The sequence below is a fragment of the Streptomyces sp. L500 genome (assembly GCF_054551825.1).
Window position 1 is genome coordinate 1 of the sequence record NZ_JBTOLC010000043.1, and the last position, 48659, is coordinate 48659.

A 48659-nucleotide genomic window follows, 5' to 3' on the forward strand; every position below is an offset into this window, starting at 1 on the left:
CCCGTTCATCTTGAACAGATCCCCGTTGCTGGGGTTGGTGGCGAACAGACCCGCACCGCCCGCGTACAGCGTCCCCGCCGGTCCGCCGACTTTGTTCCACGCGGTGCCGTTGCCGGACCACTGGAACACACCGGAACGGTCCGGGGACTGGGCGAACAGGCTGCTGCCGGTGGACACACCACAGTTCGTGCTGGTCATGGTGATCGGGTTGTCGGGGTCCATGACCAACGGCCCCCGCCCCTGAAGGACGGGGTTGACGATGTGCTGGTTGTCGGCGTCCTGGTCGCTGTCGGGGTTATAGAGCTGCTCGTAGTGGAGGTGCGGCTTGCCTTCCGATCCGACGTCCCCCATGTAGCCGACCACGTCACCGCGCTTGACCCATGTGCCGGCCTTCGCCACGCCGGTCATGTGCATGTACGTGGTGAACCATCCGCCGCCGTGCCGGATCTCCAGCCCGCCCGGCGAGAAGTTCTCGTGCACGTAGCCGTCGGCCGAGGCCAGGACGGGGCTTCCCTCCCGCATGCCCTGCCGGTACATGTCGATCTTCTTGTCGTCCGGGTTGTGACCCCGGTAGGTCTTCAGCTCGATCACGCTGTCACAGGGGAAGGGAAGTTGGAAGTCCGGCCGGTCGGCCACCCCCTTCGCTTGGGGAGCCGGGGCGGAGGCCGGGGCAGCGGCCGAGGCGGGCGTGGGTGTTGGTGTGAACGGTGCGAGCAGCAGCGCCGCCGCCGCTGCCAGGAGGCCGACCCGTGTGATTCTCATGCATCTCCTTGGAATGGGATGGACCCTAAAAGCCGCGACGAACCGGCCGAAAGGGGATGAAGGTGTGGCTGGATTGCGTCCCCGGAGGGGGCGGTGGCCCTGCGCCGGTACCGAATATTGGCTCCGCCAACACCGGATAGAAGTTCCTGCTGGGAACGGCATCTGCGTGAACTCGCCCGTCCCGACGCCCTCGCCCTCACCGGGCGCTCGCTGATTGTGCCCCCGAACCAGGCCCCGCAAGGCCGGCTATCGATCGAACCAGCGATCCAGAGCAGTCGCCGGGGACACCGGGCGGAAGGCCGGGCAGTCATCAACGCATGCCCAGACCCGGAGAATTACTTGCTCACAGGACTGGGGAATGGCCTGACGGTCGACAGTCTCGATGTTCACCTCTCGATCACCCCGGTGGCCTCCAGATCACGCTGACGGGCAGTCGCCAAAACGCTCCCAAGGGCCGGCCAACGCAGCTCGTGGCGCATCCCATATCGCCGTCCTGGTACCGGCCTTCACTCTGGCAGCGCGGACTGAAATTCCAGTGAAATCGGGGCCCGGCCAGCCGGCCCCGGCCTTTACGACGGTAGCCAGGGCCGGATGCCAGGCCACGCGTGGCTCTTGGCCGACTTCCAGGACGGCCGAGACGCGGTCCAGGACCGTGGTTTCGGTGCCTTCCACGAACGAGGGCCGACGGCGGCCGCAACGCTATGGCCTGCCGAGGGGCGAGCCGTGATCGTTCTGTAGCTACAGCAGGCATGTTGAACGAGGCCGGGCTCAGCCGATAGGCACGTCCGCCGCGCCGACCTCACGTAACCGGGTGCGAAGAAGCATGAAGGGGCCCTTGTCGCCGGACTCGAGTCGGGCGACAAGGGCCCCTTCATGTGCGAGGAAGGTGCCTCGGGGCGCGTGGTCGGCGAGCCGGAGGGTTGGCTGCCTGTGTGTTGCTCGCGGTAGAGGTCCGTCCGCCTGGGCCCGGCCGGCCGGGGTACAGCTAACGGGCGGGAGTGTGGAGGATCCCGTTGATGAGGACGTTCAGGCCCCAGGTGTCGCGGTCGCCGGGGGAGAACAGTGCCTGGCGCAGCGAGGTGATCATCGGGTAGCGGTCGGTGGAAAGGGAGGCGTAGTGGCGGTCGGCCGCGCTGATGGTGGCCTCCTCCTCGGATCCTCTGGCGTCGTAGGCGCTCTGTTCGGTGGCGGCCGCAGCGATGTGGAGCCAGAAGAGGTCGACGGCCCAGGCGGCGGTGGTGTCGTCGAGGCCGGCCTGTTTGAGGAGGGCGAGCATGCGGTCGAGGACGAGCAGGGCGTTGTCGCTGGTGGGGATGGCACCGAGGGCGACCGCGGCCAGGCCCTCGTGGCGACTCATGGCCTCGATGGCGGCGGTGGCCAGGGCCTGGAGCTGTTCCCGCCAGGTGCCCTGTGAGGTCAGCGGGACCTGGGTGAGGGCTTCGTCGAGCATGGCGGCCATGAGGTCGTCGCGGTTGGCGACGTAGACGTAGAGCGAGGCCGGGCCGGTGTCGAGTTCTTTGGCGACGCGGCGCATGGTCAGGGCGTCCAGGCCGTCGCGGTCGAGGATCTCCAGCCCCGTGCGCACGATGATGTCGCGGCTGAGGGGAGCCTTGGCGGGGCGCGTGCGGCGGCTGATCGGCTGCGTGCTCATGGGGCAAGCCTAGCCCCCGGGCGAACGCTGTTTGACACGAACGATGTTCGTTACCTACCGTCGAGGCGAACGTTGTTCGTGACGAACGCGATTCGTCTCATGTCTGGAAGTCACCTCATGACCAGCACCACCGCCCTGCCCGCCGAGGCGGGCAGGCCCGTCCCCTCCCGGCGATGGGCCGTTCTCGCCGTGATCCTGGCGGCCGAGGTCCTCGATCTGATCGACGCCACGATCACCAACCTCGCCGCCCCGACCATCACCGCTTCCCTCCACGGCGGGCCGTCCCTCGTCCAGTGGCTCGGCGCCTCCTACGCCCTCGCGCTCGGCGTGCTCCTGGTCGTAGGCGGCCGCCTCGGCGACAAGTACGGACGCCGCCGGATCTTCCTGACGGGCCTGGCCGGGTTCACCGCGGCCTCCGTCGCATGTGGCCTGGCCACCGTTCCGGCCATGCTGATCGCCGCCCGCCTGGTGCAGGGGGCCTTCGGCGCCCTGCTGATCCCGCAGGGCTTCGGCATCCTCGGCGCCGTCTTCCCGCGCGACCAGATCGGCAAGGCGTTCAGCGCCTTCGGCCCGGTCCTGGGCCTGTCCGCGGTCGGCGGGCCGATCCTGGCCGCCACCTTGATCGACACCGACCCCTTCGGGCTCGGCTGGCGTTCCATGTTCCTGATCAACATCGTGCTCGGCGGCGCGGCTCTCCTGGCCGCCCACCGCCTCCTGCCCCGCGACACCGGCGACCGCACCGTCGCGATCGACATCCCCGGCTCACTGCTGCTGGCGGGAGCGATGTCCGGCCTGCTGTACGGGCTGATCCACGGCTCCGCGAACGGCTGGCATCCGACGGCCTGGGCCGCCCTCGCCACCGGAGCGGTGTTCTTCGTCCTCTTCGCCCACCGCCAGACCACCGCCGCGAATCCGCTGATCCAGCCCTCGCTGTTCCGCAACCGCGGTTTCGTCTCGGGGCTGGTCCTGGGCATCGCCTTCTTCGCCGCCGTCGCCGGGCTGCTGTACGTGGTCTCGCTGTTCCTCCAGGACGGCCTGGGCTACTCGCCCCTGCGCACCGCGCTGACCGGCAGCGTGCCCATGGCCGCCGGCATCGTCATCGCCTCGATCGCCTGCTACCGGCTCATCGGGAAGCTCGGCCGCACCCTCGTCCTGATCGGCCTGCTCACCACCTTCGCCGGCACGCTCGGCCTCTGGGCCGCCGTCCACGCCACCGGCACCGCCACCGGCCCTACCGTCATCGTCCCCGCCGCCCTGGTCATCGGGCTCGGCATGGGCACCTGCTTCGGCACCGTCTACGACATCACCCTCGGCGACGTCACCCCCACCCAAGCCGGCTCGGGCTCGGGCTCGCTGGCCGCAGTGCAGCAACTCGCCAATGCCCTCGGCGCGGCGGCCGTCACCACCGTCTACCTCCGCACCCCCACTCGCCCCGCCCACGCCATGACCGCCAGCCTCCTGATCGTGGCCGCCATCATCCTCGGCTGCTGCGCCCTGGTCCGCCTGCTTCCGCGTGCGGCCCAGCCCCAACACCACTGACTTCTCACCACCACCTGACCAGCGGAAAGAACCAAACACCATGATTCTGATCACTGGAGGCCGCGGCGCGGTCGCCACCCACCTGACCACCCTGCTCCACCACGACGGCCTACCGGTCCGGCTCGGCTCCGCCCGCCCCGAGGGCCTCACCCCGCTCGCGGGCGTCCCCACCGTCCGCCTCGACCTCACCGACCCGGCGACCTTCCGCACGGCTCTGACCGGCATCACCACCGTCTTCCTCTACGCTTCCCCCGACCGCATCAACGACTTCATCGACCACGCCCGCCAGGCCGGAATCACCCACGTCGTGCTGCTGTCCTCCTCCAGCGTGCTCGGCCCCGCCCCCGACAACGACCCGCTCGCCAAATCCCACCTCGACGTGGAGCGGGCCCTGCTCGCCTCGTCGATCACCACCACGATCCTGCGGCCCGGCTCCTTCGCCTCCAACGCCGGTGGCTGGGCCTGGGCCATCAAGGCCGGACGGCCCGTCAGCCTTCCCTTCCCCGGCGCCCACAACGACCCCATCCACGAGAAGGACGTCGCCGGAGCCGCCCACGCCGTCCTCACCGACCCCCGCCGCCACGGCGGCCAGTTCACCCTTACCGGCCCGGAGTCGCTGACCTTCGCCCAGCAGATCGACCAACTCGCCGCCGTCACAGGCCAACCCGTCGCGATCAACCACGTCACCCGCGAGGAATGGAAGCAGGAGGTGGCCGACTACCTGTCCGCCACCTACGCCGACGCCCTGCTGAACTGGTGGGAATCCCACGACGGCAAGCCCGCCACCCTCACCCCCACTGTCGAGGAACTCACCGGCCACCCCGCCCGCCCCTTCACCACCTGGGCCACTGAACACATCACCGACTTCACCACCTGCTGAGTCCACAGGCGAAGAACCGTACGCGGCCCATCAGCCCCCCCACTGCGACGGCTCGCCGCAGTGAGCGGACCCGGGAGCGGGGAGAAGCCCAGCGTGCGGGCTTGCGTGGCGACGGCATCGAAGTCCGCGGTGGGGGGGGGAACGCGACTGTCCGGCGGGTGAGCGGGGCGCCGGCCAGGACCGCGGCCACGGCCCCGGGATCGACCGGCCGTTCGTAGTAGCCCTCGGCGAACTTCACGTACGCTCCCGGACTGCCGTCAACGAGGAGGTCGAACGGCCATTCGGCACCGTCGGACTCGCCGGCACCGAACGCGACAGATCCGCACCGCCACCCGTCGGCACCTGTCTCGTACCACGCGCACACACCGCCGCTTCGGCGGGTGGCTAGAAGAGGCCGGCCGACCTGTGCTGCGGGAGGTTTTCGAGGATGTCGCGCAGCCATGGGCTGCTGCGAACGGCTGGTAGCCGGGTCAAAGTGTGCTGGAACGTTCTTGAGTCGGCCTGGAACAGGTACGCGGGGCGTGGTGGGAGCGGGTCGTCACGCAGGACGTCGCGGGGTATGCCGCCCGATGAGGGATTGGGCAAGTGCGGCGGGGCGGAGGCCATCCAGGCCCATACCCCTAGTGGCAGTGGCACCAGGTGTCCCGGTGCAGCAGGGTCGGCGGGGGGCCAGGTCCGGCCTGTCCGCGGATGTACTGGCACCAGGAGGATGTCCGCGTCCGCTTCGGGGGCGAGCCGTCCTGGACCGGCCAGGACGGCGCGTCGTGGCGGCGGCCCTGCGGGCAGCAGCGTGTTGAGGGCGCGTTGGAAGACCTCCGCGATCAGACCGTCCGGGACCGTCACCGGCCGCCCTTCGGAGGCCGCCAGCAGGTGGGCGAGCGCCTGCCCGGCCGCCGCCTCCCATTGCGGACTCCATGACCAGTAGTGACTCGACCCAAGCCTTGATGTCCCTCTGGTGATGATCGGCTCGAACGGGGGTGAGGTCTTCCCCTCCTCGATCAGCTCGTCCCAGGAGAGCGGAACCGCGTGGGCACCACCCACCGGCACGCGGCGCACAGCGTCCGGGAAGAGCCACACCGCCTGCCAGAGCGAGCAGTCGTCGATCCTGCTCGCCACGGCCAGGCCGCAGGCCAGGCAGGCCATGTTGGGGCCGTCGCTCCCGTCGAGGCCGCAGCAGCCGCCGCTGCCACTCTTCTCAGGAATGAGGCGGGTGCCCCGGACATCTCCGGGTGCCACCACGATCGTGCCGGACGCGCCGTCGGACAGGGCGTGGACCGGCGCGTAGACGCCACGTGCCTCCGCCTCGGCCGGGTCGATCTCGTCCCACAGCCGCCACGGCGGCCCCCACGGGTCCGGGTCCACGGCGAACGTCCCCGACTCCATGAGCACGGGCAACTGGGCCCCGTTCCCGTAACTCTGATGGGCGTGGCACGGCAGGGCGACCTGGGACATCGGGGTGGTCAGCTCGGCCTCACACCTCGCACAGACGAAAACGAACAAAGGCCCTCCACACGGAAAATACGCATCGTCGCACCTCGGTGGCAGCCGGCCAACGTGTTTTCTCGCCCGTCGCGGGTCCGCAGCGCCGACACCGCGGGCTCATTCCACGCGGCAGGGCCGACGGACCCGTCGCGCGGGAGCCCCGACCCGACAATGCCAGTGGACGGTGCTTTCCCGGCCGACGACGCGGCTCTGCCCCGGGACGGCCCCGGTGTGTCAGTGCCACGGTCTACGCTCCCCATCACCTACGAGTTCTGGGGAAGACCGGATGTCCTACGACGATGACGAGTACGAGTACCTGCCCGCGCTGAGCGCGGCCCTGGCAGATCCGTCCGAGGAGGTGCGGATCGTCGACGGCTGGCGGATCGAGCGGCTCGGCCTGATCCAGGGGGCCGCCGCCCACGGCACGATCTACGACCCGCTGGGGCCGGAGGGCGGGGGCTTCCCGATGCGGCCCGGCGGCACGCCGGTCTACCTTGTCTCCCGCGAGGACGCCCCCGGGGTGCCGGTGGCGGTGCTGGTGCACCCCGGCGAAACCGTCCCGGTCCGGACGCAGGAGTGGGGCGACCGCGTGGCGACCCCGTCCGGCCTGGCCGTGGTGCACGCGAACCCCAGCAGTACCTGGATCGAGCCGGGCACCGGGATACTCAAGCGCGCCTGGGCCACCCTGCACGCGCGCGCCGCCGGGGGCGACGACTGGATGCTGGAGAACCTCCGCGAGATGCTCCAGCGCGCCTCGGTGGACCCGGCCGACTGGCCGGTGGAACCGGTCGAGGGGGACTTCACCAACGACTGGCTGATGATCCCGGACGAGGCCGGCACTGGCACCGTGCTGGGCGTCCTGGTCAGCCCGGACGGCTCCAACACGACCGAGTGCCTGGACGCCGAGGGCGACACGGTCGCGATCCTGCTCACATTCGACTAGCTGCTGGCGCTTTGTCGGGTCGGGGCTGGTTCCATCGGCCCCGAGGACCTGGCCCACATCTGGCCGTACCTGGCCGAGCGCATCCGCCGTTTCGGCGGATGTTCCACCCACGGACTCGGCCTCGTGCCGGAGGCGTACGACCCGAACCCCGGCCATCGACTTCAACCCGCCGCGCGGCGACGCCCCGCGCCCCCCCCTTCGCGCCACCGGAGGAAGTTCCCGACCTCCTTCAGGCGGATTCGAGGATCGGGCGGATCTCGATCGTCTCCGGGGTGGGCAGGCTCTTGGCAAGTTCGGCGGCTTCCTCGCGGTCGGCCACGTCGACGATGAACCAGCCGCCGAGGGTCTCCTCGTCGGCATGCACGGGCCCATCGGTCACCGCTGATCGACGCCGCCGGCGAGATCGACTGGCAGCCGCCGGACACCGGCTCCCTGCGCGGCGATCTGACGGCCCTCAACGAGGAGATCCGGGAGTCCCTCGTCGTACAGCCGTCGTTCGCCGTCGCCCTGATGGCCGCCTCTTTCCACTCCGAACAGGCCGCGCGGGCCCAGACGCGGCTGTGGGAGGACCGGTACGCCCAGTGCGGGATCCTCGTCGAGCGCGCCGTCGAGCGCGGCGAACTCCCCACGCGGCACACGGACGCGCGGAGTCTGCTGATCGCCGCCACCGCACCGCTCTACCACCAGTTGGTGCTGCTGCGTGCCGCTCCGGACCCGCAACTCCCGGCATGGGCCGCGGAGACGGCGGCCCTGGCCGCTGCCGCGGGCGCCTTCTCCGTCCGCCGGGAAGAGAGCGCGTGACCGAGGAGGCGGGAAGCGAACCTCCTAGCCGATCAGACGCCGGCGCCAGTCCAGGGGAGTGACGGTGATGGCACGGGCGGGGTCATGATCCCACTCGACGGCCAGGCCGGCTGCCTCCAGGGCGGCCACGGCTTCGCGGCCGATGGACGCGGTGGTCCCGGGCGATCCGTCGAAGCCGCCGTAGAGGAGCGTCAGTCCGTGACCGGCTGCGGCGGAGTCCGTGCACTGGGTGTGGAAATAGACGAACCCGCGGGCATCGGGCTCACCTTCGAGCCCGATCTCGGACTGGCCGCAGCTGCGACAGCAGGTGAAGTTCTCGCGGGCGGTGATGCCGGCTTCCTGCAGGGCGGTGAACGCGCGGGTGAGCCGTTCGGGATCGGTCTCGCCCTGCCATTCGGCCTGCTCCGCGACACGCTCCAGCCACATTCGGTCGGCCAGCGCCACGGCCTGCTCGCGCGAGACGGGCCGGCGATCCTCGGTGGCCGGGTACTCCTCGGCGAGCTCGGCCAGTTCGGCGCGTGAGCAGTAGCCGCCGACCAGCACTTCGCGGACGCGCTTCTCCAGCTCTTCGCGCTCGTCCTCGTCGAGGTCGAGCGGCGGAACCTCGCGGGTGTGGCCCATGTCCAGCGGCGACCAAACCAGTCCGGCGTCCCAGCCGGGCTTCCGGCGGGCCCAGCCGACCAGCGCGGCGGCCACGTCCTCGGGGGTGTCGGCCATTGCCTGGAAGTGCCGGTCGGCAGCACCCTCGCGGTGCTCCAGCGTGTAGTCACCGCCGGCCTTGTGCCACACCTGGGCGAAGACATCAGGGAGGTCGGGTATCCGCTGGACCACGAGGTAACGGTCACCGTCACCGCCGATGCGCCGCACCAGCCCGGCCAGTTCCTCCGCGGTCACGCGCACGTGCCGCTCCCAGTTCTCCGTCTCCACCACGATCTCGAGCATGCCTGGACTCTGACACACCCCACTGACAACAGGCCCTTCGGCCGGCCGGGACCCACGCTGCTCCGGCAGCGCAATTCCTACACGCTGGACGAGGCGGTTGCCTTGAGCTGGCGGAGCCTACGGGGGCTGTAAGCAGGCCACCGGGCTGGAGCGCCGGAACCGCTGAAAGCCCCTTCCATGGCGCATGGGACTCATTAGGGTTTGCGTCATGCCACCTGTCTCTCTCCTCGTCATCGGTGCCGGCGACCGAGGCACCGGATACGCCAAGTGGGCCCTTGAGCATCCTGATCGGGCGGCCGTCGTCGGTGTGGCCGAACCACGAACCGTGCGGCGCGCCCGGCTCGTCGAAGCGCACGGCATCGTGCCGGGGAACGCGGTTTCGGACTGGAAGGAGCTCGCCGCTCGCGGCAGGATCGCCGACGCCGTGCTGATCTGCACGCTCGACCGCACGCATGTCGAGCCCACCGAGGCATTCGCCGCCCTCGGGTACCACATCCTGCTGGAAAAGCCGATGGCGCTGGACGAGGACTCCTGCCGACGGGTGGTGACCGCGGTGGAGAAGGCCGGCGTGATGCTCGCCGTGGGTCATGTCCTGCGCTACACCCCTTATACGCAGGCGCTCAAGGCCGTCGTCGACTCCGGACGGATCGGCGACATCGTCAGCATCCAGCACTTGGAGCCCGTCGGCTTCTGGCACCAGGCCCACTCGTTCGTCCGTGGTAACTGGCGGAACACCGACGGGGCCACGTCCATGCTGATGGCCAAGTCGTGTCACGACCTGGACTGGCTGCAGTACATCGTGGGGCAGTCGCCGAAGCGGCTCTCCAGCTTCGGCCGGCTCTCGCACTTCACCCCGGCCAACCGGCCCGCCGGGGCGGCCGACCGGTGCGTCGACTGCCCGGTCGAGGCCGACTGCCCCTACTCGGCCGCGCGCTTCTACGGCGGCATGCTCGAACGGGGCGAACACCGCTGGCCACTCGGCGTCGTCGTCGACGACTTCACCCCGCGAGCACTCGAGCGGGCCCTGCGCACGGGGCCCTACGGCCGGTGCGTGTACGCCTGCGACAACGACGTGGTCGACCACCAGGTCGTCGCGATGGAGTTTCCCGGCGGAGCCACCGCCACCTTCACCATGACCGCGTTCAACGAGGCCGCCGACCGCAAAACCCGGATCTTCGGCACCCGAGGCGAGCTGTACGGCGACGGCAAGACCATACGGATCCACGACTTCCTCACCCGTGGCGAAGAGGACGTCACCCCTCTTCGACTGGGCGAGATGACGGCGGCAGGCGGCCACGGCGGTGGGGACGCGGGACTCATGGACGCCTTCGTCGAGGCCGTGGCGACGGGAGACGCCACGCGGATCAAGTCGGGCCCGCGTGACTCCCTCGCCAGCCACATGGCGGTCCTCGCGGCCGAGCGGGCACGACTCAACGGCACCGTCGAAACGGTCCCGGACCCGCGCTGAACACCGATGCTGCCCGCCGCCACGGCCCCAGGCCGAGGAGATCGTCCGGGCCCGCGCGCCGTGCCCGCTGTGGTTCCGGCCGGTGCGGTGGAGGGCTGGTCAGCCGACGTGGACGCGGGGGCGGCGGTCGCGGGCCGGTTCGGCCTCGCGCAGGATCTCGCGGGTGACCGGAGCGACCTCGCCCTGGCCGAAGAGGAAGAAGCGGACGAAGTTGGTGAAGGGGTTGCCCTCGGTCCACTCGAAGAAGACGTGGGGGCGGGTGCCGGTGAGGTCGCGGGAGTGGAGGAGGAAGGCCGCGAGGGCGTTGGGGACGGAGGAGCTCTCCATCGTGAGGACGCGGTAGCGGCCGTGCATGATCTCGCCGCGTACCGTCAGGCCGGCCTCGAACTCGGAGGGGTCGGTGACCGTGACCTCGACGAAGACGAAGTCCTCGGTGGTGGGGATGTCGTTGTCGGCCCGGATCTGTTCGATCTTCTCGCGGTACTCGGCGGCGTCGCGCTCGTCGGGTTCGTTGGCTATGAAGCGCGGCGTGCGCTGGGAGATGTCGCGAACGAACCGCTCGGCCATCTCGTCGAGCTCCACATGCGTGACACGGAGCTCGAAGGCGCGGCCGAGGCGGGAGAGGAGCGAGACGAGGAGGATGCCGGCGGTGAAGCAGGCACCGATCTTCACGCCGTCCGGGCGCTCGATCACGTTGAGGACGGTGGTGTAGAGGAAGACGGCCGAGATGACGCCGAAGCCGATGGTCCAGCCGCGCTGGCCGGCCTTGCGGGCGGCGATGGTGACGGCGATGGCGGCGGAGCAGATGAGGACGAGGACACCGGTGGCGTAGGCGCCGCCCTGGGCGTCGACGTCGGCGTCGAAGAGCCAGGTGACGAGGAAGGCGACGAGGGTGAAGACGATCACCATGGGCCGCACGGCGCGGGCCCAGTGCGGGGCCATGCCGTACTTGGGCAGGTAGCGCGGCATCAGGTTGAGCAGACCGGCCATGGCGGAGGCACCCGCGAACCACAGGATGAGGATGGTCGAGACGTCGTAGACCGTGCCGAAGGCGTTGCCCAGGTACTCGTGCGCCAGGTAGGCGAGCGCGCGGCCGCTGGCGTTGCCGCCGGGCTCGAACTCCTTGTGCGGGATGAGCACGGTGGTGATGAAGCTGGTCATGATCAGGAAGGCGCTCATGATGACCGCGGCGGTCGTGAGCAGCTTCTTGGTGTCGCGGATCCGCCCGGCGGGCCGGTCCTCCGTGTCGTCCGGGGCGCCCTTGACGTGCGGCATCACGGCAACGCCGGTCTCGAAGCCGGACAGGCCGAGCGCCAGCTTCGGGAAGACGATCAGGGCGACGCCGATCATGACGAAGACGTTGCCGTGCTCGGCGGTGAGGGCGGCGGTCCAGTCGGTGACGACGTGACCTTCGGTGAGGACGTGCCACAGGCCGGTGACCACGACCACCGCGTTGAGCGCGAGGTAGACCGAGACCAGGACGACGGCGACGCCGATCGCCTCCAGGAAGCCCTTGAGGAACACCGCGCCGAGCAGCGCGATGAGGATCAGGGTGATCAGTACCTGCTTGTCGTGCAGGGCCCCTTGCAGATTGGGGTTCTCCACCAGGTGGGTGGAGGCGTCCGCGGCCGACAGCGTGATCGTGATCAGGAAGTCGGTCGCGGCGAAGCCCAGCAGTGTGAGGACGAACAGCTTGCCCTTCCAGAAGGACAGCAGCCGCGAGAGCATCGCGATCGAACCCTCGCCGTGCGGGCTCTCCTCGGCCACGCGCCGGTAGACGGGCAGCGCGCCGGCCAGGGTCACGATCACGAGCACGATCGTCGCGACGGGGGAGAGGAGACCGGCGGCCAGGGCGGCGATGCCCGGCTGGTAGCCGAGCGTCGAGAAATAGTCGACTCCGGTCAGGCACATCACCCGCCACCAGGGCTGGCCCTTGTGCTCGGGGGCCGGCGCGGCCTGGGACGGACGGCCCTTGCCCATGTCGGAGAGCCCCTCCAGCATCCACCCCCGCAGACGACTCGTGCGCGTGTCGGTCGGGGTGGCCATGTGGTGCTCCTGGTGCTCTGCTGGGGGGTGGAAATTCGGCCATCGGATGGACAGCCGAGCCAGCGTAAGCAATGGATTCCTGGCCCTGCCCAGGACGGGCGTCAGGAAAGCGTCAAGATCTTGCGCGCCGGGCATAGTCGGCCCGCGCCCGGCCCAGCTGGCTCGGCGGCCGGTCCGGGCGCATACGACCGACTCCCGACCGGCTCCGCACTGGGCTCCCCGTGAGCGGATGCCGATCGTATGAAGGTCGCGATGCGGCGGTAGGAATCAGACGCTGTCCCGGAGTTCCCTGATGTCGAGCGGTGGCAGCTGTGACAGCTCCGCGTCGGCGGCGATCATGGCGTCGCGGTAGTGGGAGTCGGCGAGGACGGCCGTCACGGCATCGGAGATCTCGCCGGGCCTCGCCGTGAGGTCCAGCGCGCGGCCGAGGCCGCGCCGGGCGAACGCGCCGGCGTTGTCGGGCTGGTCGGCGAGTACGCCCATGCCCAGGACGGGCGTGGTGCCCTGCACCGCGTCGAGCAGGGACGCCCGGCCCGCGTGCGTCACGAACAGGTCCACGTGGCGCAGCAGCGCGGGCTGCCGGACGTGCTCGACGACCTCGATGCGGGGGACCTCGATGCGGGGGTCCGTGCTCGGCAGGTCCTGCGCTAGGTCTCCCGCGGACACGATCGCGTCGCAGCCGATTCCGGAAAGCGCGGCCATGATCTCCCGGTACACACTTTCCACCACAGCACGGAGACTGGGCATCGCGGTGGTCAAGGTGCCCAGGCTCACGTAGACGAGCGGGCGGCAGGAGGCGGAGCGGTCGAGCCGCTCGGGGAGGACGGTCCGGAATTCCGCGACCGTGCGCCGGACCGCGCGTGCGGCGGGCGGGGGCGTCCGGTAGAACCACGGAACCGGTGCGGGGGTGAGCATCGCGGGCAGTAAAGGGGTGTCCTGGCCGTGCTGTTTGTAGAGGGACGTCAACGCGGGCGCGATGTCGGTGTCCCAGAGATCCAGGAGTACCGGGCCGAGACCGTTGTCCGCCGCGAACACGGGCAGATCCAGGACCTTCGCCGCAAGGTGCGCACCGAGATCGCTGCACTCGGCGATCACCAGATCAGGCCGTTCCCGCCTCCACATGGTGATCAGGTCATGGGCCTTCGCCGCGGCCTGATCCGGCCAGACCTCACCGAAGACATAGCGGTTGAAAGGTGAGTTTCCGGACTCCTTCCAGATCTCACCCGCCGTCTGCTGGACGGCGGGATCGCACGTCCAGTCCGTTCCCGCCCTATGGAACTCCACCCCTCGCCGCCGGGCCTCGCGGCGGAACATACGGGGGGCGTAAAGGGCGACGTCGTGGCCCTGCTCGAGGGCCGGGACGGTGACGTAATCGAGCGCGGACACATGCGAAGGTATCGGCTCAGCGGTGACGGCTATCCGTAAGGCCACAAAGACTCCAAGGGAGGCGCTGACGTCGGCTGCGCCGATCTGATCACGGCGCACTTGTCGGACCGTTTCGTGTCGTAAAGGACACGGGCCTTCTCCTTGAACGCGGTGCGGGCCGGACGAGTGCCGGAAGTGCTCGTGGCGCGACCTCGGCGGCTCGGGGACGTCCCCGACGTTCCCGAGCCACCTGGTTCAGCCGAGGGGGTCGGCGGCCAGCACCCACAGGTCGCCGGTGCCGCAGGCGATCCTGCGTCCGGTGCCTGTCGGGGGCCGGTCCAAGGTGGTGCGGCGCAGGCGCCAGCGTGTTCCGTCGATCACCGCGACCGGCCCCTCGCGCCGGGGGTGGTGGCCGGCGATGTTCCACGCCCTCACCTGGGTGTGGATGTGGGCGGCCGGGGCGGACCAGTCGACCGTGGCGTAGTCCTCCCCGAAGAAGCCGGCCCAGCCGCCGGCCTCCGCCGTCTGCGGCTCGCCGGCCTCTTCGCGGGCCAGTCGCCCGAGGACGTGCGGCAGCATCGCCGCAGCGGCCTTGAGGACGAGTGTGTTGACGCCGGTGAAGGACCACACCGAGGGGTCCAGTGGGATCCGTGTGCGGGCCAGCACGGCCCCGGTGTCCAGTTCGGCGTCCATCCGGTGCCAGGTCACGCCGATCTCGCGTTCTCCGTTGCGCACGGCCCAGCCGACCGGGTTCGGGCCCCGGTAGGCGGGCAGGTCGGAGGGGTGGCAGTTGACCGTCCCCAGCCGGGGGGCGGTCACCGCGGCGGCGGGCAGTCTCCTCGGGTAGCCGTAGCTCACCGCCGCGTCGGGGCAGTAGGCGCGCAGCAGTTCACCGACCCGCTCCGGTGCGGAGGGGATCGCCAGATCCACACCGGGTGGGAGATCGTGTTCGCCGAGTACGTGCCCGGGCCAGTCGGGCGGGCGCCGGAAGCCGATCACCACCGGCACCTGGTGCCCGAGCGCCTGGAGTGCCTCGACGAGGGGCGGCGCCGTCTGCGGCAGTGCCGCCACGACGGCGACCCTCAGGGGAGGGGTGTCCGGCGTGGTTCCGGCGTGTGTCGTCGCGAGGGCGGTCATCGGCCGGCCTCGGCGGTACGCAGTGTGCCCGGCCGACGGTCGGTCCACGTGGCGTCGATCCAGGCCAGGCAGGTGGCGCGGTCGGCGCGGGGGTGGGCCTCGTGCCATCCGGCGGGGACGGTGACATGGGCGGGCCACAGGCTGTACTGGTCCTCGTCGTTGACGAGGACGACGAAGACGCCGTCGGGGTCGTCGAAGGGGTTCATGGGCTTTCCTCGGATGGTGGAGGGAACGCGGGACGGCCGGGTGCGAAACGTTCGGCGGCAGGCCGGTGGTTCGGGCGAAGGCCGGGCCCCCGGCGCGTCGGCCGGCCGGGGACCCCGCTCAGGTCCTGGTGGTCGCGGACACGGGGACGGCGCCGTCCGGGGCCTCGCCGGGTGCCGGCGCGAGGAGCGCGGCCAGGGCGGCGGGGGTCGCGCGCCGCATGACCTGGGCGAGGGTGGCCGTCGGGTTCAGTCGCTCGCGCAGCCGCTGGAGCAGCCGGGCGGCGAGCAGGGAGTGCCCGCCGAGGGCGAAGAAATCGTCGTCCGCGCCGACTCGGTCCAGGCCCAGCACCTCGGCGAACGCGTCGGTTACCACGCGTTCGGCGGGTGTGCGCGGCTCGCGCGTCGCGGTCGGGCGGCGTGGTGGCTCGGGCAGGGCGTGGCGGTCGAGCTTGCCGTTGACGGTCAGCGGCATCCGGTCGAGCATCACGATCCGGGATGGCAGCATGAAGTCCGGCAGGACACGGGCGAGTTCCTGGCGCAGCGCGGTGCCGTCCAGGGGCGTCGCGGCGGTGGTGGCACCTACCGCGTAGCCGGTCAGTTCCTTGCCGCCGCGTCCGTCCGGGCGGGCCACCACGGCTGCCTGGACCACGCCGGGCAGGGCCGCCAGGGCGGCGCGTACCTCGTCCGGCTCGATCCGGTGACCGCGGATCTTCACCTGGTCGTCGTTGCGGCCGATGAACTCGAGATCGCCGTCCGGGAGCCGGCGGGCCAGGTCGCCGGTGCGGTACATCCGTGAGCCGGGCGGGCCGTAGGGGTCGGCGACGAACCGCGCGGAGGTCAGCCCGGGACGGCCCAGGTAGCCGCGGGCCAGTTGGTCTCCCGCCAGGTAGAGCTCCCCGGCCAGTCCGTCGGGGACCGGCCGCAGCCCCACGTCGAGCAGCAGCACCCGGGTGCCGGGCACGGGGCGGCCGATGCCGGGCCGGGCGGGCCAGTCGGCAGGCTCGCCGGGGATCTCGCCCGCGGTCACCACGTGGGTCTCGGCCGGGCCGTAGTGGTTGTGCAGGCGCTTGCCGCCCTTGGCGCACAGCGCGCGCAGCCGGGGACCGACCACGAGCGCCTCGCCGGCCTGCACGAGGTGGCGCAGGTCGGGCAGCGGTTCCCGCTCGCCGTCGGCGAATTCGCACAGGGCGGCCAGGACGGGGGTGGGGGCGAACAGTTCGGTCACCTTGTGGGCGCGCAGCCACGCGGTCCACGCGGCGGCGTCGGCGCGGGTGTCCGCGTCGGGTACGGCCAGGGTGCGCCCGCTACACAGGGCGGTGAGGACTTCCTGGGTGGCGACGTCGAACGCCATGGAGGTGAACTGGGCCGTCACGGCGCCCGGCTCGGCGGGCATGCGCCGTTCGTGCCAGTCCACCAGCCGGTCCAGGGCGGCGCCGGGCATGACCACCGCCTTGGGCATGCCTTGTGTTCCGGAGGTGTGCACGACGTACGCGGGGTGACCGGGAAGGCGCGGCGGCCGGGCCCGGGCGGGGCCGGCCGGGGGAGCAGCGGCCAGGTGGTGCGGTTCCAGCAGCATGCGGGGCGTCCGGTCCGGGACGAGCGCCAGGGCGTCGGCGAACTCGGCCTGCCACAGCAGCAGCGCGGGGCGGCCTTCGGCCGCCAGTCGCGCCACCCGCCGGGCGGGGTGGCGGGGGTCGAGCCACAGGTAGGCGGCACCGGCCTTGAGGACCGCCAGCATGGCCGCGACCGCCTCCCGTCCGCGGCGCAGGCACAGGGCTACTACGTCCTCGGGCCCCACGCCTCGTCCGGCGAGTTCCTCGGCCAGCCGTTCGGAGGACAGGTCGAGGCCCTGGTAGTCGAGGGCGCCGGCGGTGTCCACGACGGCTGTTCGCTCCGGGGTGGAACGTACGTGTGCCGCGAACCGCTCCAGCACGGGCGTGGCCGCCGGCTCCCGGGCCGGCTCCGCGAGTGGGGTCTCGGCTTCCGCGCGCACGGCGCCGATGGGCCGCGCGCAGGGCGCGGTCAGGTCCGCTGCCAGGGCGTCGAGCGCTTCCACCAGGCGGGTGCCGATCTCGCGGGCGCCGTTCTCGGTCAGCCGCCCGGGCTGGTACTGGACGCGTACGGTGATCCGCTCGCCTGGCGAGAGGAGCAGGCACAGTGGGTAGTGGGTGCCGTTCTCCACCCGGCTGGCGGTGACCCGCACCTCTGGGCCCCACTGGGTGGCGAAGGCGTCGGTGTAGGTCTCCAGCACGGCGACGGTGTCGAACAGCTCGCGCAGTCCCGTGGAGCGGGTGATCTCGGCCAGGCCGAGGTGCTGGTGCGGCATCATCGCCATCCGTTGCTCCTGCAGGGCCGCCAGCAGTTCGCTCCGGTCGCCGTGGGCGGCGGTGTCCACCCGTACCGGCACCGCGTTGTTCATCAGGCCGACCATGGACTCGACCCCGGGTAGGTGGGGCGGGCGGTCGGCCACCACGGTGCCGAAGACCACGTCGGTGCGGCCGGTCAGCTGCGCCAGCACCAGCCCCCACGCCCCCAGGATCAGGGTGTTGAGCGACAGGGCCCGCTCGCGGGCCCGGGCCCGCAGCGCGGCCGTGCGCCCGGCCGGCAACTCCAGCAGCACCGTGCGGGGACGGCCGGGTTCCTCGGAACCCGGAAAGGTCAGCAGCGTCGGCTCGTCCAGGCCGGCCAGCAGCTCCTGCCACTTCTTACCGGCCAGCTCGGTGTCCTGTGCGGCGACGTGGCGCAGATAGGCGAGCGCTGACGGTCGCGGGACGGGACGCGGTGCCGCGCCGGACGCGGCCGAGCCGTAGAGCTCGGCCAGGTCGGCCAGGGCGACCTGCATCGACCAGCCGTCCATGAGGATGTGGTGGTAGCTCAGCAACAACCGGGAGCGTGCCGGGCCCAGGAGCAGCAGCACCGCCCGCAGCAGCGGGGGCGAGGCCAGGTCGAACGGCTCGTCCCGGTCCCGGCGGGCTTCCTCCTCCGCGGCCGGCTCACGCTCGTGGCCCGGTAGGTGGGACAGGCCGGCCTCCCGCAGCGGGACCTCCACCACGCCGGGCACGGTCTGCACCGCCTGCCCCCGGCAGTTCCACCGGAAGCCGGCCCGCAGCGCCGGGTGCCGGGCGGTGAGGGCGGCCAGCGCCGCGCGCAGTACCGCCGCGTCCACCGGCCCTTCCAGGTCCACCACCGTCTGGACGTGGTACGGGTCGGGTGCGCCGTCCGCCCGGTGGGCGTGGTAGAGCAGCCCCTCCTGCAGCGGTGAGCACGGCCACTGTTCCTCTTGGCGCTGCGCGGGCAGAGCCGGCCGCCCGGCCCGATCGCCCCGGTCGGTGGCCGAGGCGCGAGCGAACGCGGCCAGCACCTCCCCCCACTCCCGTGCCAGGCCCGCCACGTCCCCGGCGCCGAGCAGTCGGGCCGACCAGCGCCAGACGGCCGTGAGCAGGGGCTCGCCCGAGCGTTCGTCGATGACCGCGTTGACCTCCAGCGGGTGCGACAGCGGCTGTCGCGGGGCCCGGTGGATACCGAGTACGGGCGCCTCCGCGGCGTACGGCCACGGGCTGTGGCCCGGCGCGCCGTAGCGGCCCAGGTAGTTGAAGAGCAGCGGCCGGGCCGGGGCCGAGGCGAGGAGCCCGGCGGCCTGCGGGTGGAGGTGGCGCAGCAAGCCGTAGGAGGAAGGATCCGCGGGCAGTTCCCGCCACTGCCGGCTGATCGCTCGTACGGCCTCGGCCAGTGCCGCTTCCTCCTCGCGGGGGTCGGACGCGGTGCGGGCCGCCCGCTCGGGGCATTCCAGCCGGAGGGGGAACAGACAGGTGAACCAGCCGACCGTGCCGGAGACGTCGCCGACCGTGCCGGAGACATCGCCGACCGTGCCGGAGAAGTCGTCGGCCGGGTCGGTGGCGTCGCCGGCCGCTTCGGTGGCGTGGCGGCCGTGCCCCTCGGTGTCCAGCACCAGGGTGCGTGAGCCGCCGCGCCGGGCCGAGGCCACGGCCAGCGCGGTCAGCAGCAGCTCTTGCGTGGTGGCACCGAAGTACGCCGGGGCGCGGGTCAGCAGCGCCCGTCCGACCTCGGGCGGCAGCACCGACTCCAGCGTCCGCGAGGTGGCGATGGTGTCCAACGCGGCGTTCAGCGGCTCGCCGGTGGGCCAGGGCGCGGGCGCCGGGAGGCTCGCGGCCCGCCAGTGCGGCAGCGTCGCCAGCACCTGCGGGCTCGCGGCACGCGCGTTGTGCCGCCGCACCCATTGCCGGTAGGCGGTGCTCGCTCCCCAGGCACCGAGCGCCCGAGGGTCCTCGACGGCCCTGGCCAGGTCCGGCAGGAGCACCTGCCACGACACACCGTCGATCACCAGGTGATGCACCGCCAGCAGCAGCCGCCCGGGCCGCCCCGGCCCCCGGTCCCACCAGACCGCGCGCAGCAGATGCCCGGAGGGCGGGTCCAACGACCGCATGACGCGCAGGACTTCCGTTCGCACCTCGGCCGCCGAAGGGGCATCGGGCAGTTCCCGCAGGTCCACCGTGTCCAGCAGTCGGGCCGCGTCCACCTCGCCCGGCGCCGGCACCTCGGGCTGCCATACGGCCTCCGTGGACGGGTCGGGCAGCCGGGTACGCAGGGCGTCGTGCCGGTCGAGCACCGTCTGCAGGCCGGCGACCAACTGCTGTCGTTCCAGTCCGGGCGGTGTCTCCACCAGCGCCGACTGGACGAACTCGTCCGTTCCCTCGCCCTGTTCCCGCAGCCACAACGCGATCGGCGGCAGCTCCAGCCGCCCGGTGGCCGACAGGTGCAGCAGATCCGCCGACGGGGCCGACGCCTGAGCGGCGGCGGCCAGGGCACCGGGGGTACGCAGGCGGAACACGTCCTGCGAGCTGATCGCCACGTTCTCCCCGCGCACCCGGCTGACCAGCCGCATCGCGACGATACTGTCTCCGCCGAGGACGAAGAAGTCGTCCTCGGTGCCGACCGCCGCCAAGCCCAGCAGCTCCGCGAACGCCGTGCACAGCGCCTTCTCGGCGGCCGTGCGCGGCACACCCGCTCCGGCGCGTACGGCCGCGGGAGCGGGCAGCGCCGCCCGGTCCACCTTGCCGTTCACCGTCAGCGGGAGCGCGTCGAGCAGCACCACCACCGAGGGCACCATGTACTCGGGCAGCACCCGGGCCAGCTCCGCGCGCAGTTCCTCCGCGGTGACGGCGCGGCCGGCTTCGGGGACCGCGTACCCGGCCAGCCGCCCGTCCCGGACCACCACCGCGGCCCGCGCCACCCCGGGCAGCGCGGCCAGCGCGGCGCGCACCTCGCCCGGCTCGACGCGGTGCCCCCGGATCTTGACCTGGTCGTCGTCGCGCCGCAGGTACTCCAGCGCCCCGCCCGGCCCTCTGACGGCGAGGTCGCCGGTGCGGTACATACGGGCACCGGCCGGGCCGTGGGGGTCGGCGACGAAGCGCTCGGCGGTCCTCGCGGGCCGGTTCAGGTACCCGAGCGCGACCTGTTCGCCCGCGACGTACACCTCGCCGGGCTCGCCGTCGGCGACCTCGGCCAGGTCCGGGCCGAGCAGCCGCACCTCCACCCCGGGCAGACCGGTACCGATCGGTACCCGGCCACCGGGCAGCGGTTCACCGGGCGCCAGCAGGTGGCGGGTGGTGAACGTGGTGCATTCGGTCGGTCCGTAGACATGGCCGAGCACCACCTGCGGGCAGGCGGCGCGGACCAGGGCGAAGGCCCGCGGGTCGGCCGCTTCGCCGCCGGTGAGCACCGTGTGCAGCCCGCGCAGCGTGCCCGGGGCGTCCACGGCGATCTGGCCGAACCAAGCGGTGGTGAGGAAGACTCCGGTGACGCCGTGGGCGGCGACCAGCCCGGCCAGCCGGTGGGCGTCCACCCGGTCCTCGTCGGGAACGACCACGGTGCCGCCCCGAGTCAGCGGCACCCACAGGTCGTAGCTCAGGGCGTCGAAACCCAGGGCGGACACCAGCGCCGTGACGCGGTGGCCGGGGCCGTCCCAGCACGGATCCGCCGCGAAGCGCCCGAGGTTGCGATGGGTGACCTGGACTCCCTTCGGTTGCCCGGTCGAGCCCGAGGTGTAGAACACGCAGGCGACCCTGTCGTCTTCACCATCCGGGCCGGCCACGAGCAGGGGCGCCCCGGCCGCTTCGGGCAGGGCCGCCACCGTGACGGGCGCCGGGCCGTGAACGCGATCCTCCCCGGCGGGCTCACCGGACGGGACGACCACCGCCGTGCAACCGGCGTCGGCCTCGACGGCCGCCAGCCGTTCGGCGGGGGTACGCGGGTCGAGCACCACGGCGGCCGCACCGGTCTCGAAGACCGCCAGTAGCGAGGCCACCAGCCGCGCCGAACGGGGCAGCCGCAACGCGACCGCCCGCCCCGGGCCCGCCCCCGCCTCACGCAGCCGGGCCGCGATCACGGTCGCCCAGCAGGACAACTCACGGTACGACCAACGCCGACCGGACTCCTCCACCAGGGCGGTCGCGCCCGGTTGTCGCAGCGCGACAGCCGCGAAGGCCCGATGCACCGGTACGGCGTCGACGAGCTCACGTGCGGTTCCTGCCCGCTTCTCTGCGGTCGCTGAGATGATCACGGAGCCATCCAAGCCACACGGAACGGGCCGCCTTCGCGGCGATTCACTCGCGCGGCGTAGTTCCATCGCCCGAACGGATGAACAGTTCATCCCCGTCGGGCGTGGGGCGCGACATCGTCACCGAGTGGCTGCCGGTCGAGACGAGCCGTTCACTGTGGTGGTGCAGCTGCACCCAGGGGCCTTGCGTACCCGGAGCCGCACTCTGACACGGCATTCACGGCCGCACGTTCCATGGCTGTGCCGCACAGAGGGCCGGAAAGGCGCAGGGGAATCATTTCGCCACCATTGCATGCCAGTTACCTGAGAAATACTTGAAAAGGTACTTTACATCGCTTGTTCAAGCCAATCTTCCGGCGGTCGCTTGCCCGGTATCGATGTCGGCTCGATAGCATCCGATGCCGATCGATTTCGGCCGGAAGGCACTTCGCTCTCGGGTGGCACATCGAAGGAGTGGTCCGGAATGCAGGATGCTGGCGCACCAGAAGAATACCCTCTCCTCAACGGCACCGTTACTCCGCACTCCGTCGCGGTCGGACCGGACGGATACCTCTGGGTGACGACCCACAATCAGACGCTCGTCCAGGTGCATCCGACAAGTCTTGCCAATCAGCTTCCGGTCACCAACGACGTCCGCTGGCTCTCCGCCGGGATCATTCCGGACCCGTACCCGAACCGGCCGGACGGGAAGAAGGTCGTATGGTTCGCCTCGCCCGCGTATGAGCAGGACTACGACCCCGTCATCGAGTACGACATCGTCAACCACAAGCGACTCAACGAGTTCAAACTGGCCGATGACGCCAGGGCTCAGACCATCACATGGCTCCTGCTCAATACGGGCACCGAAGCGACTCCCGTGTGGGCCTACTGGATCATGTTCGCCGAGCCCGTGCACACTCTGGTCGGATACTGCGACCCGGCAGACGAGTCCGACACTCCCGGCACGTATCCGTTTCCGGACGCCCGGCAGAACCCGGTCTACGACACCTGGCTCTGGTCCGTGGCCGTCACCGCACCGAAGGAAGCGACATCACTCGAGGAGTGCGTCTATTGGGCGACGGGACAAGTCAGCACCACGGGAAACTTCGAGCGGAAAACCAACAGTCTGTTCAGGTACAACCCGGTCAAGGACAGTCAGCCCACGCCCATTTCACTCCCCGGAGGAAGCGGTCAGAAGCCGGTCCACGTCGTCGCCAGCCCCAAAGGTGACGCGGTATGGATAGGCGCCGAGAATCCGAACCAGATCTGCCGTTACGACACGGCCCTCCGCAGCTGGACGCAGCGGGATATCTCCGGAGGCGGGAGCCCTCGGCAAATGATGCTGGGCACGGACGGAAACCTCTGGGTGGCGTGCAGCAATGGGATCTCACGCTTCCGTACGGACAAGAGCATGACCGAGCTGCCGGGCCCGGCCCTGCCGAACGGCGGCGACGCCATGGGGCTGTGCGTGGACAAGCACGGAAAATGGGTCTGGTACACCAACCCGACCAACATGTCGATCGGGAAGTACCCGATTCCCGATGACCCCGAAGGCGCCCTCGGGAACACCAGGCTCGTGTCCCACCTGGTGACGGAGGCGGCGCCGGGACGGCGCACCGACATGCCGGGCGTGGTCCAGTACGTCAGCAACGGCCTCCCCATCCCGGGTGTGCCGCTCACCTGCCGTGTCGTCTCCGACAGCGGCACGACGTTCAGCGATGGAACGACGGAAACCCTCCTGACCACGGATGCCCTGGGCAGGGCCGCGCTGCCCGCGCTGCGGGCCGGCCGGGAGGAGGGCCGGGTGGTGCTGGAAGTCGGCCATGGGGACTCGGAGTCTCCCACCACGATCTCCCTCCGCGTGCGGCCCGAGCCGGGCAAGGGCGCCGAAGCGAACGAGTCGTGACCTCTCCGGAGAAGGTGAGCCCAGTGATGCCATCGACAGCAGGCGACGAACCCACCGGTCCTCGCTATCCCCTGACCGGCTCCGCCAAGCCCGTTTCCCTCACCTGGAACCCGCACGACCAGCAGTTATGGTTCGTTACCGGGGATGCCCAGTTCGGCCGTTTCGCGACCGAAACACCCCATGAGAACAAGGTTTTCCCCTCGCCGGACCCGGGCAGGAGCGCGGAGGTTCTCGTGGCCTGGAAACAGGCTGTCTGGACATACGCGCTCGCATCGGACCGGGGCTGCGTGGTCAAGTGCACGCTCACCCGCGACGGTGACGGCCGCTACGACAACTGCGGGAGGGGCACGGCGGCGGCATGCCCTGCCATGACGATCGGCTCCGACGCGACAGGTGCCGAAAGGATCGTCGCGACGCTCTCGGGCATGTCTTCGCTGACGTTCATCGACGCGGACGGCGACATCCAGACGTCCGACGCGTTTTCCCTGCCTGACGGGCCCAGCAGCCCATTACTGGGACTCGCCGTCGCGAAGAGGACGTCCCAGGAATACTGGCTGAGCTCGCCCGGCTCGGGCTGTGTGGTCCTTTTCGACGCCAGGAGCGGCGAGTTCTCCAAGAACCCCGTACGCCTCGACGGCACCGCGGCACCCGGACATCTCGCCATCACCGAGACCGCCCAGGAGCGGGTCCTGTGGGTGGCGACCGACGGCGCATACCTCATCAAGTACGACCTCGACCGCAAGTCCCAGCAGACGGTCCGCACCGACGCCGTTCCCGACCGGCTGTTCGCGATGCCGGACGGCTCGCTGTGGTTCACCATGCCCTCGGCCGATGCGGTGGACTGCGTTCTTCCGGGTGCCACGCACACAGCCGGCGGCATCGGCACCGGAAAGGGCTCGAAGCCGTCGGGGATCGCGACGGACACGAACTCCCAGCTCTGGGTCGGGCTCGAAGGAACCGCGGAGATGTTCCACATCTCGAAGTTCCGGCTCACCCCCAAGGCGGGGCAGGGGCAGGAGGCGGAGGCGGGCAGCTCGTTCAAACACCCCCTCCGGGTCCGGGCCGGCAAGCTCGACGGAACCCCAGTCGGAAAGGCGACCATCAAGTTCGTCCTCAAGGGTGATCAAGCGCGCTTCGCCGGGGGCGGGACGGTCGACATCAAGCCGGTCCAGGAAGCCGGCGACGACATGGGTGTCGCCGAGAGCGCGCCGCTGCGGGCGGAGAAGCCCGGGCAGGTGGACGCCTCGGCCGAGTGGCTGGAAGAAGACGTCTTCACGCCGTTCGAAGGGATCGTGGTCAAGGAAGCCGTCGGGTCACCCGATCACCTGGGGTATCGCTCGGGCGCGGGGCAACACGCCGCGACGGGTGAGAAGTTCGCCGCACCGCTCAGCGTCGTGGTGCGGGACGCGCACGGCGCGCCCGTGGGGGAAGCGAAGGTCTTCTTCAGGGTCATGGATGACGCCGCCTCCTTCGAGAACGGCTCCGATACCGCGGAGGCCACCAGCGGCGCGGACGGCGTGGCCGCCACCTCCCAGTGCCTCATCGCGGGCTCGACGGCCGGCAGGTTCAGGGTCCAGGCGTGGGCGGCGGGCGCCGAGGCGGGTGTGGTCTTCGGCGAGTACATCACCGACCACTGATACGTGCTGCCGTCCGGCTCGCGGGGTGGCGGGCCGTCAGGGTTCGAGGCCGAGGACCACAAGGCTCGGCACGCGGTCGAGTGCGGTATCGGCCGTCTCCGAAGGCGTTGCGCCGTGGCCACGGGGTATGACGGGTTCGCGGTCCGCTACGAGGCCACCGTCCTCGTAGCGGCCGTCGACGAGTGGCTGTGACCAGCACTGTCAGGAAAGACGGGACGAGGGCCGGCGGAGTTCAGGCGGTTCGGGGGTTGATGGCGTGTTCGGTGAATTGGCCACAGGAACGGAACCCCAGGCGGCGGTAGACGGGCTCGCCGTCGGCTGATGCCTGCAGGACCGCGATGCGGTGATCCCGGTCGCGGGCGAGGCGGAGTGCCGCGAGCGTGATGGCACCGCCGTAGCCACGTCGGCGGTGGGCGGCCAGGGTGGAGATGTTGTAGATGCCGACGACCCCCGCGTAATGGAACACTTCGGCCGAACAGACCGGACGGCTCCCCACGTAGCCGACCAGGTACCGGGCCGGGCAGTGCGCTGCCAGTGCCCGCGGGGCGGCCTGGGCGAAGAAGCGGCGGACGGTGTCGGCGGGCGGGTCCCAGTTCGCGGCGAGAACCGTGGCGTAGTCGGCAAGCTGTGCGGGCGTGGTCACCCTCTGGATGTCCAGTCCTCGGACGGTGGGCAGTGGCAGGGTGTCGTCCAGCTCGGCCCACATCGCCGTCTCGCGTTCGGACGCCGGCAGACCGGCCGCCGTCAGGCGGATGGTGAGATCCGGTGGTGTCGAGGCGGGCCCCACCCACCAGGAGAACCGGCGGCCGGTGCGGGCCAGCGTCCGAGCGGTCTCGGTAATACGTGCCGCAGCGTTGGTGGCGGTGAAGCGGGCCGCGGCAACGATGTTGAAAGTGTCGTCGTCCAGGCCGCTGTCGGCGACCAGGAGGTCACCGGTCTCTGTGACGGCCGCACCCGTCATGCTCCGATGCAGGTGACAGGCATGTTCCGCCAGATTCCGCTCCATCCTGTCCACCAAGTCGGCTTCATCGAGGGAATGATCATTCATGGGGGTCGATCCCAGCACGACCGGGCGAAGATCGCATGCGATTTCGGGTCTTCCGCCGACGGTGTCGCGCTGGCGACCAGCACATTCGATACTCGGCCCCAGGCGTATCCGACGGGTTGGATGAGCGGAATCGACGGCGCCGGGCGATCCTCAGTGGCGTACATGGCCCCCGAGGAGGCCATCGGGCGTTCTCGAAGCCCCTCGTCAACCGCGTCCTCGAACCCTGTGAAGTCGTACGCGAGGCCGCCCAAGGCCGCGGTCGCGGCGATGAGCCACGGCGCCTTACGGTGCTTCGGGCGAGGGGCGGGCGCTGGGATCACCGCAGCTATGGGAGCCGGAAAATGTGACTTAAGCCCTCGGACGGTCCAGCACCGCACGTCCCGATCGCCCGGATGATGCCGGCAAGCCGCATCAGGCGCCTGCACCAGAGAGACAGCCGCGCCGTCAGTGGGGACCGTGCTGCGTGAGCACGGTCGCGGAAGGCCTTGCGGCCGGTGTCGGTGATGCCTACCAGCCGCCGCCGTCCGTGATCGGGGTCGGGGCGGACCGGAAATACCGACGTCCTGCTCTGGACGAGGTTCTCCTCCGGTCCGGGGTCGTCGCCGCCGGATTACCACCGAAGCCCCGGTGTCGCGCAGGATGGGTCGTATGACTGAGATCCACACTCCCCGTCTGCTCCTGCGTCGCTGGCATGACGACGACCTCACCTTCATGGCGGACATCAACGCGGATCCGCGGGTCATGCGCTGGGTGGACGATGGCTCGACGCTCGACCTTGACACCACTGCCGAGGAGATCGAGCGTTGGGAGGAGGAGTGGGACGAGGAGGGCTTCGGCCTTTTCGCCGTCGAGTTGCTGGGTTCCGGTGAGCTGATCGGCTTCACTGGGCTGTTCGTGCCGGAGTTCCTGCCGGAGGTGCTGCCCGACGTGGCGATCGGCTGGCGGCTCGGTGCCCAGTTCTGGGGGCAGGGGTACGCGTCCGAGGCTGCTCATGCGACGCTGGAGTTCGCGCTCCAGGACCGTGGGCTGGAGCGTGTCATCAGCATCAGCCGGCTGGGGGACAGGGCCTCCGCGAACATCGCCGACAAGCTCGGCATGGCGCAGGAGCGCGAGACGACGCATCCGGTGCACGGCTTCCCCCTGGTCGTGCACGGCATCGATCTCACCGAGTTCGCGGCCTGAGCCCTGCCCCGTCGCCGCGCGGGGCTCTTGACCAGCAGCCCGCTCAGCGGGTCCGGGCAGCGGCCGGACCCCCGGGAATGGTGCGTGTGAGTGGGGACGCGACAAGCACCGGGCCCTGGCGAGCCGGCCCCCGGCCCTGGCGGACGTGGTCGACCGGGACGTCGCGGAGGTCTCCGTGGCGACGGGCCGCGCCCGGCAGGGCCGCCTTCCGCCAACCGTGATCGCACGATTGCCATCCGCTGTCGAAAGAGGCCGGCGGCTTCGGCACCCCTCGCGCACCCCTCCTTCGTGCTGCGGCCGGACCCCGCAACGCACCTGGTTCACGAGCCGTGGGTACCGGGTGTCGGCGTTCAGTGACGGTAGGCGGCTGCCGCGATCTCGATGAAGGATCGGATCAGCGGGTTGGTGTCGCCTTCGTTGCACACCGCCACCACTCGGCTCGGCACCATGTCGATCAGCGGCACCACGGCCAACTCCGCGGGCAGGTCGTGTCCGAGGGGGGCCAGGCCGACCGTGCCGTTCCACAGCACGGCGTGCAGGCATTCCTGGACGGCGCGCACCACTGGGCCCTCGCGTGGCGTGCCGCCGTTCCAGTACGACTGCCAGATGGGATCGGTGCCCCGCGGGAACTGGAACCAGGGGCGGTCGCTCAGCTCGGCCAGCCGCAGCCGGTCGCGGCGGGCCAGCGGATCGTCGGCGCGCAGGACCACACCGACGGGATCGGTTCGCAGCGCACGCACCGCCAGGGCGGTCTCGTCGAACGGCGCCCGGGTCAGGGCGACGTCGACCAGCCCGGTGCGCAGCCCGCACGTCGGGTCGGTCAGATCGGTGTCGCGGATGCGGATGTCGATGCCGGGGTGGGTTCGGCGGTAGGCGGCGGCCAGCCTGGACACCGCCGGGTCGGTGCTGTCGCCCAGGATGCCGACGGTGATGGTCGCGGCGCCGGCTGCCGCGCTCACGCGTACACGGACGCGGTCGGCATGGTCGAGCAGGGCCCGCGCCTCGTCGAGCAGTACCGCGCCCACCGGGGTGAGCGTGACGCCGGTGGGTGAGCGGGTGAACAGCAGGGCCCCGACGTCGGCCTCCAACCGTTTGATCGCCCGGCTCAGCGGCGGCTGACTCATGTGCAGTCGGGTGGCTGCCCGGCCGAAGTGGAGTTCCTCGGCGACGGCAACGAAATAGCGCAAGGTCCGTAGCTCCACGCAGCAACGATACCCAGGGGGTATCGGCGCTGCGGGATGGGTCTTGGACACCGGCGGGCCCCCGGCGGTGCACTGGTGAGCATGACCGAAGAAGTACAGGCCAACGCGCCGCAGGCCCACCCCGCCGTATCGGTGATGGGGCCCGGCGACGGCGAGACGATCGTTCTGGGCACCACGCGCATACGCGTCCTGGAGGACGGCGGCCGCACCGGGCACCGCGTCGCGATCACCGAGTCCGTCCTCGCGCCGCACACCCAGGGGCCGCCGCAGCATCGCCATGCCCAGCACGACGAAGGCTTCTACATCCTCTCCGGGACCGTGCGGTTCACCGTCGGGGACGAGGACCACGACGCCACCGCGGGCACGCTCGTGGTGGTTCCGCCCGGTACCCCGCACACCTTCGCCAACCTGACCGACCGACCCGCCGTCATGCTCAGCGTCTTCACCCCCGACCTGTACGTGCAGTACTTCCGGGATCTCCAGGAGATGCTCGCCGACGGCCGGCCGTTGACGCCCCAGGCCAATATCGACGCGATGAGCCGCTACGCGACCGAGCCCGCCACCGATCTCGACTGAAGCAGTCGACGGACCTCCCTGAACCGATGACCCATGAACGGGACCCATGAACATCGCCTACTGGATCGTCGCGGGGCTCCTCGCCCTCTTCCATGTCTACGCGGGCACGCTGAAGGTTGTCCGCAGTCGCAGGCCCTGTTGTCGCCCCGTGGCAGGGGGTGCGGGTCGCGGAAGGCCGGCTCGGCAGAGTGGGCCTCCTGTATGACGGTCACGGCCATCCGGTCGGCCATGCGGTCGTTCCTCTCTGGGGACACATCACGCCGGGCCCTCTGATGCAGACCCGACATTTTTCCCATCGCCCTGCCGCCCACTCACGTTGGATTCGACTCGTTGTCCCTGTGGGGCACGCAAGCCCCGCTGTGGACCGCCCGCTCGGGGGAGGGGCGGTCCACGGGGTCTTGCGCGAACCGCGTGGACCCCGCATCCGTGGGGGTTGGCGCCAGGTTCCCTTGAACGACCTGGTCAGGAAGTGTCGGGCCATGGCACACACGGGACGACCGTCAAGCGGCGGTTTCACCGGTGGTGGCGTCGAGGGCGTAGAGGGTCCGGTCGCCACCGCCGGCCACGTAGACCACCCCGCCAACCACCGTGGGTACGGCGAAGGAGGCGTCTTTGCTGGTGATGCCCCACTTCTTGGCCCCGGTGACGGCGTTGAACGCGTAGAAGTCCGTGCCGCTGCCGAAGTACACGACTCCGTCGGCCACCGCGGGGGCCGAGGAGTTGGCATTCGTGGGGACCGTGGCGGCGGTCCACTTCTCGACACCGTTCGCGGTGTTGATCGCGTAGAGCCGGTTGTTCCCTCCGTACACGTACGCCACGCCGTTGGCCACGACGGGGGACGCGAATATGGCCCGGTCGATGGGGGAGTCCCACTTCTTGCTGCCGCCGGCCGCGTCGAGAGCGTGGAAGTGGCCCTCCGAATCGCCGATGTAGACCACCCCGTCGACCACGAAGGGTGCCGAATCGAAATGCGCGAGCTCGGTGGTGCGGTAGGTCCACTTCTCGGTTCCGTCGGCGGCGTCGAGCGCACGGAGGCCCATGCCCGGCATCATGCCGGCCACGTACACCACCCCGTCGGCGACGACAGGAGCCGACCGGCGGCCGTTGAACGGGTGGGTCCACTTGCGGGTTCCGTCGGCGGCGTTCACAGCGTGGACCTTGGAGTCCCAGCTGTTGACGTATACGACGCCATTGGCCACGAAGGGCGACGTGGAGAGGGCGCCGCCCGCGGTATAGGTCCACTTCCTCGTGCCGGTGGCCGCGTCGAGCGCGTACAGGCTGCCGTCCGTGCTCGCTGCGTACACCGTCCCGGCGGCGACCGCGGGAGCTGCCATGACGCCACCAGGGGCGAACGTCCACTTCTTGGCGCAGGTCGCGGCATCGAGCGCGTACAGGGTGTTGTCGCCGGAGGCGGAGCCGACGTACACAACCCCGTCGGCCACTGTCGGCCCGCCGTACAGCACGCCGGGCGCGTGGAACGGCCATTGCTTCCGGTTCCGGTACGCCACGGCGGCGATGCCACCGCCCGTGCCGGCCGTGGCGACGGCGCCGGCCGCGATCCAGAGGAACCGCCGCCGCGAAGTCCTCCTGTCGCTGTCCTGGCCGCCGTCCCCGCCCGCCGGCGCCGGGTCGATCGGGCCAGGCGGGGGCGGAGCCGCCACGGGAGGCCGGACGGGGGCCGTCCGCGTCGGCAGGCCGGCCCGCCCGGAGGCGGTGTCCGCCGGGCCCGCGGCGAGCAGGGCGCGCAGACGCTGCCGGACCTCGCGGGCGGTCTCCGGTCGGTCACGGGGGTCCTTGGCGAGCAGGGCCAGTACGAGCGCGTCGAGCTCGGGTGGAACACCCTGGCGGCGGACACCGGGCCGGGTGGGAGGCATGCTCAGGTGGGCGTTCATCATGGCGAGCGGCCCGTCGGCCCGGAAGGGCACGTCACCGGTGAGCAGTTCATACAGGACGCAGCCGAGCGCGTAGAGGTCGCTGCGCCCGTCGCCGGGCTCCTCGCGGAAACGCTCGGGAGCCATATAGGCGAAGGTCCCCATGACCTTGCTGGACTTGCGCTTCGACTCGACGAACCGGGCGATCCCGAAGTCCAGTACGACCAGCCGGCCCTCGGGGGTCAGCATGAGGTTGGACGGCTTCAGGTCCCGGTGCACGACCCCCGCGTCGTGGGCGGCCGCCAGCGCGGCGGCCGCCGACTCGGCCCACTCCACGGCCACAGACACCGGCGGCATGCCGTCCTCCGCCAGCCGTCTGCCCAGATCCCGGCCCTGGACGAACTCCATCACCAGGAAGAGCGTCCCGTCCACCGGGTCCTGGCCTAGGTCGTGCACCGTCACCACGCCCGGATGGTGCAGCGCGCCGGCGGTGCGGGCCTCACGGAAGAACAACTCGGCCTCGTGGTCGTCGCCCCCTCGGTGCAGCAGGAGTTTGACGGCCACCCGGCGCTCGATCACTCGATCCCGGGCTTCCCATACCTCGCCCATCCCGCCCCGGCCGACGAACCTCACCAGTTCGTACCGCCCGGCCAGCGTCCGCTGCCCCGCCAACGCCCCGTCCCCTCGCCGCCGTCACCTCTGCAGTGCGCCCACGATCTCATTGTCGATCGTCCCGTACATGCCATTCGGCTCGGTCGGGCGCAGCGACCGTCCTCCGCCCCGTCAGGCCGGCACATGACGGGCGAGGAAGGCGGCCTGCGCATCGTCGGCCGGCTGTTCGGGTGCCTCGTAGCCTCGTAGCGGGCCGGGCGTCCGCGGGGCGTTGTCAGTGCTCGTGCTTAGGGTGGCGGGCATGAGGGGCGCGATCGAGTACGTGCGTGGGGATGCCACCTGTCCGCAGGGCGATGGTCCCAAAGTGATCTGTCATGTCGTCAACGACGCGGGCGGCTGGGGGCGGGGGTTCGTGACGCGTGGCTCGGACCATGTGCCCGTCCGGTACGAGGCGATCGACCAGGCGCTGCACCGCCTCGCCGACGCCGCGCTGCGGCTGGGCGCGTCCGTCCATATGCCGCGCATCGGTGCCGGTTTGGCCGGGGGACGCTGGGAGCGGATCGAACCGCTGATCCGGGCCCGGCTCGTCGGCCGGGGCCTGGCCGTCACGGTCTACGACCTGTAGCTGGACCCGGGGGAGCGACGAGCGCGAGGGTGCGCGGGCCGGCCAGGGCTCGTCGGCCGCCCGGTCCTGGTCACCGCGGACGGGAGCCGACGCCGGGGCCGGGATCGGGGGCGGAATCAGGGCCGGGATCGGGCTGCCGGGCGGCGGCGCGGGCGATGTTGCGGGCCATGCCGCCGAAGACGGCGGCGTGGAAGGGGCTGACGGCCCACCAGTAGAGGTGGCCGAGCAGACCGTGGGGGTGGTACACGGCGCGCTGGCGGTACCGGGATCGGGCTCCGGGTTCGCCTTCCGCACCGTCCGGGGCGTCCTCGGCGTACATTTCCAGCCAGCCCAGACCGGGCATGCGCATCTCGGCGCGCAGCCGCAGCAGGCTGCCGCGGTCCAGGGCCTCGACGCGCCAGAAGTCGAGGGAGTCGCCGACCCGCAGGTAGCGGTCGTCGCGGCGGCCGCGGCCGAGCCCGACGCCGCCGGCGAAGCGGTCCAGCCAGCCGCGCGCGGCCCAGGCGAGCGGCATGGAGTACCAGCCGTTGACGCCGCCGATGCCCTCGATGACCTGCCACAGCGCCGCGCGCGAGGCCGGGACGGCAATGTGCCGCTCGTCCGTGTAGAGGCTGCCGCCCGCCCATCCCGGGTCGGTGGGCAGCGGATCGCTGGGCGCGCCGGGTACGGCGGCGGACGACCAGCGCGTGGTGACCTGGGCCTGCTGGACCCGGCGCAGGGCCAGTTCGATCGCCTTGGCCAGCCCGTAGGGGTGGCCGGGTGGATCGGGGACGTACTGGCCGATGTCGTGGTCGTGGCAGACCACCTCGTGGCGCAGGGATTCCGTCAGGGGCCGGGCGATGCCGGCGGGGACGGGGGTGACCAGGCCGACCCAGTAGCTGGACAGCCGCGGGGTGAGTACGGGCAGTGTGAGGATCAGGCGCCGGGGCAGGCCGGCCACCCGCGCGTACGCGCGCATCATGTCGCGGTAGGTGACGACGTCGGGGCCACCGATGTCGAAGGCGCGGTCGATGGCGGGCGGCAGCCCGGCGGCGCCCACGAGGTAGCGCAGCACGTCGCGGACGGCGATCGGCTGGATGCGGGTGCGGATCCAGCTGGGGGTGACCATGACCGGCAGGCGTTCGGTCAGGTAGCGCAGCATCTCGAAGGAGGCCGAGCCGGAGCCGATGACGACCGCGGCGCGCAGGACGGCGGTGGGCACGCGGCCGGCCAGCAGGATGCGGCCGACCTCCGCGCGTGAGCGCAGGTGGGGGGAGAGTTCCCGCTCGGGCACCCCGGCCGGGAGCAGGCCGCCGAGGTAGACCAGGCGGCTCACCCCGGCGGCCTCGGCGCGCTCGGCGAAGATGTGGGCGGCTCGCCGGTCGGTGGCCTCGAAGTGGCGGCCGGTGCCGAGGGCGTGGACGAGGTAGTAGGCGACGTCGACCCCCTCCAAGGCGGCGGCGACCGATCCGGGGTCGGTGACGTCCCCCTGCACGATCTCGGCCTCGCCGGCCCAGGGGTGGTCGCGGAGCTTGTCGGGCGTGCGGGCCAGGCAGCGCACGCGGTATCCGGCGGCCAGGAGTTCGGGCACGAGGCGGCCGCCGATGTACCCGGTCGCGCCGGTGACCAGGCACAGCCGCCCGGCGCCGGGGGCCGTGCCCCGTGCGCCGGTGGTCTCCGGGTCGGTGGGGCCGCTGTTCATGGCAGTGCGTGCCTTCCTGGTGCCGGGCCGGCTGCCGGGGCCTTCCGGCGGCGGGCCTCCAGCATCCCGCAGGGACGGAGCGCGGCGAGGCAGGCGCGATCGTGTCGCGGCGGGGGCCGGGCCGTGTCAGTGCGTGTCCCGCCCGGATGACGTCGGCCTGGCCGGTCGTCAGCCGCTGCGCGTGGGATCAGTGGGCTGCGCGTGGGATCAGCGGGCTGCCCGTCGGGATCAACGGGCTGCCCGGGCGAAGTGGGTGCGGGCACGCGTCTGTACCTACTGGTATGTACACTGCGCAGTGATCACCATGGGGTCGCCGCCCCGCCGATCCGACGTTCCCTCACCGATCCGGAGGAGACAGCCGACATGCCCTTAGTTCGCATCGACGCGATAGGCACCGACCGCCCCCGCCTCGACGCACTCGGCCGCGCCGTGCACCAAGCCCTTCAGGAGACGCTGGGCATTCCGCCGGACGACCTGTTCCAGATCCTGACCGGGCACGACGGCACCACCAGCGTCCTGCGCTACGGCCATTACCTCGGCGCCGACCGCGACGACGGAATCGTGTACGTCGCGATCACGCTGCGCTCCGGACGCACGGCGGCGCAGAAGCAAGCGCTGTACCGGCGCGTCGCCGAGCTCGCCCACGAGTACGCGGGGACCGAGCCCCGGAACGTACTGATCACCCTGGCCGAGAACACCTCGGCCGACTGGTCGTTCGGGCATGGGACGGCTCAATACATGGCCGGAGGCGGCGCACCCAGCGATTCCGCGGCAGGAGCGGGTTCTCAGCAGGACTCGTAGACGTAGCCGCGCTTACCGGCAGGGCTGACCTCCCGGTCACGCAGGGTGATGGACAACTCCTTCGCCCACGCCCGGCAGGCAGCGGTGAAGTCCTTCTTCCCGTACTCGATGTCGAAGACCCGGGCGCCGTAGGCACGGCTGAATTCGGGGCACTCCTTGTAGCGGCCGCATTCTTCGACGACGGCGAAGTCGAAACCGATGCGGGCGTGCTGGGGCAGCAGATCGGTGGTGTTCTTCTGGGCGATGGCCAGGTTCCGCTTGTGTGCACGGACGGCAAGGAGCTGCGCGAAGGCGACCGCGTGCTGGGAGGTGAGCTTGCCGTCGGACCGCTCGTAGGAGTCGAGGTTGTCCGGCTCCACCGCGTCGTAATGCGCCGCGGCGCAGCCGTCGATCCATGGGCCGACGATGTTCATCAGGGCCTCGCGCTTGGCGGGGGTGGAGATGTCCAGAAGGGGCTCGTCCCAGTCCTTGTCGACGATCAGGCGTCCGTCGTCGTTCTTCAGGAGCAGGTCCGGATGCTCCTTCTTCCACCAGCCGACGACTTCGCCCGGTTGCGTCTGGAAGGCGTTGACGTAGCAGATGTTGTAGAGCCCGTCGACGGGCTTGGCCTCGCGGTCGCGGGAGACGGCCCGCACGTTGCCGGCGGGCGGGTACGCGCCGCCGAGTTGGTAGTCGAAGACGGCGTCCGGGCTCGGTCGCCGCACGTTCGCCGGGGCATCGGCGTCCGGGCCCGCGGTTGTGGGGTGCGTGGTTTCCTGGGGGTCGTCGCCCTGGTCCGTTCCCGTGGCGGAACAGGCCGCGATAAAGAATGTGGACAGGAGCATGGCGGCGCAAGCGGCGCGGGTGCGGAGAAGGAACACGAAGGCACCCTAGATCTTCCGGCGGCTCGGCCACCGGTTGGCCCCGGGACGTACCACTGGGCCCAAAGGCCGCGCGATCGTGGCGGCAGGCGGAGACGCCCCGGTTTCAGCTCGATCATCTGGGACGTGAACGCCGACGGCCTGTCGGGCCCCTCATCGTGCCGCCGGGCGGTGATGGTCACTCCCGGTGGATCATGTCCCCCAGTTTGCGATCGAAACCGCCAGGTCGTTCCAGCGGAAGCGGCCGAGATCCGGAGTATTGCATCCCTTGGGCTGGAAGAACTCATCTCCATGCCACTGGAGGAGATCGAAGAGTGAGACGTCGAATCGGCATTGACTGAGCGAGGAGATGACGAAATTCCAATCCTGCGTGCCCAGGAAACCTCTGTGCACCTTGCCCAGGTCCGGGTATCCCAGCCCCGCATCCACGCACTTCACGTCGCCCCCCTCATTGATGTCTTCGAAAAAACACACCTGGGTGGGCAGGGAATCGGGTGGCTGCGTACAGATCGCCTCGAGTGATGCCCCAAGCGAGCTTTCCTCGGCCCCGGCATGCACGCGGCGCGCCTCCGCAAGCATCGCTTCGCGGTTGGTGAAGGCCCCCAGCGCCAAGGATGAACCGTAGACCAGGCGCGTCATGAACAAGGGCCGTTCCACCTCTGCGTTCATGCGCTCAAGATCCTCGACGAATTCCCCATTGAGAACGACAGGAACGTCCGGGTGGAACTCGCGCTTGCGCTCGCTGTACGGCAGGCGAGCAGACAGCTCGGCGGCCAGCCCGGGGGATATCTTTTCAGGCTCTGCGGTCTCAGAATTGCGCGTGGAGGTTCCGCTTTCTTCTCCAGGAAACTTTTGTGCCATCTTCACCATCTCCTCATGGCCCTGATCGGCACGGATGCGCAAACCCGAATGACGGCTCAACAGTTGCCACAGGCGAGTATCTTCGGGATGCGGGAGATCTTTCCTGTTTCCACGCTAGCCGCCAGTGCCCCAAGTTGCCTGATCGGCAGCGGCGACGGTGCCCCGGAGCCGTCCGGCCTCGACCTCGCCCGGGTCGCCCTGCAACAGGCCCGGCCGGCCACGCAACGTCGTCGACAGGGCAACGTTGCCTGATGGGGCACTAGCTCGCGACGGGCGCCTCCACCGCGCGTTCGGTCTTGGCCCAGTGCCCGCGCCGGGTGATGATCTGCCACAAGGCGCGCCAGCAGGCCGCGAAGCCGAGATACATGCACATCGCGACGGCGGGAGACCAGCAGACCGCCTTCCAGGCCGGCAGGTCGTCGGTGCGGTGCCAGTAGAGCAACGCCGAAACCAGGTAGGCGGCGAAGGGCAGGCACTGCCAGGCCAGGACGTTCAGCCACGCCGCGCCGGGCACAAGGTGGGGCGTCCCGGTGCCGTTCGAACACAACGCGCGGAGGATCGCGTAGTGCTGGACGATCGAGGCGGGCAGGGTGACGAGGTACGGGGCGAGCAGGTAGCCGGTGAGTTCGACGCGGCCCGAGAGGCCGACGGCGGGCCGGGACCAGAGTTCCGGCAGGCGGCTGATGGCGCTCATGTGTCCGTGGTACCAGCGGGTGCGCTGACGCAGCAGGCGGCGTGGGCTGGTCAGTCCCTGCTGGGAGACGAAGGCCGCGGTGGTGGAGGTGACCGTCCAGCCCCGGGCCGCCAGGCTGATGCCCAGGTCGAGGTCCTCGGTCAGGGAGTCCGTCCAAGGACGTGGTCCGATGCTGTCGAGGGCGGAGAGCCTGCTGAACTGGCCGTTGCCGCCCATGCTCACGGTGCCGGTGGCCATCCGGCCGAACTGGGTGAGCGCGCTCAGGGCCCAGAACTCCAGATCCTGCAACCGCAGCATCCAGCGGTCGTTGCCGCGGACACGCACCGCCAGCTGGGCCCCGCCCACCGCCGGGTCCGCGAATCGCCGCGTCACCCGGTTCGCGGCGCCCGGCGTCATCCGGCCATCGGCGTCCAGCACACAGACCAGGACCCGACTCGCGTTCAGGCCGTCCCTGTCGGTGTGCTCGCGCACCGTGCGCAGCCCAGCGTTCAGGGCGGCGCCCTTGCCCCGCCGCGCGGCGGGCAGCGCCCTGCGGACCAGGGTGACGCCATCGCCCCCGACGGCGCGCACGATGCGGGAGGTGCCGTCGTCGCTGCCGTCATCGATGACGACAATGCGCGCGCCTGGTTGTCCGTCGAGCAGACAGCGCAGCGTGTTGGCGATACCTCGCGGACGGCACCACCTTTCCGGCTTCCGCCCGGCCCTTGGCTACCCGGACGAGATGCCGGATCCACCCCGGTACATCCAGGATCAGGGTGCTTACGGGTGCCACCGAGGCATTCGGTCACACCCCGGCGCACGACATGCGCCCCGAGTGGCACGGCCGCGTTACGGCTACCAGGAGCCTGCTTGGGGCGGGCCCACTCCGCGAGGGTCAGCGGCCACACCGGTCACTCGAGGCGACCCGTGGAACGGTCACGGGGTGACGTGCTTGCCCGCCGGAGTGCCGATCGCCGTGGCGGACGGCCGGGCAAGGGCTACGGGACAAGTGGCCGGGGCGAGGACGGCGAGGACGATGTGGCCGGCGAGGACGGTGTGGCCGGTTCCGGGGTTGCGGGTGAGGGGCCGCCGGACGACGCGGGTGCGCATGACGATGTCTGCTTCTTTCGTGAACGGTCGGGCGAGAGAAGGGGGAAGCTGTGGCCGATGGGGCTGAGCAGGAGGAAGAGGCCGGCTCCCATGGCGAGGGCGAAGCTCCACAGGCCCATCAGGACCGCGATGCCGAGGTGGAAGGCGATGCCGAGCGGCAGGAGCACCCAGCGGGCGCGCTGGGACATCAGCGGCGAGGCGGCGAGGGCGAGCTCGAGGGCGACGGGGAGCCAGGTGAGGGCGGCGACGCCGACGGGGGAGTGGACGACGTGGTCGGTGAGGGGCCGTATCCACTCGGGGAAGCCGAAGGAGGAGTTGTTGGCCCAGTAGTACATGGCGCTGCCGTCGGCCCACTCGGTGTGCGGGAGCTTGGCCACGCTCGCCTGGAAGTAGAGCAGGGCCATCTGGAGGCGGGCGACGGCCCAGGCGCTGAAGCCCAGCAGGGCCCACAGGCGCGTGGCGCGGGACGCGGGCTCGTCCTCCGTACCGGAGGGGCGCGTCCGCCAGTGCCAGCGACGGCCGTCGCCGAGGGCGACGAGTGCCAGGAGCAGGGAGAGGATCCAGGTGATCTGGTCGCCGCCGTCACCGATGGCGATGCCGGAGAAGACGCTGAAGCTGACGTAGGCGTGGGGGAGGGCGGTGAGCCGGGGCCGCCAGCCCGAGGCGACGACCAGCAGGACGGCGACGCACAGCCAGCGCAGCAGGTCGAACTGCCCGCGCGGTACGAGACAGAAGGCGCCGCCCGCCGTCATGCCCTGGCACAGCGGGTACTCGCCGATGGTGACGACGGGCCGGAAGAGGGTGGCGGAGCTGCTGAAGGCGAGGGTTCCGGCGGTGCCGAGGGCGAGCAGGGTACGGGCGTGGCCGTAGGCATTGCCCCAGGGCAGGGGAATGCCGCGGGCGCGGCGGGGTGACGGGTCGTTCAGCATGTGACGTCCATGGCGAGGTAGCGCTCGGGGGTCGTGCGCCCGTGGACGAGGTCGCGCCAGGCCCACGGGACGGGCTTCTCCTGAACCAGTGCGACGCGCCCGCAGACGGTCGGTTCGGGTGAAGGGTTCTTCACCTTCCTGGACGACCGGGCGTCCGTCAGGCAGCCGGCGAGGTCGTTCTCCTCGCACTCCTTCCACTCCCGCTTCTCCGCCAGATTGAGCAGGAGGGAGATCTCGATGCCCTGCGAGCGCGAGGCGCGGTCGAGACCGAAGGCGTTGCGGGGGCTGGAGTGCGGCGTCAGCGCCAGGGAGGTCCAGTCGCCGTCCGTGGTCCGCCGGTAGGGCAGGACCTCCACGTCCCGGGGCGACTTGGTGAAGAACGCCCAGCCCTGTGGCGCGACGTTGGCGACGGTGGAGCGGACCTGTTTCTGGCCGGGCAGGGAGAGCACGTTCTTGGGCACGTGCACCTGCGCCACGTAGAGGACGGCCACGCTCCAGGCGAGGACGACGGCCAGCACCGAGCGGCGGGACACCTGGACGCGGCGAGGCGCGGGGCCTACTGCGGCCGAGCGGAGGAAGCGGCGAAAGCCGAGGGAGCGGGGGAAGCGAGGAAAGCTGAGGAAGTCGCGGACTCCTGGTGTCCGTTCGGGCCGCTCTCCTGCGGTGCGCTGGGCGGGTATCACGTCGTCTTCCCGGTCGTGGGTGTGCTGTGCAGTGCTGGTGCGTGGGCCGGGCGGCCGGCGTGGCCCGGCCCACGGTCAGGGGTGTGCTCTGGTGAGGACGCGCCCGGGTCAGGCGGTCTTGAGGATCTTCGTCACGGTGGCGACGGCCTCGTCGTGGCCCAGGGCGGTGGTGTCGTCCTTGGGCGCCACGCTCCAGAACCAGTTCTTGGCCTTGACGAAGTTGGCGCCGACCGCGACGGTCACGGTCACCGCGGCGGCAGCGGCCGTCACGGCGGCGGCGATGTGGATGACCGCGCCGGCGACGGCGACGAAGGTGCCGCACATCTGGCCGTTCTGCGCCGGCTGGGCGGAGTTCTTGCCATCGGTCGTCTTCACCGTCGACAGCAGCTTGGCCTGGGCGTCGTTGACGGCCGCCTCGACCTTGCGCGGGTCGCCGCTGCGGGCCTTCTTGCCGAAGGACGCGAAGAAGCCGGGGTACGCGGCGTCGACGGCGTCGGTGACGACCTGCGCCACGCGCGCGGAGTCCTTGGCGTCGCCCTTGGCGAGTTCCTTGCGCATGTCGCTGAACAGCGGGTTCTTGGCGAGCTCGGCGCCGACCTCGCCCTGGCCGAAGAACAGGCCCTTGAAGACGGCCTTGCCGTCCTCGGCGGCGTTCGGGGCGGGCTTGGCGGGCGCGGCGTGCACGGTCCGCGCGTGGCCGGCGGAGCTCGGCGCCGCGGCGGCGGTGGCACCGGTGACGCAGACGGCGGTGGCGGTCAGGCCGGCGACGATGCCGGCGGTGCACCGGGTGATCTTCATGGAGGTTCCCCCTCGATTGCGGACATGGTGATCCCGCGGCAGGGACAGTGGACACCTGCCGCGGGACTCGCGATCTTTCGGCCGGAACGTTTCCATTACCGGTGAGTCAGGTCACCGGTCGGAGAGGGTTCCTTATGCGATCTTGACAGCGGGGAACTTCCGCCTCAGCGGTGGAAGTTCAGGTTCCGGCGGCCAGGGAAGCGCTGATGAGGGCGAGTACGTCGGCATCGGTCATCCCGAGCGTGCGGGCGTCGGCGACCAGCCGATGGGCCTGGGCCGCGAGCCGGGCCCGATCGGCGGTCCGTCCCTCGGTGACGACGGCGCCGCGACCGCGGCGCAGTTCGAGCAGCCCCTCCTCGCGCAGCCGCTGGTAACCCCGGAGCACGGTGTGCATGTTGACGCCGAGGGACGCGGCGAGATCGCGTGCGGAGGGCAGGCGCTCGCCGGAGCGTACGGTGCCGTCGGCGATGGCGCCGCGGACGCAGGCGGCGATCTGTTCACCGAGCGGGAGGGACGAAGAGGGGTCGACGCGGAAGAGCACGGTCACCCTCCGGCGGCGGTGCGGCGTTCACGTTCGCGTTCGGCGAGGGTGTTGAGCAGTGCCGCCGCGGTGGCGGCGTCGTCGACGGTGACGACGAACTCGCTGCCGGTCGTCAGCCGGGCGGAGATGGCGTCGCCCGAGCGCAGCACGATGCCGCTGGCCCCGGGGCGGGCGCGGTAACCCCAGCCGCCGAAGTCGCGCACGGGGTTGACAGTGCGATGACCGGCTTCGGCGATGCGCTCGAGCGGCACGTTGAGGCGGGGCCAGGGGGTGAGGGAGGGTGTGACGGTGATGCCGCGCCGGTCGGCGGTGACGCGGGCGCCCGTCAGCAGGGCCATGGGTGCTCCGGTGATCAGTAGCGGCAGCGCCGGCAGCCACCCGGTGGTGAACCCGATGACGATTCCGGCCGCCGCCACCAGGACCCCGGTGACGGGCAGCACCCGGGAGCCCGCGACGCGGGTCCAGCCGGCGGTCTCGGAGTCGCCGAGCGGGAGGCGCTCGGCACCGGTGGAGGGGGCCGAGACGGTCTCGCTCTCCTTGGCCTTGCCGCAGATCAGCCAGCCGATCGCCGCGTAGACCGCCGCCGCCGCGAAGGCGAGCGCGGCCTGCGCGCCGGGCAGGGTCACGGACGAGGCGTCGGCAACATCGGAGTTGGCCAGCAGCACGGCGACGATCAGCCATCCGGTCAGTACCGCGACCGTGCCGCCGATGACGGCGATGACGCGCTGGACGCCGGGAGTCGTCCGTATCCAGTAGGTGAGCGCGCCGAAGAGCACGCCGTCGCCGATCAGTACGCCCAACGCGGTGGCGAGGAAGGACCCTTGCCCGGAGAAGCCGTCGGCGTGCCCTCCGGACCCGATGTGGACGGCCATCCGGCCGGGGAGCCGGTCCCGGAGGGACAGGAACGTCACCAGGACGGCACCGACGACCAGCACGGGTGGTACGACCGCGACGAGGACGCGACGGGCGTTGAGGGGCGCGGCGGGTGATTGCGGCATGAGACTACCTCCACTTGTTCGTGTATGAGTAGAACAAGTGGAGGTGGGGTGAGGAAGGCGCCCGCCCGCTTCCTAACGTGGTTCGAACGCCCTTGAGGCCCCGTGCGGTTGCCGGATGGCGGCCCACTGGCGGCGCGTCAGGGCGGCGTCAGGGATGCGACGTGTCGCTTGCGCCGGGCCGGCCGGGCTCCTTGGATGGTGTCCGTGAACAGCCACCTGCGCCATGACGACCGGCCGCCTCATACGGCGTTGCCCGGCACCGCGCGCTGTTCGCTTTCCGCGCGCTGAGCGCACTCTCGTTCCGCGACAACGCGCACGCGACGCCACGACACCGTGACGCCGCGACGCGTGGCACCGCGACATCGTGGTACCGCGACGCCGCGGCAACGCGACAGTGCCCGACGCACCGTCGTGATCCCGTAGCACCGTCGTGATCCCGTCGCACACCACCCGGCCCGTCGGCGCGCACGTTCACACGTGTCACCGCTGACGTCGCCTTCTGTTCGCACGTCCTGTTCGCACCTTCTGTTCGCACGGCGGCCCGCCACGAGGCGGATCCAGCCGCCGCATTGTTCGAATTCCCGGAGTGGATTCCCATGTCTTCTGCTGTCTCGCCCGCTCCCAGGACCGTTCTGGTCACCGGTGCCACCTCCGGCATCGGCTGGGAGACCGCCCGGCTGCTCGCCGGCCGGGGGGACACGGTCATCGTGCACGCCCCCGACCAGGCATCCGGCGACGACGCCATCGCCCGCCTGACCGCGGCCGGCGCCGACACCCTGCGGCTGCGCCTCGTCGTCGCGGACTTCTCCCGGCTGGACGAGGTACGGGCCATGGCGGCCCGCGTCGCCGAGGAGCACCCCGTCCTCGACGTGCTGGTCAACAACGCGGCCGTCGCCGCGCCCGAACGCCGCACCGTGACCGCCGACGGCAACGAGTTGTCCTTCCAGGTCAACTTCCTGGCCGCCTACCTCCTCACCCACGAGCTGTCCGGCCCGCTCAGCGCCCGCCCCGGCAGCCGCGTGGTCAACGTGTCGTCGGCCATGCACCGCACCGCCTCCATCTCCTGGAGCGACCCGCAGCGCGCCAAGCGCTACTCCCGCCTCGCCGCCTACGCGCAGTCCCAGCTCGCGCTGACGATCTTCACCCGGGAGCAGGCGCCCTGGACGTCGGTGAGTGTCCACCCCGGGGTGTGCGACACCGCGCTGCTGCCGCTGTACGCGCACGAGGGCGACTCCGCCCTGCAGGGCGCCGAGCGCGTCGTACGACTGTGCGACCCGGCCACCGAGCTCGCCCCCGGCGCCTACTACGACCGCACCGCCCTGTCCCCGGCGGCCCCCGTCGCCATGGAGGACCGCACGGTGCGCCGGCTGTGCAAGCTCGCCGACGGACTCGTCGCCCAGACGGCCTGATCTCTGTAACACCCCGCAGCCCGTCAACGAACTTTTCGAAGGAAGGAACGACCCCCGATGTCCAAGCGCGCCCGTAAGAAGCGAGCCCGCCGCAAGAAGAACGCCAACCACGGCAGCAAGGCCTGCAGCTGACCGCGGGCCGTCACCACCGGGGCGGGCGGTGCCCCACCGCCCGCCCCCCCCGGGTTCCCCGGAGCCGTCATGCCGCAGCACAACGCCCTTCGCACCGCGCCCGCGATTCGGGCCCGGCAGGTGATGTTCCCCGCCGGCCGCCCGGGTGTGGGCGCCCTTCCCGAGCACGCCGCCCGCACCGCACTGGGCACCTGGTGGGCCGACCACCCCCTGCGTCCACGGGCCGCCGCCGTCTCCTGCGCCGGGTACGCCGTCCTCGCCGGCGACCCCGGCGCGACGGCCCTGGAGGACCTCGCGTATCTCGCCCACTGCTACGTGGTCACGCCTGACCGCTTTCTGCCCGTACTCGGCAGCGCCTTCGTACGGATCGTGCCCTGGGAGCGCATGATCTGGGCGTACGACGGCCCGGTGCCCGCCGTCCGGCCCGCCCCCGGTGTCGTCGTCCGCCCCCTCACGCCCGCCGACACCCCCGAGGTCCGGGCTCTCGGCCCGGACCTCGCCTGGACCGCCACCAGCTGGGGCGGCCCGCCGGGGCTCGCCGCGTCCGGCCACGGCTGGGGAGCCTTCCGCGACCGGCGACTGCTCTCCCTCGCCTGCACCCTCTTCGCCGGCAGCCGCTACGAGGACATCGCCGTGGCCACCCTGCCCGCCGAGCGCGGCCGGCGGCTGGCCTCCGCCTGCGTCCGCGCCCTGTGCGCCGACATCACCGCCCGGGGCCGCGTCCCGTCGTGGAGCTGCTCCCGCGACAACCACCCCAGCCGCCACCTGGCCGCGAAGTCCGGCTTCCGGCTGATCCACACCTACGTGCACTACGCCCTCGGAGCCCCGGCCGCCGCCACCCGGCTTCCAGCGGCGGCCACCCGACGGTAGGCGCCGGGCGGCCGCTACGGCGGGGACGCACCATGGAAACCGGAGGGCCGCCGGTCGGGCACGCGATCCGGCACGCGGTCCGGCCGGGGACTCATGGACGAGTCGGCGGGAGTCGGTCGATGGCGGCGCACGCGAAACTGCGGATCTACCTCGGGGCCGCCCCGGGTGTGGGCAAGACCTACGCCATGCTCGCGGAGGGCCGACGACTGCTCGCCCAGGGCGCCGACGTGGTCATCGGGTTCGTCGAGCCGCACGGACGCCGGCCCACCGCGGCCATGGCCGAGGGCATCGAGACGGTCCCGCGCCGGACCGTGCTCCACCGCGGGGCGGAGTTCACCGAGATGGACGTCGACGCCGTCCTCGCCCGTCATCCGCAGGTCGCCCTGGTGGACGAGCTGGCCCACACCAACGTGCCCGGCAGCCGCAACGCCAAGCGGTGGCAGGACGTCGAGGACCTCCTGGACGCCGGCATCGACGTCGTCACCACCCTCAACGTCCAGCACCTCGAGTCCCTCAACGACGTCGTCACGCAGATCACCGGCGTACGGCAGCGGGAAAGACTCCCGGACGAAGTGGCGCGCCGGGCCGACCAGATCGAGCTGGTCGACCTGCCACCCGAAGCGGTGCGCCGTCGCATGACACACGGCGACATCTACCCACCCGACCGCATCGAGGCGGCCCTCACCCACTACTTCCGAATCGGCAACCTCACCGCCCTCCGCGAGCTCGCCCTCCTGTGGCTCGCCGACCGGGTGGAGGAGGGCCTCCAGCGCTACCGGACCGAGCACGGGATCGTCGCACCATGGGAGACCCGGGAACGCATCCTGGTCGGGCTGACCGGCGGCCGGGAGGGCGAGACGCTCATCCGTCGTGCCGCCCGCATCACCGCCAGGACGCCCGGAAGCGAGCTGCTGGCCCTGCACGTCGCACCGGGCGACGCACTCGTCGACGCCGATCCCACGGTTCTCGCCGAACAGCGCGCGCTCGTGGAGTCCTTGGGCGGCAGCTACCACCAGACCACCGCCGACGACGTCGTGCAGGGGCTTCTCGACTTCGCCCGCGCGGAGAACATCACCCAGGTCGTCCTCGGTGCCGGCCGCCGGGGCCTCCTCGGCTCCCTGCTGCGGGGTGACGTGGGACGGCGGACGATCCGCGACTCCGGCCCCATCGACGTCCACGTCGTCACACACGAGGAAGCGGCCGGAGTCACCGGTCTCACGCTGCCACGCCCCGGCCGGGGAACCGGCCGCAAGCGGTTCTGGCCGGCCGTGGCCGGGGCGGCCGTACTCCTGCCCGCGCTGACGGCCGTCCTCACCACACTGCGCGACCGCCTCGACCTCTCCAGCGACCTGGTGCTGTACCTGCTGGCGGTCGTCGTGGTCGCCCTCGTCGGCGGCCTCGGCCCGGCCCTGCTCGCCGCGCTCGCCGCAGGGCTCCTCGCCGACTACTTCTTCACCACGCCCGTACACACCTTCGGTATCGAACGCGGCAACGACATCCTCGCCCTGACGGTCTTCGTCGCCGTCGCGGCGCTGGTCGGATCGGCGGCCGGCCTCGTCAGCCGGCGCACCTACCGGGCCACGCGCGTCACCGCCGAGGCCCACGCCCTCAGTCGGCTGGCGACGGCCATGATGCACGGCCGCGATCTCCCCGCCCTTGTCGAGCAACTGCGCGAGAACTTCGGCCTCACCGCCGTCAGCCTGCTCGAGCGAGCCGACGACCCGGTGGCCCGACCCCGCTGGTTCGTCGTCGCCAGCGCCGGTGAACGACCACCCGAGCGTCCGTACGACGCCGACCTGGAGAGCCCCATCGACGAGCACCTGACCCTGGCCGCTCGCGGCCGCGGCCTGAGCGCGGACGACCAGGACATCTTCGCGGCGTGCGCCGCACAGCTGGGCATCGCCCACGCCCATGGCCGGATCGCGCTCCAGACCGCCGGGACCGGCACGCGGGAGACCGCGGAACGAAGCCGCGCGATGCTGATCGCCGTGGCCGTCCGGGACTTCCGGACATCGCTGGCCGCGATCAGCGCGGCACTCGCCCGGCTGGCGGACCCGGCCGCCGACCGGCCGGCACGCGAACGGGCGCGGCTGCTGGCGGAGGCACGGCACTCGGCCGGACGCGCCGAGCGGCTCGCCGGTGAGCTCGACGATCTCGGCCGGTTGCAGGCGGGCGCCCTGGAGCTGCACCTGCGCCCGGTCGACGTCGGCGAGGTGCTCACCACCGTGCTGGACGACCTCGGGCCCGGCGGCCGCACGATCTCGGTCGCGCTCCCGGAGGATCTGCCGGACGTCATCGCCGATGCCGCGGTCCTCGCCCGCGTCCTCACCACTGTCGTGACGGAGGCCCTGCGAGGCGGCGGCCCCGACCGGTCGCCCGTTCTCACGGCCCAGGTGTCGGACGGCCGGCTGATCATGCGCATGGAGGGTGCCGGAGCCGAGGCGGATGCGGTGACCGCCCCGGCGGGAAGGACGGCAGGCGAACGGACCGAAAGCCTGTCCTTGTTGCTGGCCCGCGACCTCGTCGAAGCCATGGGAGGCGCATGGGAGGCCGGTGCCGGCGGCCACCGGGGCACCGGGCGGCGGGCGGTCGTCTTCGCCCTGCCGGTGGTCGCACGGCGCTCGGGGGCTGCCGACCGGTCCGTCGACCGGTCCACCACCGGGGCCCGTCAACCCGCTCCGGGGGATGACGAGACCCGATGACGGCAATCCGAGGCGAGCTCAAGCGGGCAGGAGAGCGAGGGCGTGGTTGAGCTCGATCACACTGACCCGTTCCTGTCCGAGGAAGCCCAGTTCACGACCGCGTACATGAGTGGCCACAAGCGCTCGCACCCGCTCGGCCGGCAGGCCGCGGGCCTTGGCGACCCTGGCCACCTGTTCGTACGCGTAGGCGGGGGAGATGTCGGGGTCGAGTCCCGAGCCGGAGGCGGTGAGCGCGTCGGTGGGGACCGACGCGGGGCCGACACCGTCGAAGGCGGCCACGGCGGCGCGCCGTTCGGCGATCGTCATGACGAGCCGGGGGTTGTCCGGGCCCAGATTGGAGGCGCCCGAGTAAGTGGGGTCGTAGGGGCCCGCGCCCTTACCCGCGTCGGCGGCGGAGGGCCTGGGCTGGAACCACTGGGGATCGGGGCGAAGGGGTTCCGAGATGTCGTCGGGGTTCTTCTTCGGCAGGGCGAAGTTCTGGCCAAGGAGGCGGGAGGCGACGGGTTTGCCGTGGTCTTCGATCAGAGAACCGTCGGCCTGGTGCCCGAAGGCCAGCCGACCGATGCCGGTGACGGCGAGCGGATAGACGATGCCTGTGACGACGGTGAACACCAGGAGCATGCGGAGGGCCGACAGGTGCTGCCGCAGCATCGGCGGGAGGTGCGGGAACATGGACGACGCCTCTTCTCACGGGTTCTCACGGGCCGGTCAGCGGAGGCCGGGGACGAACTGCACGGCCAGGTCGATGAGCTTGATGCCGAGGAACGGCAGGACGAGCCCGCCCAGCCCGTAGACCCAGATGTTGCGGCTGAGCAGCGAGGCGGCGGACGTCGGCCGATAGCGCACACCCCGCAGCGCGAGCGGGATCAGCGCCACGATGATCAGCGCGTTGAAGACGATCGCCGAGGTGATCGCCGAGGTCGGGCTGTGCAGGCGCATGATGTTGAGCTTGTCGAGGCCGGGGTGGACCGCGGCGAACATCGCGGGGATGATCGCGAAGTACTTGGCGACGTCGTTGGCGATGGAGAACGTGGTGAGCGCGCCACGGGTGATCAGCAGCTGCTTGCCGATCTCGACGATCTCGATGAGCTTGGTGGGGTTGGAGTCCAGGTCGACCATGTTCCCGGCCTCCTTGGCGGCCGAGGTACCGGTGTTCATGGCCACGCCCACGTCC

Annotated in this window: 38 protein-coding genes and 3 pseudogenes; 17 read left to right on the plus strand and 24 right to left on the minus strand. The window is 71.2% G+C overall.

Going from position 1 to position 48659, the window contains the following annotated elements; all coding sequences use genetic code 11:
• Positions 1-762: M23 family metallopeptidase (locus tag ACX9I7_RS27145; protein ID WP_459388807.1), on the minus strand; the 762-nt coding region annotated here is incomplete at its 3' end.
• A gap of 985 nt (positions 763-1747) precedes the next feature.
• Positions 1748-2413 carry a TetR/AcrR family transcriptional regulator gene (locus ACX9I7_RS27150; RefSeq protein WP_387570496.1) on the minus strand — a complete coding sequence of 222 codons (666 nt, stop codon included), beginning with the start codon at positions 2411-2413 and terminating at the stop codon, positions 1748-1750.
• Between the two features lie 117 nt (positions 2414-2530).
• Here ACX9I7_RS27150 and ACX9I7_RS27155 point away from each other — a divergent pair, with 117 nt between their 5' ends.
• Positions 2531-3952: an MFS transporter gene (locus ACX9I7_RS27155; protein WP_459388808.1), complete on the plus strand. Its 1422-nt coding sequence runs from the start codon at positions 2531-2533 to the stop codon at positions 3950-3952.
• A 40-nt stretch (positions 3953-3992) separates the two neighbouring features.
• Positions 3993-4832, plus strand: a complete 840-nt coding sequence (locus ACX9I7_RS27160) for an NAD(P)H-binding protein (protein WP_459388809.1) — start codon at positions 3993-3995, stop codon at positions 4830-4832.
• 384 nt (positions 4833-5216) lie between these two features.
• Here ACX9I7_RS27160 and ACX9I7_RS27165 read toward each other — a convergent pair whose 3' ends face one another.
• Entirely contained in the window at positions 5217-6332 is a 1116-nt protein-coding gene (locus ACX9I7_RS27165) for a hypothetical protein (protein ID WP_459388810.1), read from the minus strand.
• Between the two features lie 268 nt (positions 6333-6600).
• Here ACX9I7_RS27165 and ACX9I7_RS27170 point away from each other — a divergent pair, with 268 nt between their 5' ends.
• A complete protein-coding gene (locus tag ACX9I7_RS27170) occupies positions 6601-7257 on the plus strand; it encodes a hypothetical protein (protein WP_387570506.1) in 657 nt (218 codons plus the stop codon).
• Positions 7258-7486: 229 nt separating this feature from the next.
• Here the strand turns inward: ACX9I7_RS27170 and ACX9I7_RS27175 are convergent, their stop codons facing one another.
• Positions 7487-7621, minus strand: a complete 135-nt coding sequence (locus ACX9I7_RS27175; RefSeq protein WP_459388811.1) for a YciI family protein — start codon at positions 7619-7621, stop codon at positions 7487-7489.
• A gap of 17 nt (positions 7622-7638) precedes the next feature.
• Here ACX9I7_RS27175 and ACX9I7_RS27180 point away from each other — a divergent pair.
• A pseudogene (locus ACX9I7_RS27180) lies at positions 7639-8058 on the plus strand (TetR-like C-terminal domain-containing protein); the annotation flags it as partial.
• Between the two features lie 24 nt (positions 8059-8082).
• On the opposite strand, the gene ACX9I7_RS27185 reads toward ACX9I7_RS27180, so the two are convergent.
• Complete coding sequence (locus tag ACX9I7_RS27185) at positions 8083-9000, minus strand: DUF6891 domain-containing protein (protein ID WP_459388812.1); 918 nt, start codon at positions 8998-9000, stop codon at positions 8083-8085.
• A 208-nt stretch (positions 9001-9208) separates the two neighbouring features.
• On the opposite strand from ACX9I7_RS27185, the gene ACX9I7_RS27190 reads away from it, so the two are divergent.
• Positions 9209-10468, plus strand: a complete 1260-nt coding sequence (locus ACX9I7_RS27190; RefSeq protein ID WP_459388813.1) for a Gfo/Idh/MocA family protein — start codon at positions 9209-9211, stop codon at positions 10466-10468.
• A gap of 99 nt (positions 10469-10567) precedes the next feature.
• Here the strand turns inward: ACX9I7_RS27190 and ACX9I7_RS27195 are convergent, their stop codons facing one another.
• The 5 genes from ACX9I7_RS27195 to ACX9I7_RS27215 all read right to left on the minus strand — a co-directional run bounded on the left by ACX9I7_RS27195 (position 10568) and on the right by ACX9I7_RS27215 (position 21802).
• Positions 10568-12514, minus strand: a complete 1947-nt coding sequence (locus ACX9I7_RS27195) for an APC family permease (RefSeq protein WP_387570516.1) — start codon at positions 12512-12514, stop codon at positions 10568-10570.
• Positions 12515-12781: 267 nt separating this feature from the next.
• Entirely contained in the window at positions 12782-13900 is a 1119-nt protein-coding gene (locus ACX9I7_RS27200) for a glycosyltransferase (protein ID WP_459388814.1), read from the minus strand.
• Positions 13901-14134: 234 nt separating this feature from the next.
• Positions 14135-15016: a methionyl-tRNA formyltransferase gene (locus tag ACX9I7_RS27205; protein WP_459388815.1), complete on the minus strand. Its 882-nt coding sequence runs from the start codon at positions 15014-15016 to the stop codon at positions 14135-14137.
• On the minus strand, positions 15013-15222 hold the full coding sequence (locus ACX9I7_RS27210; protein WP_459388816.1) for an MbtH family protein: 210 nt from the start codon (positions 15220-15222) through the stop codon (positions 15013-15015). The genes ACX9I7_RS27205 and ACX9I7_RS27210 overlap by 4 nt, the downstream gene beginning before the upstream one ends.
• Positions 15223-15340: 118 nt before the next feature.
• Positions 15341-21802 carry an amino acid adenylation domain-containing protein gene (locus ACX9I7_RS27215; RefSeq protein ID WP_459388817.1) on the minus strand — a complete coding sequence of 2154 codons (6462 nt, stop codon included), beginning with the start codon at positions 21800-21802 and terminating at the stop codon, positions 15341-15343.
• A gap of 361 nt (positions 21803-22163) precedes the next feature.
• Here ACX9I7_RS27215 and ACX9I7_RS27220 point away from each other — a divergent pair, with 361 nt between their 5' ends.
• Both ACX9I7_RS27220 and ACX9I7_RS27225 read left to right on the plus strand, forming a co-directional pair.
• Positions 22164-23684, plus strand: a complete 1521-nt coding sequence (locus ACX9I7_RS27220; protein ID WP_459388818.1) for an NHL repeat-containing protein — start codon at positions 22164-22166, stop codon at positions 23682-23684.
• Between the two features lie 26 nt (positions 23685-23710).
• Complete coding sequence (locus ACX9I7_RS27225; RefSeq protein ID WP_459388819.1) at positions 23711-25321, plus strand: NHL repeat-containing protein; 1611 nt, start codon at positions 23711-23713, stop codon at positions 25319-25321.
• A 232-nt stretch (positions 25322-25553) separates the two neighbouring features.
• Here ACX9I7_RS27225 and ACX9I7_RS27230 read toward each other — a convergent pair whose 3' ends face one another.
• Positions 25554-26327, minus strand: coding sequence for a GNAT family N-acetyltransferase (locus tag ACX9I7_RS27230; protein ID WP_459388835.1), 774 nt, complete (start codon positions 26325-26327; stop codon positions 25554-25556).
• Positions 26328-27017: 690 nt separating this feature from the next.
• On the opposite strand from ACX9I7_RS27230, the gene ACX9I7_RS27235 reads away from it, so the two are divergent.
• Complete coding sequence (locus tag ACX9I7_RS27235) at positions 27018-27551, plus strand: GNAT family N-acetyltransferase (protein ID WP_459388820.1); 534 nt, start codon at positions 27018-27020, stop codon at positions 27549-27551.
• A gap of 350 nt (positions 27552-27901) precedes the next feature.
• Here ACX9I7_RS27235 and ACX9I7_RS27240 read toward each other — a convergent pair whose 3' ends face one another.
• On the minus strand, positions 27902-28753 hold the full coding sequence (locus ACX9I7_RS27240) for a LysR family transcriptional regulator (RefSeq protein ID WP_459388821.1): 852 nt from the start codon (positions 28751-28753) through the stop codon (positions 27902-27904).
• Between the two features lie 81 nt (positions 28754-28834).
• Here ACX9I7_RS27240 and ACX9I7_RS27245 point away from each other — a divergent pair, with 81 nt between their 5' ends.
• Together ACX9I7_RS27245 and ACX9I7_RS27250 are read left to right on the plus strand one after the other, a co-directional pair.
• Positions 28835-29329, plus strand: a complete 495-nt coding sequence (locus ACX9I7_RS27245) for a cupin domain-containing protein (protein ID WP_459388822.1) — start codon at positions 28835-28837, stop codon at positions 29327-29329.
• A gap of 46 nt (positions 29330-29375) precedes the next feature.
• A pseudogene (locus ACX9I7_RS27250) lies at positions 29376-29459 on the plus strand (DoxX family protein); the annotation flags it as partial.
• A 370-nt stretch (positions 29460-29829) separates the two neighbouring features.
• On the opposite strand, the gene ACX9I7_RS27255 reads toward ACX9I7_RS27250, so the two are convergent.
• A complete protein-coding gene (locus tag ACX9I7_RS27255) occupies positions 29830-31872 on the minus strand; it encodes an outer membrane protein assembly factor BamB family protein (RefSeq protein ID WP_459388823.1) in 2043 nt (680 codons plus the stop codon).
• Positions 31873-32113: 241 nt separating this feature from the next.
• On the opposite strand from ACX9I7_RS27255, the gene ACX9I7_RS27260 reads away from it, so the two are divergent.
• Entirely contained in the window at positions 32114-32437 is a 324-nt protein-coding gene (locus ACX9I7_RS27260) for a macro domain-containing protein (protein WP_459388824.1), read from the plus strand.
• Positions 32438-32507: 70 nt separating this feature from the next.
• On the opposite strand, the gene ACX9I7_RS27265 is transcribed toward ACX9I7_RS27260, so the two are convergent.
• The gene (locus tag ACX9I7_RS27265) at positions 32508-34118 is read right to left on the minus strand and encodes an SDR family oxidoreductase (protein WP_387570543.1); all 1611 of its coding nucleotides are present in this window, start codon (positions 34116-34118) and stop codon (positions 32508-32510) included.
• A 363-nt stretch (positions 34119-34481) separates the two neighbouring features.
• Between ACX9I7_RS27265 and ACX9I7_RS27270 the strand changes: the two genes are divergently transcribed.
• On the plus strand, positions 34482-34919 hold the full coding sequence (locus ACX9I7_RS27270; protein ID WP_459388825.1) for a tautomerase family protein: 438 nt from the start codon (positions 34482-34484) through the stop codon (positions 34917-34919).
• On the opposite strand, the gene ACX9I7_RS27275 is transcribed toward ACX9I7_RS27270, so the two are convergent.
• Positions 34904-35779, minus strand: coding sequence for an endo alpha-1,4 polygalactosaminidase (locus ACX9I7_RS27275; protein ID WP_459388826.1), 876 nt, complete (start codon positions 35777-35779; stop codon positions 34904-34906). The genes ACX9I7_RS27270 and ACX9I7_RS27275 overlap by 16 nt on opposite strands.
• A gap of 192 nt (positions 35780-35971) precedes the next feature.
• A complete protein-coding gene (locus ACX9I7_RS27280; protein ID WP_459388827.1) occupies positions 35972-36649 on the minus strand; it encodes a hypothetical protein in 678 nt (225 codons plus the stop codon).
• 6 nt (positions 36650-36655) lie between these two features.
• Between ACX9I7_RS27280 and ACX9I7_RS27285 the strand changes: the two genes are divergently transcribed.
• Positions 36656-36892 (plus strand): hypothetical protein, encoded by a 237-nt coding sequence (locus ACX9I7_RS27285; protein WP_387570553.1) that lies wholly within the window; start codon positions 36656-36658, stop codon positions 36890-36892.
• Positions 36893-36899: 7 nt separating this feature from the next.
• On the opposite strand, the gene ACX9I7_RS27290 is transcribed toward ACX9I7_RS27285, so the two are convergent.
• The 6 genes from ACX9I7_RS27290 to ACX9I7_RS27315 form a co-directional block, all read right to left on the minus strand.
• Positions 36900-37997, minus strand: a complete 1098-nt coding sequence (locus tag ACX9I7_RS27290; RefSeq protein WP_459388836.1) for a glycosyltransferase family 2 protein — start codon at positions 37995-37997, stop codon at positions 36900-36902.
• A 314-nt stretch (positions 37998-38311) separates the two neighbouring features.
• On the minus strand, positions 38312-39352 hold the full coding sequence (locus ACX9I7_RS27295; RefSeq protein ID WP_459388828.1) for a sporulation-delaying protein SdpB family protein: 1041 nt from the start codon (positions 39350-39352) through the stop codon (positions 38312-38314).
• Entirely contained in the window at positions 39346-39885 is a 540-nt protein-coding gene (locus ACX9I7_RS27300) for an SdpA family antimicrobial peptide system protein (protein ID WP_459388829.1), read from the minus strand. The genes ACX9I7_RS27295 and ACX9I7_RS27300 overlap by 7 nt, the downstream gene beginning before the upstream one ends.
• A 258-nt stretch (positions 39886-40143) precedes the next feature.
• Positions 40144-40833, minus strand: a complete 690-nt coding sequence (locus ACX9I7_RS27305) for a sporulation delaying protein family toxin (RefSeq protein WP_387570562.1) — start codon at positions 40831-40833, stop codon at positions 40144-40146.
• 178 nt (positions 40834-41011) lie between these two features.
• Entirely contained in the window at positions 41012-41374 is a 363-nt protein-coding gene (locus ACX9I7_RS27310) for a GntR family transcriptional regulator (RefSeq protein WP_387570565.1), read from the minus strand.
• Between the two features lie 2 nt (positions 41375-41376).
• Positions 41377-42372, minus strand: coding sequence for a hypothetical protein (locus tag ACX9I7_RS27315; RefSeq protein WP_459388830.1), 996 nt, complete (start codon positions 42370-42372; stop codon positions 41377-41379).
• Between the two features lie 596 nt (positions 42373-42968).
• Between ACX9I7_RS27315 and ACX9I7_RS27320 the strand changes: the two genes are divergently transcribed.
• The 4 genes from ACX9I7_RS27320 to ACX9I7_RS27335 all read left to right on the plus strand — a co-directional run bounded on the left by ACX9I7_RS27320 (position 42969) and on the right by ACX9I7_RS27335 (position 47485).
• Positions 42969-43781, plus strand: a complete 813-nt coding sequence (locus tag ACX9I7_RS27320) for an SDR family NAD(P)-dependent oxidoreductase (RefSeq protein ID WP_459388831.1) — start codon at positions 42969-42971, stop codon at positions 43779-43781.
• 57 nt (positions 43782-43838) lie between these two features.
• A complete protein-coding gene (locus ACX9I7_RS27325) occupies positions 43839-43913 on the plus strand; it encodes a 50S ribosomal protein bL37 (RefSeq protein WP_387571198.1) in 75 nt (24 codons plus the stop codon).
• A 69-nt stretch (positions 43914-43982) separates the two neighbouring features.
• Entirely contained in the window at positions 43983-44783 is an 801-nt protein-coding gene (locus tag ACX9I7_RS27330; protein WP_459388832.1) for a GNAT family N-acetyltransferase, read from the plus strand.
• Between the two features lie 119 nt (positions 44784-44902).
• The gene (locus tag ACX9I7_RS27335; protein ID WP_459388833.1) at positions 44903-47485 is read left to right on the plus strand and encodes a sensor histidine kinase; all 2583 of its coding nucleotides are present in this window, start codon (positions 44903-44905) and stop codon (positions 47483-47485) included.
• Positions 47486-47503: 18 nt separating this feature from the next.
• On the opposite strand, the gene kdpC is transcribed toward ACX9I7_RS27335, so the two are convergent.
• Together kdpC and ACX9I7_RS27345 are read right to left on the minus strand one after the other, a co-directional pair.
• Positions 47504-48157 (minus strand): potassium-transporting ATPase subunit KdpC, encoded by a 654-nt coding sequence (kdpC, locus tag ACX9I7_RS27340; protein ID WP_459388834.1) that lies wholly within the window; start codon positions 48155-48157, stop codon positions 47504-47506.
• Positions 48158-48193: 36 nt separating this feature from the next.
• Positions 48194-48659, minus strand: a pseudogene (locus ACX9I7_RS27345) (potassium-transporting ATPase subunit B); the annotation flags it as partial.

Excerpts from the sequence above, each read along its gene's own strand:
- ACX9I7_RS27280 (WP_459388827.1), bottom strand. The coding sequence starts at position 36,649 with ATGGTGAAGATGGCACAAAAGTTTCCTGGAGAAGAAAGCGGAACCTCC.
- ACX9I7_RS27285 (WP_387570553.1), top strand. The coding sequence starts at position 36,656 with ATGGCCCTGATCGGCACGGATGCGCAAACCCGAATGACGGCTCAACAG.
- ACX9I7_RS27205 (WP_459388815.1), bottom strand. The coding sequence starts at position 15,016 with ATGACCGCCCTCGCGACGACACACGCCGGAACCACGCCGGACACCCCT.
- ACX9I7_RS27190 (WP_459388813.1), top strand. The coding sequence starts at position 9,209 with ATGCCACCTGTCTCTCTCCTCGTCATCGGTGCCGGCGACCGAGGCACC.
- kdpC (WP_459388834.1), bottom strand. The coding sequence starts at position 48,157 with ATGTTCCCGCACCTCCCGCCGATGCTGCGGCAGCACCTGTCGGCCCTC.
- ACX9I7_RS27150 (WP_387570496.1), bottom strand. The coding sequence starts at position 2,413 with ATGAGCACGCAGCCGATCAGCCGCCGCACGCGCCCCGCCAAGGCTCCC.
- ACX9I7_RS27155 (WP_459388808.1), top strand. The coding sequence starts at position 2,531 with ATGACCAGCACCACCGCCCTGCCCGCCGAGGCGGGCAGGCCCGTCCCC.
- ACX9I7_RS27305 (WP_387570562.1), bottom strand. The coding sequence starts at position 40,833 with ATGAAGATCACCCGGTGCACCGCCGGCATCGTCGCCGGCCTGACCGCC.
- ACX9I7_RS27330 (WP_459388832.1), top strand. The coding sequence starts at position 43,983 with ATGCCGCAGCACAACGCCCTTCGCACCGCGCCCGCGATTCGGGCCCGG.
- ACX9I7_RS27225 (WP_459388819.1), top strand. The coding sequence starts at position 23,711 with ATGCCATCGACAGCAGGCGACGAACCCACCGGTCCTCGCTATCCCCTG.
- ACX9I7_RS27320 (WP_459388831.1), top strand. The coding sequence starts at position 42,969 with ATGTCTTCTGCTGTCTCGCCCGCTCCCAGGACCGTTCTGGTCACCGGT.
- ACX9I7_RS27235 (WP_459388820.1), top strand. The coding sequence starts at position 27,018 with ATGACTGAGATCCACACTCCCCGTCTGCTCCTGCGTCGCTGGCATGAC.
- ACX9I7_RS27245 (WP_459388822.1), top strand. The coding sequence starts at position 28,835 with ATGACCGAAGAAGTACAGGCCAACGCGCCGCAGGCCCACCCCGCCGTA.
- ACX9I7_RS27195 (WP_387570516.1), bottom strand. The coding sequence starts at position 12,514 with ATGGCCACCCCGACCGACACGCGCACGAGTCGTCTGCGGGGGTGGATG.
- ACX9I7_RS27315 (WP_459388830.1), bottom strand. The coding sequence starts at position 42,372 with ATGCCGCAATCACCCGCCGCGCCCCTCAACGCCCGTCGCGTCCTCGTC.
- ACX9I7_RS27210 (WP_459388816.1), bottom strand. The coding sequence starts at position 15,222 with ATGAACCCCTTCGACGACCCCGACGGCGTCTTCGTCGTCCTCGTCAAC.
- ACX9I7_RS27335 (WP_459388833.1), top strand. The coding sequence starts at position 44,903 with ATGGCGGCGCACGCGAAACTGCGGATCTACCTCGGGGCCGCCCCGGGT.
- ACX9I7_RS27185 (WP_459388812.1), bottom strand. The coding sequence starts at position 9,000 with ATGCTCGAGATCGTGGTGGAGACGGAGAACTGGGAGCGGCACGTGCGC.
- ACX9I7_RS27160 (WP_459388809.1), top strand. The coding sequence starts at position 3,993 with ATGATTCTGATCACTGGAGGCCGCGGCGCGGTCGCCACCCACCTGACC.
- ACX9I7_RS27260 (WP_459388824.1), top strand. The coding sequence starts at position 32,114 with ATGAGGGGCGCGATCGAGTACGTGCGTGGGGATGCCACCTGTCCGCAG.
- ACX9I7_RS27170 (WP_387570506.1), top strand. The coding sequence starts at position 6,601 with ATGTCCTACGACGATGACGAGTACGAGTACCTGCCCGCGCTGAGCGCG.
- ACX9I7_RS27270 (WP_459388825.1), top strand. The coding sequence starts at position 34,482 with ATGCCCTTAGTTCGCATCGACGCGATAGGCACCGACCGCCCCCGCCTC.
- ACX9I7_RS27265 (WP_387570543.1), bottom strand. The coding sequence starts at position 34,118 with ATGAACAGCGGCCCCACCGACCCGGAGACCACCGGCGCACGGGGCACG.
- ACX9I7_RS27230 (WP_459388835.1), bottom strand. The coding sequence starts at position 26,327 with ATGGAGCGGAATCTGGCGGAACATGCCTGTCACCTGCATCGGAGCATG.
- ACX9I7_RS27295 (WP_459388828.1), bottom strand. The coding sequence starts at position 39,352 with ATGCTGAACGACCCGTCACCCCGCCGCGCCCGCGGCATTCCCCTGCCC.